General features: G+C 69.7%; 47 protein-coding genes (2 of these 47 running past the window's edge). 16 read left to right on the top strand and 31 right to left on the bottom strand.

Going from position 1 to position 57,671, the window contains the following annotated elements:
- Positions 1-486, bottom strand: the 5' portion of a protein-coding gene (locus AK36_RS14665) for an Lrp/AsnC family transcriptional regulator (protein ID WP_014723769.1). It extends 6 nt beyond the left edge of the window; only the first 486 of its 492 coding nucleotides appear in the window; it begins with the start codon at positions 484-486; its stop codon lies off the left edge, out of view.
- A 112-nt stretch (positions 487-598) separates the two neighbouring features.
- Between AK36_RS14665 and AK36_RS14670 the strand changes: the two genes are divergently transcribed.
- A complete protein-coding gene (locus AK36_RS14670; protein WP_045578718.1) occupies positions 599-1,501 on the top strand; it encodes a DMT family transporter in 903 nt (300 codons plus the stop codon).
- Between the two features lie 291 nt (positions 1,502-1,792).
- On the opposite strand, the gene AK36_RS14675 is transcribed toward AK36_RS14670, so the two are convergent.
- The 5 genes from AK36_RS14675 to AK36_RS14695 are packed head-to-tail and all read right to left on the bottom strand — an operon-like array spanning position 1,793 to position 4,871.
- A complete protein-coding gene (locus tag AK36_RS14675; RefSeq protein WP_011886203.1) occupies positions 1,793-1,999 on the bottom strand; it encodes a DUF1289 domain-containing protein in 207 nt (68 codons plus the stop codon).
- Complete coding sequence (locus AK36_RS14680; RefSeq protein WP_011886202.1) at positions 1,996-2,502, bottom strand: YbaK/EbsC family protein; 507 nt, start codon at positions 2,500-2,502, stop codon at positions 1,996-1,998. The genes AK36_RS14675 and AK36_RS14680 overlap by 4 nt, the downstream gene beginning before the upstream one ends.
- Positions 2,503-2,525: 23 nt before the next feature.
- Positions 2,526-3,458 (bottom strand): hydroxymethylglutaryl-CoA lyase, encoded by a 933-nt coding sequence (locus tag AK36_RS14685; RefSeq protein WP_011886201.1) that lies wholly within the window; start codon positions 3,456-3,458, stop codon positions 2,526-2,528.
- Positions 3,459-3,487: 29 nt separating this feature from the next.
- The gene (locus tag AK36_RS14690) at positions 3,488-4,429 is read right to left on the bottom strand and encodes a 2-hydroxyacid dehydrogenase (RefSeq protein ID WP_045578719.1); all 942 of its coding nucleotides are present in this window, start codon (positions 4,427-4,429) and stop codon (positions 3,488-3,490) included.
- Positions 4,430-4,433: 4 nt separating this feature from the next.
- Entirely contained in the window at positions 4,434-4,871 is a 438-nt protein-coding gene (locus tag AK36_RS14695; RefSeq protein WP_045578720.1) for a VOC family protein, read from the bottom strand.
- A 243-nt stretch (positions 4,872-5,114) separates the two neighbouring features.
- On the opposite strand from AK36_RS14695, the gene AK36_RS14700 reads away from it, so the two are divergent.
- Entirely contained in the window at positions 5,115-5,738 is a 624-nt protein-coding gene (locus tag AK36_RS14700; RefSeq protein WP_011886198.1) for an RBBP9/YdeN family alpha/beta hydrolase, read from the top strand.
- A 42-nt stretch (positions 5,739-5,780) separates the two neighbouring features.
- Here the strand turns inward: AK36_RS14700 and AK36_RS14705 are convergent, their stop codons facing one another.
- Both AK36_RS14705 and AK36_RS14710 read right to left on the bottom strand, forming a co-directional pair.
- Positions 5,781-7,901, bottom strand: coding sequence for a phosphocholine-specific phospholipase C (locus tag AK36_RS14705; protein WP_045578721.1), 2,121 nt, complete (start codon positions 7,899-7,901; stop codon positions 5,781-5,783).
- Between the two features lie 49 nt (positions 7,902-7,950).
- Positions 7,951-8,229 carry a hypothetical protein gene (locus AK36_RS14710; protein WP_045578722.1) on the bottom strand — a complete coding sequence of 93 codons (279 nt, stop codon included), beginning with the start codon at positions 8,227-8,229 and terminating at the stop codon, positions 7,951-7,953.
- A gap of 545 nt (positions 8,230-8,774) precedes the next feature.
- Between AK36_RS14710 and AK36_RS14715 the strand changes: the two genes are divergently transcribed.
- Genes AK36_RS14715 through AK36_RS14725 form a run of 3 tightly spaced genes read left to right on the top strand, consistent with a single transcriptional unit; the run spans position 8,775 to position 12,760 of the window.
- On the top strand, positions 8,775-9,521 hold the full coding sequence (locus AK36_RS14715) for a (2Fe-2S)-binding protein (RefSeq protein WP_045578723.1): 747 nt from the start codon (positions 8,775-8,777) through the stop codon (positions 9,519-9,521).
- Between the two features lie 18 nt (positions 9,522-9,539).
- Entirely contained in the window at positions 9,540-10,538 is a 999-nt protein-coding gene (locus AK36_RS14720; RefSeq protein WP_011886194.1) for an FAD binding domain-containing protein, read from the top strand.
- Positions 10,535-12,760, top strand: a complete 2,226-nt coding sequence (locus tag AK36_RS14725; RefSeq protein WP_045578724.1) for a xanthine dehydrogenase family protein molybdopterin-binding subunit — start codon at positions 10,535-10,537, stop codon at positions 12,758-12,760. Before AK36_RS14720 ends, AK36_RS14725 begins: the two co-directional genes overlap by 4 nt.
- 177 nt (positions 12,761-12,937) lie before the next feature.
- On the opposite strand, the gene AK36_RS14730 is transcribed toward AK36_RS14725, so the two are convergent.
- Positions 12,938-14,359 carry an MFS transporter gene (locus AK36_RS14730; protein ID WP_045578725.1) on the bottom strand — a complete coding sequence of 474 codons (1,422 nt, stop codon included), beginning with the start codon at positions 14,357-14,359 and terminating at the stop codon, positions 12,938-12,940.
- A gap of 106 nt (positions 14,360-14,465) precedes the next feature.
- Between AK36_RS14730 and AK36_RS14735 the strand changes: the two genes are divergently transcribed.
- Entirely contained in the window at positions 14,466-15,548 is a 1,083-nt protein-coding gene (locus tag AK36_RS14735; RefSeq protein ID WP_106919346.1) for a LysR substrate-binding domain-containing protein, read from the top strand.
- A 345-nt stretch (positions 15,549-15,893) separates the two neighbouring features.
- On the opposite strand, the gene dapA is transcribed toward AK36_RS14735, so the two are convergent.
- The gene (dapA, locus tag AK36_RS14740; RefSeq protein WP_045578727.1) at positions 15,894-16,787 is read right to left on the bottom strand and encodes a 4-hydroxy-tetrahydrodipicolinate synthase; all 894 of its coding nucleotides are present in this window, start codon (positions 16,785-16,787) and stop codon (positions 15,894-15,896) included.
- Positions 16,788-17,238: 451 nt separating this feature from the next.
- On the opposite strand from dapA, the gene AK36_RS14745 reads away from it, so the two are divergent.
- The 4 genes from AK36_RS14745 to AK36_RS14760 all read left to right on the top strand — a co-directional run bounded on the left by AK36_RS14745 (position 17,239) and on the right by AK36_RS14760 (position 25,483).
- Positions 17,239-18,258, top strand: a complete 1,020-nt coding sequence (locus AK36_RS14745; RefSeq protein ID WP_045578728.1) for a sulfate ABC transporter substrate-binding protein — start codon at positions 17,239-17,241, stop codon at positions 18,256-18,258.
- 196 nt (positions 18,259-18,454) lie between these two features.
- On the top strand, positions 18,455-19,423 hold the full coding sequence (locus AK36_RS14750; RefSeq protein WP_041493904.1) for an ion channel: 969 nt from the start codon (positions 18,455-18,457) through the stop codon (positions 19,421-19,423).
- Between the two features lie 63 nt (positions 19,424-19,486).
- Positions 19,487-20,044, top strand: coding sequence for a sugar O-acetyltransferase (locus AK36_RS14755; protein ID WP_045578729.1), 558 nt, complete (start codon positions 19,487-19,489; stop codon positions 20,042-20,044).
- A gap of 1,833 nt (positions 20,045-21,877) precedes the next feature.
- Complete coding sequence (locus tag AK36_RS14760; RefSeq protein ID WP_045578730.1) at positions 21,878-25,483, top strand: indolepyruvate ferredoxin oxidoreductase family protein; 3,606 nt, start codon at positions 21,878-21,880, stop codon at positions 25,481-25,483.
- A gap of 90 nt (positions 25,484-25,573) precedes the next feature.
- Here the strand turns inward: AK36_RS14760 and AK36_RS14765 are convergent, their stop codons facing one another.
- Positions 25,574-27,241 (bottom strand): Na+/H+ antiporter, encoded by a 1,668-nt coding sequence (locus tag AK36_RS14765; RefSeq protein ID WP_011886185.1) that lies wholly within the window; start codon positions 27,239-27,241, stop codon positions 25,574-25,576.
- 289 nt (positions 27,242-27,530) lie between these two features.
- Between AK36_RS14765 and AK36_RS14770 the strand changes: the two genes are divergently transcribed.
- A complete protein-coding gene (locus AK36_RS14770) occupies positions 27,531-28,817 on the top strand; it encodes a sensor domain-containing phosphodiesterase (protein ID WP_045578731.1) in 1,287 nt (428 codons plus the stop codon).
- Between the two features lie 160 nt (positions 28,818-28,977).
- Entirely contained in the window at positions 28,978-29,703 is a 726-nt protein-coding gene (locus tag AK36_RS14775; protein WP_011886183.1) for a copper homeostasis protein CutC, read from the top strand.
- 250 nt (positions 29,704-29,953) lie between these two features.
- Here the strand turns inward: AK36_RS14775 and bioB are convergent, their stop codons facing one another.
- The 9 genes from bioB to aceK form a co-directional block, all read right to left on the bottom strand.
- The gene (gene bioB, locus AK36_RS14780; RefSeq protein ID WP_011886182.1) at positions 29,954-30,973 is read right to left on the bottom strand and encodes a biotin synthase BioB; all 1,020 of its coding nucleotides are present in this window, start codon (positions 30,971-30,973) and stop codon (positions 29,954-29,956) included.
- Positions 30,974-31,017: 44 nt separating this feature from the next.
- Positions 31,018-31,737 (bottom strand): dethiobiotin synthase, encoded by a 720-nt coding sequence (bioD, locus tag AK36_RS14785; protein ID WP_045578732.1) that lies wholly within the window; start codon positions 31,735-31,737, stop codon positions 31,018-31,020.
- Positions 31,734-32,945: an 8-amino-7-oxononanoate synthase gene (gene bioF, locus AK36_RS14790; protein WP_011886180.1), complete on the bottom strand. Its 1,212-nt coding sequence runs from the start codon at positions 32,943-32,945 to the stop codon at positions 31,734-31,736. Before bioF ends, bioD begins: the two co-directional genes overlap by 4 nt.
- A complete protein-coding gene (gene bioA / locus AK36_RS14795; RefSeq protein WP_011886179.1) occupies positions 32,942-34,288 on the bottom strand; it encodes an adenosylmethionine--8-amino-7-oxononanoate transaminase in 1,347 nt (448 codons plus the stop codon). The genes bioF and bioA overlap by 4 nt, the downstream gene beginning before the upstream one ends.
- 431 nt (positions 34,289-34,719) lie before the next feature.
- Complete coding sequence (locus AK36_RS14800; RefSeq protein ID WP_014723749.1) at positions 34,720-35,997, bottom strand: dienelactone hydrolase family protein; 1,278 nt, start codon at positions 35,995-35,997, stop codon at positions 34,720-34,722.
- A gap of 107 nt (positions 35,998-36,104) precedes the next feature.
- Complete coding sequence (locus tag AK36_RS14805) at positions 36,105-36,542, bottom strand: YchJ family protein (RefSeq protein ID WP_011886177.1); 438 nt, start codon at positions 36,540-36,542, stop codon at positions 36,105-36,107.
- Positions 36,543-36,581: 39 nt separating this feature from the next.
- Positions 36,582-37,259: an SDR family oxidoreductase gene (locus tag AK36_RS14810; protein ID WP_045578733.1), complete on the bottom strand. Its 678-nt coding sequence runs from the start codon at positions 37,257-37,259 to the stop codon at positions 36,582-36,584.
- An 82-nt stretch (positions 37,260-37,341) separates the two neighbouring features.
- On the bottom strand, positions 37,342-38,109 hold the full coding sequence (can, locus tag AK36_RS14815; protein ID WP_011886175.1) for a carbonate dehydratase: 768 nt from the start codon (positions 38,107-38,109) through the stop codon (positions 37,342-37,344).
- Positions 38,110-38,175: 66 nt separating this feature from the next.
- Positions 38,176-39,996 carry a bifunctional isocitrate dehydrogenase kinase/phosphatase gene (gene aceK / locus AK36_RS14820; RefSeq protein WP_045578734.1) on the bottom strand — a complete coding sequence of 607 codons (1,821 nt, stop codon included), beginning with the start codon at positions 39,994-39,996 and terminating at the stop codon, positions 38,176-38,178.
- A gap of 409 nt (positions 39,997-40,405) precedes the next feature.
- Here aceK and AK36_RS14825 point away from each other — a divergent pair, with 409 nt between their 5' ends.
- Entirely contained in the window at positions 40,406-41,485 is a 1,080-nt protein-coding gene (locus tag AK36_RS14825) for an MBL fold metallo-hydrolase (RefSeq protein WP_045578735.1), read from the top strand.
- A gap of 16 nt (positions 41,486-41,501) precedes the next feature.
- On the opposite strand, the gene AK36_RS30295 is transcribed toward AK36_RS14825, so the two are convergent.
- The 6 genes from AK36_RS30295 to argS form a co-directional block, all read right to left on the bottom strand.
- Complete coding sequence (locus tag AK36_RS30295; protein WP_052691558.1) at positions 41,502-41,687, bottom strand: hypothetical protein; 186 nt, start codon at positions 41,685-41,687, stop codon at positions 41,502-41,504.
- A gap of 122 nt (positions 41,688-41,809) precedes the next feature.
- Entirely contained in the window at positions 41,810-43,405 is a 1,596-nt protein-coding gene (locus AK36_RS14835; RefSeq protein ID WP_011886171.1) for an ABC transporter substrate-binding protein, read from the bottom strand.
- Positions 43,406-43,954: 549 nt separating this feature from the next.
- Positions 43,955-44,728, bottom strand: a complete 774-nt coding sequence (locus AK36_RS14840; protein ID WP_011886170.1) for an SDR family oxidoreductase — start codon at positions 44,726-44,728, stop codon at positions 43,955-43,957.
- A gap of 19 nt (positions 44,729-44,747) precedes the next feature.
- Complete coding sequence (locus AK36_RS14845) at positions 44,748-45,386, bottom strand: thiol:disulfide interchange protein DsbA/DsbL (RefSeq protein ID WP_011886169.1); 639 nt, start codon at positions 45,384-45,386, stop codon at positions 44,748-44,750.
- A 66-nt stretch (positions 45,387-45,452) separates the two neighbouring features.
- Positions 45,453-46,358, bottom strand: a complete 906-nt coding sequence (locus tag AK36_RS14850) for an SPOR domain-containing protein (protein ID WP_045578737.1) — start codon at positions 46,356-46,358, stop codon at positions 45,453-45,455.
- 99 nt (positions 46,359-46,457) lie between these two features.
- The gene (gene argS, locus AK36_RS14855) at positions 46,458-48,239 is read right to left on the bottom strand and encodes an arginine--tRNA ligase (protein ID WP_011886167.1); all 1,782 of its coding nucleotides are present in this window, start codon (positions 48,237-48,239) and stop codon (positions 46,458-46,460) included.
- Between the two features lie 201 nt (positions 48,240-48,440).
- Here argS and AK36_RS14860 point away from each other — a divergent pair, with 201 nt between their 5' ends.
- Entirely contained in the window at positions 48,441-48,764 is a 324-nt protein-coding gene (locus AK36_RS14860; RefSeq protein WP_011886166.1) for a DUF1840 domain-containing protein, read from the top strand.
- 146 nt (positions 48,765-48,910) lie between these two features.
- Here AK36_RS14860 and metH read toward each other — a convergent pair whose 3' ends face one another.
- The 5 genes from metH to AK36_RS14885 all read right to left on the bottom strand — a co-directional run bounded on the left by metH (position 48,911) and on the right by AK36_RS14885 (position 55,780).
- Positions 48,911-51,628, bottom strand: coding sequence for a methionine synthase (gene metH / locus AK36_RS14865; RefSeq protein WP_045578738.1), 2,718 nt, complete (start codon positions 51,626-51,628; stop codon positions 48,911-48,913).
- 46 nt (positions 51,629-51,674) lie between these two features.
- Entirely contained in the window at positions 51,675-52,742 is a 1,068-nt protein-coding gene (locus tag AK36_RS14870; protein WP_014723742.1) for a homocysteine S-methyltransferase family protein, read from the bottom strand.
- 225 nt (positions 52,743-52,967) lie between these two features.
- On the bottom strand, positions 52,968-53,225 hold the full coding sequence (locus AK36_RS14875) for a BTH_I0359 family protein (protein ID WP_006477667.1): 258 nt from the start codon (positions 53,223-53,225) through the stop codon (positions 52,968-52,970).
- Between the two features lie 245 nt (positions 53,226-53,470).
- Positions 53,471-54,787, bottom strand: a complete 1,317-nt coding sequence (locus AK36_RS14880; protein ID WP_045578739.1) for a DUF3108 domain-containing protein — start codon at positions 54,785-54,787, stop codon at positions 53,471-53,473.
- 117 nt (positions 54,788-54,904) lie between these two features.
- Complete coding sequence (locus AK36_RS14885) at positions 54,905-55,780, bottom strand: IclR family transcriptional regulator (protein WP_045578740.1); 876 nt, start codon at positions 55,778-55,780, stop codon at positions 54,905-54,907.
- A gap of 125 nt (positions 55,781-55,905) precedes the next feature.
- Between AK36_RS14885 and AK36_RS14890 the strand changes: the two genes are divergently transcribed.
- Positions 55,906-56,898 (top strand): fumarylacetoacetate hydrolase family protein, encoded by a 993-nt coding sequence (locus AK36_RS14890; protein ID WP_014723739.1) that lies wholly within the window; start codon positions 55,906-55,908, stop codon positions 56,896-56,898.
- A gap of 137 nt (positions 56,899-57,035) precedes the next feature.
- Positions 57,036-57,671, top strand: partial view of an enoyl-CoA hydratase/isomerase family protein gene (locus AK36_RS14895; protein WP_045578741.1) — the 5' portion only. It continues 192 nt past the right edge of the window; 636 of the gene's 828 nt are visible here — the first part of the coding sequence; it begins with the start codon at positions 57,036-57,038; its stop codon lies off the right edge, out of view.

Consider the following 57,671-nt stretch of genomic DNA (forward strand, 5'->3'; position numbering starts at 1 on the left):
TCGCCCCGCGTCGTCGTCGACGAGCGGCGGCAGGCGGCGCGGCACGGGCGTCGATTTGACGATCGCCGTGCTCGTTTCGGCGCGCTCCGTCACTTTCGACAGGATGTCGTCGAGATGCTCGATCGTGCGCAGGTACAGCCGGCAGATGAAGCAGTCCTCGCCGGTGACCTTGTCGCATTCGACGAATTCAGGAATGCGCCGCAGCACGTCTTCGACGAGATGCAGTTGTCCCGGCAACGGCTTCACGCGCACGATCGCCTGCAGCGTGTAGCCGAGCGCGCGCGGATCGAGCTCGACGGTGAAGCCGGCGATCACGCCCTGCGCTTCGAGCCGCCGCACGCGATCGGCGGTCGCGGGCGCCGACAGCCCGATCTGCCGCGCCAGTTCGCTGGTCGCGATGCGCGCATCGTCGGCGAGCGCGGCGACGATCGCGCGGTCGGTCGCGTCCAGCGATACCGCGGCCGGCGGTGAAAGGCGTTTCGACATGATCGCTTTGGTTTCGAAGGTGAATCGGCGGTTTCGCTTCAGTCTAGCCGTGGATGCACGGAAAGCAAGCTCCTAGAATCGAAGTCATCTTCCCTCGCCACCGGAGCCCACGATGGTCTCGAACGAAATCCGCCGCGGCGCCGCCGAGATGCTGGTCGCGATGCTGATGTCCGGCACGATCGGCTGGCTCGTGATGTCGTCGCAGCAGCCGCTGTCCAACGTCGTGTTCTTTCGCTGCGTGTTCGGCGCGGCGACGCTCGCGATCGTCTGCGCGGCGCTCGGGATGCTGCGCCGCGCGCTGTTCTCGCCGCGCATGCTCGCGCTCGCGGCGTTCGGCAGCCTCGCGATCGTCGCGAACTGGCTGCTGCTGTTCGCCGCGTATTCGCGCGCGTCGATCTCGATGGCGACCGCCGTCTACAACACGCAGCCGTTCATGCTCGTCGCGCTCGGCGCAATCGTGTTCCGCGAGCGGATCGGCGCGTCGACGCTCGCGTGGCTCGCGGTCGCGTTCATCGGCCTCGTCTGCGTGGTGCGCGTCGAGCCGGCGGTGCTCGCGGTGCCCGGCGAATATCTCGAAGGCGTCGCGCTGTCGCTCGGCGCGGCGTTCCTGTACGCGCTGTCGTCGATCGTCACGAAGCATCTGAAGGGCACGCCACCGCATCTGCTCGCGCTGCTGCAGGTCGGCCTCGGCGTCGTGCTGCTCGCGCCGTTCGCGCAGTTCGGCACGTTGCCGGCGACGGCCGCGCAGTGGCTCGATCTCGTCGTGCTCGGCGTGATGAACACGGGTGTGATGTATGTGCTGTTGTACGGCGCGATCCAGAAGCTGCCGGTCGCGATGACGGGCGCGCTGTCGTTCGTCTATCCGGTCGTCGCGATCATCGTCGATCGCATCGCGTACGGGCAGACGCTCGCGTGGACGCAGGCGCTCGGCGCGCTGCTGATCCTCGTCGCGGCGGCCGGCGTGAACCTCGGCTGGCGCATCGTGCCGGCGCGCCGCGCGGCGCCCGGCAACTGAGACGGTCGCGCGCTCCGGCTTGCCGTCAGGGCTCGCGGCCGGGATTTGCTGCAATGGCTTGCCGGCGACGGCAGATGCCCAACGCCCGATGCCCGCCGTTCGACACCCCAAGCCCCAACCCCAAGCCCGATCCGCGCCCCCCGCTCACTCCCCCACGCCACTGTAAGAAGTTGTAGGGAAACACCCGATGCGATGCAGCACGGTCGCTCGTATGATGCGGGCTGTGACGTTGATCACGTTCACAGGATTCCGATCTCATGCCGTTCGCCACGCAGGCCGAACGGCATTTTTTTATGCGCCGCTGCGTGCGATCAGCCGTCGGCGCGCATCGAGGCGCGCGAGCAGCGCGCGTCGCGCGTCGTCGTCCGACGCGCGCCATCCCTTGATTTCGTCGCGGGTGCGCAGGCAGCCCGCGCACCAGTCGGTGCGCGGATCGATCCTGCAGACGTCGGTGCACGGCGAGGTCACCGTGCCGACCGGTACCGGCGTGTCGCTCATGCGTCGTTGCGCAGCGCGACGTCGGCGACCGGCGCGCCCGTCAGCGCGACGAGTTCCTGCGGCGACAGGTTGAACACCGCGTGCGGATGGCCGGCGGCCGCCCACAGGCTGTCGAGCGCGAGGAGATCCGCATCGATCAGCGTGACCGGTTCGACGAGATGGCCGATCGGACAGACGCCGCCGATCGCATAGCCGGTGTTGTCGCGCACGAACTTCGCGTCCGCGCGACCGACCGCGCCGACCTGCGCCGCGACCTTCTTCTCGTCGACGCGGTTCGCGCCGCTCGCGACGACCAGCACCGGCAGCCCGTCCGATTCGCGGCGAAACAGGATCGACTTCGCGATCTGCGCGACCGCGCAGCCGAGCCCGGCCGCGGCTTCGGCGGAGGTCTTGCCGGTTTCGGCGAGCATCACGATGTCTTTCGCATGCCCGCGTTCGCGCAGCAGCAGCGCGACGCGGCGCGCGGAATCGGGGAGGGTGTCGAACGGAGTGGGTGTCGTCATGGGTGAGTCCGGAAGTGTGAGGCTCAGGTGCAGCTCGGCGCGTCGGCGGCGCTCTGCGCGCGGGCGAGCAGTGCGCGACCGGCGCGCGATGCGTTCGCGCGGCCGATCGCGGTGGAGATGAAGTCGCCGGCGGCGACCACCTGCGCGAGGTCGATGCCGGTGTCGATGCCGAGGCCCTGCATCAGGTACAGCACGTCTTCGGTCGCGACGTTGCCGGTCGCGCCCTTCGCGTACGGGCAGCCGCCGAGGCCGGCCACCGACGCGTGGAAGATCTCGATGCCTTCGAACAGCGCCGCATAGATGTTCGCGAGCGCCTGGCCGTAGGTGTCGTGGAAGTGACCCGACAGCCGCTCGCGCGGGAACACGCGCGTGACGGCCGCGAGCACCTCGCGCGTGCGCTTCGGCGTGCCGACGCCGATCGTGTCGGCGATGTCGATCTCGTCGCAGCCGAGCGCGGCGAAGCGCTCCACCACGTCGACCACCGAGGCGACCGGCACGTCGCCCTGGTACGGGCAGCCGAGCGCGCAGGACACGCTGCCGCGCAGCCGCAGGCCGGCGTCCTTCGCCGCCTGCGCGACCGGCTCGAAGCGCGCGATGCTTTCCGCGATGCTGCAGTTGATATTGCGCTGCGAGAACGCCTCGCTCGCCGCGCCGAAGATCACCACTTCGTCGGCGCGCGCGGCGAGCGCGTTCTCGAAGCCCTTCAGGTTCGGCGTGAGCACGGAATACACGGTGCCCGCGCGACGCTCGATACCGGCCATCACGTCGGCGCCGTCGGCCATCTGCGGCACCCACTTCGGCGACACGAACGATGCGGACTCGACGTTGCGGAAGCCGGCGCGCGACAGCCGGTCGACGAGCGCGATCTTCACGTCGGTCGGCACGAAGGCCTTCTCGTTCTGCAGCCCGTCGCGCGGGCCGACTTCGACGATCTTGACGGCGGTGGGGAACGTCATGGTTGTCTCCAGTGTCATGTTGTGCGAATTCAGTAGCCGCGCGCGCGGTCGACGATGCCGCCGATCGGCTCGCCGCGCTCGAGCGCGCGGATCTTGCCCGCGATCTGCTCGACGGCTTCGTCGCGCAGCGTCAGCGCGGCGCTGTGCGGCGTGATCGTGATGCGCGGCGCCTGCCAGAACGGATGGTCGGCGGGCAGCGGCTCGTGCTCGAACACGTCGAGCGTCGCGGCCGCGATGCGGCCGCTCGCGAGCGCGTCGAGCAGGTCGGCTTCGACCAGATGCGCGCCGCGCGCGACGTTCACCAGGTACGCGCCCGGCGCGAGCCGCGCGAAGGTGCGCGCGGACAGGATCGCGTCGGTGTCCGGCGTGCTCGGCAGCAGGTTGACGAGCACCTTCGCGCCGTCGATGCACGCGTCGAAGGCATGCTCGCCGGCGAAGGTCGCGATGCCGTCGAGCTGCTTCGGGCTGCGGCTGTAGCCGCGCACCGGCAGGCCGAGCGCGGCGAGCGCCTGCGCGACCTGCGCGCCGAGCACGCCGAGGCCCAGCACCGCGACCGTGAAGCGCGCGCGCGGATGCGGCTCGAGCACCTCCCAGCGTCGCTCGTGCTGCAGCGCGTCGTATTCGTCGAAGCGACGCAGGTAGCGCAGCACCGCGTGCGTCACGTATTCGATCATCTGCTGCGCCATGCCGGAATCTTCGAGCCGCACGAGCGGTACGTCGGGCGGCAGCGTGCCGGGATGCGCGCGCTCGAGCGCGAGCAGCGCATCGACGCCGGCGCCGAGATTGAAGATCGCGCGCAGCCGCTCGCGCGGCGCGAACAGCGCGCGCGGCGCGCGCCACACGAGCGCGTAGTCGGCCGCGGCCGTGTCGCCCGGCTGCCACTCGCGCAGCTCGGCGTCGGGCAGCGCGTGCGCGAGCGCGTCGCGCCATGCGCCGGCTTCCTGGTGCGGCGTATAGAACAGGAGCTTCATCCGCTTACTTCGCGAACAGCTGGCCGATGTCGGCGAATGCCTTGAACTCGAGCGCGTTGCCGCACGGATCGAGGAAGAACATCGTCGCCTGCTCGCCGACCTCGCCCTTGAAGCGGATGTGCGGCTCGATCACGAAACGCGTGTGCGCGGCGCGGAGTGTATCGGCGAGCGCATGCCATTCGTCCATCGACAGCACGACGCCGAAATGGCGCACCGGCACGTCGTCGCCGTCGACCGGATTCACCGCGCTCCTGCCGGTCTCGTCAGGGGCGAGATGCGCGACGAGCTGGTGACCGAAGAAGTCGAAGTCGACCCAGTGTTCCGAGCTGCGGCCTTCGGCGCAGCCGAGCAGGCCGCCGTAGAACGCGCGCGCGGCGGCGAGGCTCGTCACGGGGAAGGCGAGATGGAACGGGCGCAGCGCGCTGGCGGGCGAAGCGGACATCGGGCGTCTCCTGTCGATCGGAACGGCGCGGCGGCGCGCGGCTCCGATCCGGTGCATGGCAAGCGGGAAGCCCACATTCTACGGTCTCGCGGCGCGTTGCGCCGTCGCCGGGCTGCCGGCGACGCCGAGCGGCCGCGGCGCGTGCCGCCGGCGCACAAGCAAAGCACAAAAAATTGGTTCGGCCGCGATGCGCGGCGCGCGAGAATCGACGCTCGTCTTCAAGCAACGCAAGCGAGGGCAATCATGCGCGCATGCAGCAAATCGGCGTGGCCGCCGCGGCTCGTGACCGTTCCGGGCCTGCACGGCAGCGAAGGCGCCCACTGGCAGAGCTGGCTCGAACGGCAGTTCGCGCGTTCGTTGCGCGTCGAGCAGGCCGACTGGGATGCGCCCGACCTCGTGCGCTGGGCGCAGTCGGTGCGCGCGCTGCTCGAGCGCGAGCGCGGCCCGTTCGTGCTGGCCGCGCACAGCTTCGGCTGCCTCGCCGCCGCGCATGCGCTCGCGCAATGGCCGCAGGCCGCCGACGTCGCGGGCGTGCTGCTCGTCGCGCCGGCCAGTCCGAAGAAGTTCACGTTCGCCGGGCCGTTCGACGCGCGCCGGCTCGCGGTGCCGTCGATCGTGATCGGCAGCGAGACCGATCCGTGGATGCCGCTCGCCGACGCGCGCACGCTCGCGCGGCAGCTCGGCAGCGCGTTCGTGAACCTCGGCGACGCGGGGCACGTCAACACCGCGGCGGGCTTCGGGCCGTGGCCGCGCGCGAAGTATTTCATCGACACGCTCGTGCATTGCGCGGCGCCGCTGCGCTTTCGCGACGCGGCCGACGGCTTCGACCGCGCGCTCGTCGAGCGCGCGCTCGCGCATGCGGTGTGACGCGCGCGGCGCGCGCCCGCGTCACACCCCGCGTCACCCCGCTTACGACACCGTGACGGGCTTCACCGCCGCCGGGTCCGAATAGCTCGGCCGGCCGTTCTCGACGTGGCCCGCGAAGCGCCGCGAGAACGTGGGGTTCGCGCCGTCGCTCACCGTCACGTCATACCAGTGATGGCTCGCCGCGAGCGCCCATTGCTCGACGCGCTCGTCGCCGCCGTGCAGCGTGACCTGTCGCGACGGCGCGCCGTACGCGTTGTCGGTCAGCGTCAACGTCACGTGGCCGCTGCCTTGATTGCGCAGCTTCAGATACAGATTGCCGTTCGCGACGTCGTAGCCGGCCTTCACCTCGGGCTGCGCATGGTTGCGGCGGCGCGCCGTCGCGGCCGACACGTCGCCCGCGAAGACCCGCACGAACCCGTTCGGGCCGTACACCGAGAACGCGTACGCACCGTTCGTCTCGGTCAGATCGAAGTCCGCGTGCAGCACGCGGCGCGCGCCGACCGTGTAGCGCCACGGGCCGTCGGTGCGGTTCGTCGCGTACACGTGGAAGTGCGCGCCCTGGTTGCCGCGGTTCGCGAATTCGATGCGCAGCGTGTTGCCGCCGTAAATGCTCGCGTTCACGTGCAGCTCGTACGGCAGCGCGCGGGCCGGCCGCACGCCCGGCTCCTGCGGATCGATCGGCGACGGCGTCGCGGGCACCGTGGGCGCGGGCTGCGACGTGCATTGCTGATCGGCGATCGAGCGGTACTGGCTCGTGTCGGGCAGCGCCGGGAAGGTCGCGTCCGACGAGCGGAAGTCGAACGCGGCGGTGAGGTCGCCGCACACGGTGCGGCGCCACGGCGTGATGTTCGGCTCGTCGACGCCGAAGCGTTCGCCGATGAAGCGGATCACCGACGTGTGGTCGAACACCTGCGAGCACACGAAGCCGCCCTTCGACCACGGCGACACGACCGTCATCGGCACGCGCGGCCCGAGGCCGTACGGCAGCCCGTCGGCCGTATAGCTGCCGCCGCGGCCGGGGTTCACGACCGTGTGCAGCTCGCCGTCGGTGGTCACCGTCGAGGCGCCCTGCGCGGCCGAGGTCGGCGGCTGCGGCGGCACGACGTGATCGAAGAAGCCGTCGTTCTCGTCGTACATGATGAACAGCACCGTCTTCGCCCACACGTCGGGGTTCGACGTCAGCGCGTCGAGGATCTGCGACGTGTAGTTCGCGCCGTACGCGGGCGTGTATTTCGGATGCTCGGAGAACGCGGCCGGCGGCAGCAGCCACGACACCTGCGGCAGCCGGTCGTTGATCACGTCGTCCTTCAGGTTGTCGAGCGTGCGCACCGTCTGCGCGCGCCGATACAGCGACGAGCCCGGCTTCGCGTCGATGAAGTTCGCGAAGTTCTGCAGGATGTTGGTGCCGTAGTTGCCGTTGTACGGATCGGCCCACGTGAGCCCCTGCTGGTAGATCTGCCAAGACACGCCGCGCGCCTCGAGCCGTTCCGGGAAGGTCGTCCACGACAGCAGCTGGTAGGCGGGCGGCAGGTCGCCGTCGACGTAGTCGGCGTTGTCGAGCAGCGGGCCGCCGAACTTGCCGGTCGGATCGATCGTGCCGGTCATCAGGTACGAGCGGTTCGGGTGCGTCGGCCCCGGCAGCGAGCAGAAATAGTTGTCGCAGACGGTGAACGCATCGGCGAGCGCGTAGTGGAACGGGATGTCGTCGCGGACGTGATAGCCCATCGTCATGTCGGTCTTGTTCGCGGGCCACTGGTCGTAGCGGCCGCCGTCGATCGCCGCGTGCGTCTTCGCCCACGAGTGGTCGAGCGCGCCGAGACATTGCGCGCTGGTCGTCTTCGTGTCGAGCCGGAACGGCAGCACCGGCTTGCCCGGATCCTCCTTCGACGGCTGGTACCACACCGGCTTGCCGTTCGGCAGCGGGATCGGGAAGCGGTCGTTGTAGCCGCGCACGCCGCGCAGGTGTCCGAAGTAATGGTCGAACGAGCGGTTCTCCTGCATGAACACGACGATGTGCTGGACATCGCGGATCGTGCCGGTGCCGCGCGCGGCGGGAATCGCGAGCGCACGGCGGATCGATTCGGGGAAGGCGTTGAGCGCGACGGCGGCGCCCGCCGATTGCGCGACGGTATGCAGGAAACGGCGGCGGCTGGATGACGTCATGTCGTTTTACCTCGGTTCTGCGAACGGGACGGGAGCGGGGACGGCGCGATCAATGCGGCGACGATGCCGCGGCGGCCGACGCATCGGCCGCCGGTTTTGCATCGTCGTCGTCGTCGGGCGGGAAGTGGACGACGGGCGGCGCGAGCGGCGCGGCATCCGCCGCGGCAGCGTGCGCGCCGGCATCGCTGTTGAACGCGCTCGCGGTGCCCGACGACGCGCCGGCCTGCTGCGACGCGTCGGCCGCTTGCGCGTCGTGCGGCGCGTCGTCGCTGCAGGCGGCGACGAGCGCGGTGGCACACAGAACGGCGGCAACGACGACACGACGCATCACTTCTCTCCTGGCAGGCTGATTGGCAAACGTTTTCCAGTATGCCGGCGCGATGCGACGTTTCGGTGAATCGTTTGCGACCGGAACATGATCGCGAAACGCTTTCGCGAAGCTGTCCCGTGGCTTTCGGCGAAGGCTGCATGAGGCAGACGTGCATGGCGGAATTTGCCAGCGGGACGCGCACGACGTGCCGCATTTACATGCGTGTGCAACGCGAAGGCGCGAACCGGTGTCGCGCGCGATGTGCGCGCAGTGCGACGCGGCCAGCGCGCGAGCGGCGGTCGATATGTCGCCTCCGATGCCGCGAGCCGGTATTTGTTGCCGCTTCGTCGGCGCGTTGCCAGCAGCGCGTCAGCGTGCCGCCATCCAGCGCTCGGATACGGCCGCGCATCGCGATCCCGGCCGAGTGCGCGGCACACGCGCGCCGGCGTCGCTGCTGCGCGGCACCGGAATTGCTCCGAGCGCCGCTGCGCGCGCGCTCGCGCACGACCGGTCCGGCACGGGCCGCCTTTCCGCGTCCATCCCTCATCGAGCGAGCAGAACTCATGTCCACCGATCGATCCGATTCCTCATCCGCCGAACCCGGGCGCGCCGCTTCGCGCGCGCCGCTCGGCGAAAGCCGGCCCGCCCCGTCGCAGCCGGCCGATACGCCGTCGAGCGCGGCGCGTCGCCGCTTCCTGCAATCGGCGGCGGCGGCCGCGACGGTCGGCGCCGCGCCGCACGTGCATGCGCAGGGCGAGGCCGCCGCAGCGCCGCCTGCGCACCGCGACGCGGTGCCCGCGCGGCCGGTGCATCTCGACATCAACGGACGCGCGTACACGCTGCAACTCGAGCCGCGCGTCACGCTGCTCGACGCGCTGCGCGAGTACGCGGGGCTCACCGGCACGAAGAAGGGATGCGACCGCGGGCAGTGCGGCGCCTGCACGGTGCTCGTCGACGGGCGGCGCATCAATGCGTGTCTGACGCTCGCGGTGATGCACGAAGGCCAGCGCATCACGACGGTCGAAGGGCTCGCGCGCGACGGCGTGCCGAGCGCGGTGCAGCGCGCGTTCGTCGCACACGATGCGTTCCAGTGCGGTTACTGCACGCCCGGCCAGGTGTGCGCCGCGACCGCGCTGCTCGACGAGTTCGCGGCCGGCGCGGCGAGCGCGGTCACCGCCGACGTGCGGCATCGCCCGGTGCAGCTGACGGACGCCGAGATCCGCGAACGCATGAGCGGCAACCTGTGCCGCTGCGGCGCGTATTCCAACATCGTCGCCGCCGTGCGCGCCGCGCACGCGGCGAGCGCATAGCCGGCGGAGGGCATCGCAATGGAAGCGATCACCTACGAACGTGCGGCCGACGTCGCCGGCGCGGTGCGCGCGGCGCAGCGTCCGGGCGCGGCGTTCATCGGCGGCGGCACGAACCTGCTCGATCTGATGAAGGGCGGCGTGGCGCGACCGGTCGCGCTCATCGACATCACGCGCATCGCGGGCCTCGATACGGTCGACGCGCTGCCCGACGGCGGGCTGCGGATCGGTGCGCTCGTGCGCAACAGCGATGCGGCCGATCATGCGCGCATCCGCGCGGACTATCCGCTGCTGTCGCAGGCGCTGCTCGCGGGCGCGTCGGCGCAGCTGCGCAACATGGCGACCATCGGCGGCAACCTGATGCAGCGCACGCGCTGTCCGTACTTCTACGACACGGCCTTCGCGCAATGCAACAAGCGCGAGCCGGGCAGCGGCTGCGCGGCCATCGGCGGCCACAACCGGATGCACGCGATTCTCGGCGCGAGCCCGCAGTGCGTGGCGGTGAACCCGTCGGACATGAGCGTTGCGCTCGCCGCGCTGGACGCCGTCGTGCAGGTGAGCGGCCCGCGCGGCGCGCGGCAGATTCCGTTCGAGTCGTTTCACCGCCTGCCCGGCGACCGGCCCGATCTCGACACGACGCTCGCGCCCGGCGAGCTGATCACCGCGGTGGACCTGCCGCCGCCGCGCTTCGCCGGCCATGCGCATTACCTGAAGGTGCGCGATCGCACGAGCTACGCGTTTGCGCTCGTGTCGGTGGCGGCCGCGTTGCGGATGGACGGCGCGCGCATCGAGGAGGCGCGCATCGCGCTCGGCGGTGTGGCGCACAAGCCGCTGCGCGCGACGCTCGCCGAGCAGCATCTCGCGGGACGCGCGCCGACCGATGCGTTGCTGCACGACGCCGCCGCGCTCGCGCTGCGCGATGCGCGGCCGCTCGACGGCAATGCGTTCAAGGTCGCGCTCGCGCAGCGCGCGATCGTGCGCGCGGTGAAACGCGCCGCAGCCAATGGAGGTGCAGCATGAACACGCTGACCGGACAGCCGCTCGATCGCGTCGACGGCATGCTGAAGGTGACGGGCGGCGCGCATTACGCGGCGGAATTCGCCGATCCGCGGCTCGCGCACGCGGTGCTCGTGACGAGCACGATCGCGGCCGGGCGGATCGAATCGATCGACACGGCGCGTGCGCGGGCGATGCCCGGCGTGCTGCTCGTGATCACGCACGAGAACGCGATGCGGCTGCCCAACGGCGGCCGGCCGCCGCTGTCGCCGCCCGCGGGCCGGCACCTCACGCTGCTGCAGGACGACACGGTGCGCTACAGCAACGAGCCCGTCGCGGTCGTCGTCGCGCAGACGCTCGAGCAGGCGAGCGCCGCCGCCGATGCGGTGCGCGTGCGCTATCGCCCGGGCGCCGCCGCGCTCGATTTCGCGCGCGAGAAGGCGGCCGCGCGCGTGCCGCCGAAGCAGCAGGGGCGGCCGATGGACACGCAGCGCGGCGACGTCGACGCGGGGCTGCGCGAAGGCGCGGTGCGCATCGACGCGACCTACACGACGCCGATGCAGCATCACAACCCGATCGAGCCGCATGCGACGATGGCCCGCTGGGACGGCCCGACGCTCACGCTGCACGACGCGACGCAGGGCGTGTCGGGCGCGAGCACCGCGGTGGCCGCGGTGTTCGGCATCGCGCCGGAGCAGGTGCGCGTGCTGTCGCCGTTCCTCGGCGGCGGCTTCGGCTGCAAGGGCTCGTCGTGGTCGCACGTGTCGCTGTGCGCGATGGCCGCGAAGCAGGCCGGTCGGCCGGTGCGGCTCGTGCTGACGCGGCCGCAGATGTTCGGTCCGGTCGGCTCGCGGCCGTACACCGAGCAGCGCGTCGTGCTGGCCGCACGCGCCGACGGCACGCTGACCGCGATGCGCCACGATTCGATCGTGACCACCTCGACGTTCGAGGACTGGACCGAGATGTGCGGGATGCCGTCGCGGATCATGTACGCGGTGCCGAGCCAGGCGACGACGCACCGGATCGTGTCGCTGAACGTCGGCACGCCGACCTTCATGCGCGCGCCGGGCGAGGCGTCGGGGTCGTTCGCGCTCGAGTCGGCGATGGACGAACTCGCGTGGCAGCTGCGGATGGACCCGGTCGAATTGCGGCTCGCGAACTACGCGCAGGTCGATCCGCAGGACGGCAAGCCGTGGTCGAGCAACGAACTGCGCGCGTGCTACCGGCTCGGCGCGCAGCGCTTCGGCTGGTCGCGCCGCACCGGCGCGCCGCGCACGATGCGCGACGGCGACACGCTGATCGGTCTCGGGATGGCGGCCGCCACGTACCCGGCGAACCGCAGCGAGGCGTCGGCGCGCGCGCGCATTCTGCCGGACGGTACGGCCGAAGTGGCATCGGGCACGCAGGACATCGGCACGGGCACCTACACGGTGATGACGCAGGTGGCCGCCGACGCGCTCGGCTTCGCGGTGCGCGACGTGCGTTTCGTGTTGGGCGACTCCGGGCTGCCGCGCGCGCCGGTGTCGGGCGGCTCGCAGACGGCGGCGAGCGTCGCGCCTGCCGTGCGCGAGGCCGCGCTGCAGGCGCGCGCGCAGCTGATCGCGCTGGCCGTGGGCGCACCCGGTTCGCCGCTGCACGGCGTCGCGGCCGACGACGTGACGGTCGACGACGGCTGGGTCGTGCATCGCCGCGATCCGTCGCGGCGCGATCCCGCCGCGGCGGTGATCGCGCGCGCGGGCGGCCGGCCGATCGACGTGCAGGCGACGACGAAGCCGGGCGACGAGAAGTCGCGCTATGCGTCGCATTCGTTCGGGGCGGTGTTCGCGGAGGTGCACGTCGACGCCGAGCTGGGCACGATCCGCGTGCCGCGCATCGTCGGCGCATACAGCGTCGGCAGCGTGCTGAACGCGAAGACGGCGCGCAGCCAGCTGATCGGCGGCATGGTGTGGGGGCTCGGCACCGCGCTCGAGGAGGGGTCGTATCTCGACGTGCGGCACGGCCGCTTCACGAACGCGAACCTCGCCGAATATCACGTGCCGGTGAACGCGGACATCGGCGAACTCGACGTGATCTTCGTCGACGAGCGCGACACGCATTTCAATCCGCTCGGCATCCGCGGGATCGGCGAGATCGGCATCACCGGCGTGCCGGCCGCGATCGCCAATGCCGTCTATCACGCGACCGGCGTGCGCGTGCGCGATCTGCCGATCACGCTCGACAAGGTGGCGACGTCGGCGATGGGCTGAGCGTCAGCGGCGCGGGGTTCTGCGCCGCAAGTTGCTGCGCATGGGGCGTTGTCGCGCGCGGTGCGAGCGCGTGCGGCTGCGGCTGCATGTGCCGCGTGTATCGCGTGGCGTGTGCCGCGCGCCGACTCGCCCGCGCGTGAGTCGGCGGGTGGCTTGGTCCGTCGATTAGCTCGTGAGTTAGCGTGCGAACAGCGGATAAGTCGCCGCTGCGATCAACGCGGTCGCGAGCCATACGACGCTCCACGAACTGACGGCGAGCAGCGGCGGGATCGCGAGCGGCGTGGCGAAGAGGCCGAGATAGACGACCGTGTTTGCCATCCCGAGCGCGGTGCCCGCGTGGTTTGCGCCGGCGAGCGTCGCCAGTTCGGTGTACGCGACGCCGTGCCACGCGGACACGCAGATGCCGGCGAACACGAGAATCGCGACGATCGCGCCGAGCGGTACGTAGGGGCTGGCGGCCGTCGCTGCGGCGAGCAGCGCGAACGCGCCGGCCGCGACGCAGACCGACCCGCGCAGGTACGCACGCCGGTTGCCGTGCCGGTCGGTATGGCGGCCGCTCCACACGCGCATCACCATGGCGCCGGCCTGCAGCGCGACCATCGCCGTGCTGATGCCGGCGAGCCCGAGCCGGCCGAAATCGTGCAGGAACACGGTCGCGAACGTGAGCACCGCGAACTGCGGCGCGCACAACGCGCCGATGCCGAGCACGATGCGCCACACGCGGGCGCTCGCCAGCGGGCCGCGCGCGGGAGCGGCGGACGCTTGCTGTGCGGCGGGCGGCGTGGTCGAGGTGCTCGAGGTGGCCGGCGCGACGGATGCGACCGATGAGTCGGATGTGCGGGATGTTGCCGATGGGACCGATGCGGCGGATGCGAACGACGAGTCCGATGAGTCTGATGCGCCGGATGTAGCCGTCGCGACCGATGCGGCGGAAGTGGCGGACGGCGCGAACGCAACCACCCCAACCGGCGGCTCGTGCAACCAGCGCCACGTGAGCGCCGCCGACACCGCGCACAGCAGCATCAACGCGCCGTACACCGCGGCGAAGCCCGCATGCGACGCGAGCGCCGGCAGCAGCGCCGCGCCGACGCCGCCGCCCAGCGGCACGGCCGTCTGCCGGATGCTCATCGCGAGCCCGCGTTCGCGTTCGCCGAACCAGCGCATCACCGCGCGTCCGCTCGAACCGTTCACGCTGCCGCCGAGCAGGCCGACGCAGCACATCGCCGCCACGACGCGCAGCAGCGGCGGCACGGCATGCGCGCTCGGCACGATCGCGGCGACCATCACCGCGAGCATCGCGGCGGTCGCGACGAGGCCGGTGAGCAGCACGCGCCGATCGCCGAAGCGATCGGCCGCGATGCCCCACGGCAACTCCGACAGCGCGACGCCGAAGCCCAGCGCGCCGAGCACGAGGCCGAGCGCGGCGTTGTCGAGGTGATAGGCCGAGCGCATCCACACGGCGGTGGTCGGAATGCCGGCCGCGGCGGCCGAAAAGCTCATGTTCGCCGCGACGCCGGCAGCGAGCACGCGCCAGCGATGCGCCGGGCCGCGCGCAGCGCCGGCGCGCGCGGACGGGGAAGCGAGGCAGGAGGTATCCATGACGACGGGTCCGTGCGCAAATTGACATCGTCAGTGTGGCGACCTACATTCATCCTGAAAATTGGAAAGTTTTTGATGAATCGTTCGACAAAACGGGATGATCGAGATGCCGATGCGAGACCCTAGCGACGCCGCGCTTGCGCGTCCCAATTTCGATGTCGCGGCGCTGCGCAGCCTGGTGGCGGGCGTCGACCTCGGCAGCTTCACGAAGGCGGCCGATCGCGTCGCGCGCTCGTCGTCGGCGGTGAGCGCGCAGATCCGCAAGCTCGAGGAGCAGGCCGGCACGCCGCTGTTCGTGAAGGCCGGCCGCGGGCTGGCGCTGACCGACGCGGGCGACGCGATGCTGCGCTACGCGCGCCGCATGATCGAACTGAACGACGAAGCGGCCGCGGCCGTGCGCGGCGTGAATCTCGACGGCTGGGTGCGGGTCGGGCTGCAGGAGGATTTCGGCGAAGCGATCCTGCCCGACGTGCTCGGGCGTTTTGCGCGCGCGCATCCGAAGGTGCGGATCGAGGCGCGCGTCGCGCGCAATGCCGAGCTGCTCGAGCGGCTCGACGCGAATCAGCTCGATCTCGCACTCGTGTGGGGCGATCCGGCATCGGCGAGCCTGATGTTGCGCGCGGGCATCGACAGCGACGCGATCGCCCAGGTGCCGATGCAGTGGATCGCGGCGGTGGGCGCGGGCGACGTCGGCGTGGCCGACACCGGCGCAACGTCGGATGCCGCACGCGACGGCGCTGCGAGTACCGCCGCGGAGCGCACGCCGGGTGCGCAGGCAGAGCAGGCAGAGCAGGCAGAGCAGGCAGAGCAGGCAGAGCAGGCAGAGCGTGGAGAGCCGCTGCCGCTCGTCGTGTTCGACCGGCCGTGCCGCTTCTTCGCCGCGGCGACCGACGCGCTCGACCGCGCGGGCTTGCCGTGGCGCGTCGCATTCACCACGCCGAGCCTGGCCGGACTATGGGCGGCCGCGGCGGCCGGGCTGGGCGTCACGGTGCGCTCGCATTACGGGTTGCCCGCGTCGGTGCGCGCACTCGACACGGCCGCGTGCGGCCTGCCCGCGCTGCCGAGCCTGCCGCTGCTGTTGCTGCGCCGCACGTCGTCGGCGACGCCGACCGTGGAACGGCTCGCGCAGATCGTGACGCAGGCCGTGCGCGACGCGACCCGGCGCGACGCGGTGGCGCTGGCGGCCTGAGGTTCGTCGGGGCGGTGTCGCGTGAGGCGGCGCGCGCGGCTCGAGTGAGCGGGCGCGCTCGCCGCTGGCGCTCAGGCTTCGATGGGCGGCGTGAGCGTCCGGCACGCCGCCGCATCGACGGTAGCCCGTTCGATCGTCCGCCGCGTTCGCCCGCTCGCCTGCGCGCCCGCTCGCTCGTTCGCTCGCCCGCTCGCTCGCCCGCGCGCCGACGGCCGTGTCGCGCAGCGGCGCCGTCCGGTCGGCGAAACGCACCGCTTGCGGTTCACCCGGCGCCCCGGCACACCGACCGCCTCGCCGTACTCCGACCCCCACCCCAGCCGGCCCCACGCGCCCATACCCCTCGCCCTACACCGCCGCAACCGCCGGCGCGTGCGCCTGCAGCGCCGCCCACAGCTCGCCGAGCCTGTCGCGCAACGCGGCGCTCGCGGGCACGAACGGCAACCGCAGCCCGTCTTCGCACCATCCTTGCGCGGCCAGCAGCGCCTTCACCGGCGCGGGATTCGGCTCGGCGAACAGCGCCGCGACGAGCGGTTGCAACGCGACCGCCAGCCGTCGCGCGTCGGCGAGGCGGCCGTCGCGCAGCAGCGCGTGGATGCGCACGTGCCATTCGGGCAGCACGTGCGCGCTGCTCGCGATCGCGCCGTGCGCGCCTGCACAGAGCGCCGCGAAGTTCTGGTTGTCGTCGCCGGACAGGATCGCGAGCGGCGTGTCGTGCACGAGCCGGCTCAGCCGGTCGAGCGTGCCGCCGCACTCCTTGACGCCGGCCACGCGCGCATCGCGCGCGAGCGCCTGCAACGTCTCCAGTTCGACGTTCACGCCGGTGCGGTACGGGATGTTGTAGACGAGCACCGGCCCATCGGCCGCGGCGACGATCGCCTCGACGTGACGGCGGATGCCGTCCTGCGTCGGCCTCACGTAGACGGGCGGCGTGACGAGCAGCCCGTCGGGCCGCAGCGCGGCGAGCTCGCGTGCGCGGGCGGCCGCGAAGTGGGTCGCGCTCGCGGTGAGCCCGACGACGATCGGCATGCCGGGCGCCGCGTCGCGCAGCGTCGCGAACACCGCATCCTGTTCGCGCGCGTCGAGCAGCACGCCCTCGCCGGTCGTCGCGCCCGCGACGAAGCCGGCGATGCCGGCCGCCGCGTAATGGCGCGCGAGCCGCGCGAGCGCGCCGTGGTCGACCTCGCCGTCGTGGAACGGCGTGATGATCGGCAGCCAGATACCTTCGAAACGTGTGTGCATGCAAAGCCTCATGGTGAGAACGGAGTGGAGAGGAACCGTTCCGCCGGCGGGCGCCGGAGCGAGGCATGCGGGCAAGGAGAAAGCAACGACCCGCGGGCATCCCGTCCGGCATTCGCCTGACGGGACGCGACGTCCCCGTCAGTCGAGGAGTCGTTTTTTCAGTTTCAGCCCGGCCGCGCGCACACCTGCCGCGGTGGCGGCGAGGATCGACAGCGAGCGCGGAGCAGCGGACATGGATGGACCGGGAAAAGGGCTGAGCGGCGATCTTAACACCGCGGCCGGCGCGCGCGCGCGCCGGCGTGCCGCGTTAGCAGAATTCCAGATTTGCTTTCCACGACAGATTGGAAGGCGCGCGGCGCCCGGCCGCTAGAATGCCCGCTTACGTTTCGATGACGGTGCGCACGCGCGCCGTCACGCACATTCACCACCACTGGAAACGGGGTATATCGCGATGGCAGGCATCAAGGTGATCGGCCGCTGGCTGCACGCCGGCACGGCGGCGGCGCTGGTCGTGGCGGCAACGGCCGCGCACGCGGACACGTCGATCCTCAACGTGTCGTACGACGTGACGCGCGAGCTGTACAAGGACATCAACGCGAGCTTCGCCGCGGCGTACAAGCAGCAGACCGGCGAAACGGTGACGATCAAGCAGTCGCACGGCGCGTCGAGCGCGCAGGCGCTGTCGGTGCTGCAAGGGCTGCAGGCCGACGTCGTGACGATGAACCAGCCGAACGACATCGACCTGCTCGCCGAGCGCGGCCAGCTGCTGTCGAAGGACTGGCGCGCGCGCTTGCCCGACAACAGCTCGCCGTACTCGACGACGATGGTGTTCCTCGTGCGCAAGGGCAACCCGAAGGCCATCAAGGACTGGAGCGATCTCGCGAAGCCGGGCGTGCAGGTGGTCATCGCGAATCCGAAGACGTCGGGCAACGGCCGCTACGCGTATCTTGCCGCGTGGGGCTATCAGAAGCAGAAGGGCGCGACCGACCAGCAGGCGCTCGATTTCGAGAAGGCGATCTTCCGCAACGTGCCGGTGCTCGATTCGGGCGGCCGCGGCGCGACGACGACCTTCACGCAGCGCGGCATCGGCGACGTGCTCGTCACGTTCGAGAACGAGGTCGCGCTGATGGACACCGGCGCATCGGGCGCGCAATTCGACGCGGTGTATCCGTCGGCGAGCATTCTCGCGGAGCCGCCCGTCGCCGTGGTCGACAAGGTCGTCGACAAAAAGGGCACGCGCAAGGTCGCGCAGGCCTATCTCGCTTATCTGTACACGCCGCAGGCGCAGGAGATCGTCGCGCAGCACCATCTGCGCCCGCGCGATCCGAACGTGCTGAAAAAGCACGCGGCCGAGTTCAAGCCGCTGAAGACGTTCAGCGTCGAGCAGGTTTTCGGCAGCTGGGCGAACGCGCAGAAGACGCACTTCGCCGACGGCGGCACGTTCGATCGCGTGATCGTCGACCGGAAGTAAGGGCGGCGCGCGCGGAGGGCGCGATCTTTCGCGCGCCGCGCGTCCGTCGGCGCAGCGCCGATCTCGCGCGCACCGCGGCCTCGGTGCAGCGCGTGAGCGCTGCACGAAACCCCTCCCCGCGCGACCTCCGCACCGTACGCGCGCCCCGCGCCCGCGCATGCTACGCTCATCGCCTTCCTGTCCCAGGCGTCGCGCGATGAACGTCGATCCGTCTTCCCCTTTCTCCCGCGGCCGGGGCCGCCGGATCTGGTCCGGCACCCGCCCGGTGATCGCGTACGGCATGCCGCCGCTCGGCTGGCGCGACCTGTATCACCGCGCGCTGACGGTCACCTGGCCCGTGTTCTTCCTGTCGCTCGCGGTGCTGTTCCTGCTGATCAACGGCGGCTTCGCGCTGCTCTACCTGCTCGGCCACGAGCCGATCGCGAACCAGTCGCCGGCCGGCTTCACCGGCGCGTTCTTCTTCAGCGTCGAGACGCTCGCGACGGTCGGCTACGGCGACATGCATCCGCAGACCGTCTACGCGCACGTCGTCGCCACGTTCGAGATCTTCATCGGGATGTCGGGCATCGCATTGGCCACCGGCCTCGTGTTCGCGCGCTTTTCGCGACCGCAGGCGAAGATCCTGTTCGCGCGCTACGCGATCGTGCGGCCGCTGGACGGGCGGATGACGCTGATGGTCCGCGCCGCCAACGCGCGTCAGAACGTGATCGCCGAAGCGCAGGCGAAACTGCGGCTGATGCGGGTCGAAGGCACGCACGAAGGCTATACGCTGCGCAAGATCCACGATCTGCCGCTCGTGCGCAACGAGCATCCGATCTTCCTGCTCGGCTGGAACCTGATGCACGTGATCGACGAAACCAGCCCGCTGTTCGGCGAAACGGCCGAATCGCTCGCTGCGCGCGACGCGTCGCTGCTGATCACGATCGAGGGCTCCGACGAGACGACGTCGCAGGTCATGCAGGCGCGCCACACGTGGACCCACGCCGAGATCCGCTGGCGTCACCGCTATGTCGACCTGATGCGCGACGAGGGCGGCATCACGCACATCGACTACACGCATTTTCACGAGGTCGTGCCGGTCGACGCGGACAGCGACGCAGGCGGTCTGCCGGGCGAGGTGGTCGATGCGGGCGGGTCGGCGCGCGCGCCCGGGCCGGCCGCATGAGCGGCGCGCCGCACCCAGCGTGATGCGCCGCGCGCCGGATCGAACCCACGGAGAAGGCACCGCATGGCCCACGACGACCGCACGACGGTCATTTCCCGGCGCACGCCCGAATCGGCGGCGATGCGCGCCGAGCTCGCGCGCGCGATGGCGATCACCGCGCGGCTCAACCGGCTGACGTTCGCCGATGCGGACGAAGTCCGCAGCCTGTTCGGCGAACTGACGGGCAAGCCGATCGACGACGGCTTCCTGCTGATTCCGCCGTTCTACGCAACCGGCGGCGCAGCCACGCGGATCGGCCGGAACGTGTTCGTCAACCAGAACTGCACGTTCTACGACCTCGGCGGCCTCGACATCGGCGACGACGCGATGATCGGGCCGAACGTGAGCCTCATCACGTCCGGCCATCCGCTCGAGCCGTCGCGCCGACGCGACGCGGTCGTGGCCCGGCCGATCTCGATCGGCAACAACGTGTGGATCGGCGCGGGCGCGACGATCCTCGGCGGCGTGACGGTCGGCGAGAACGCGGTGGTCGGCGCCGGCTCGGTCGTGACGCGCGACGTCCCGCCGGATACGCTGGTCGCCGGCAACCCGGCGCGGATCGTCCGTTCGATCGCGGAGTGACGGCGTGGGGCGGCGGCGACGCCACTGCGCGGCGGATGTGGACAACCGGCATTTCGCTCAATCGAAATGCTGTGCAAGCGACCGGTGAGCATGCGGCGCAAGCCTGAAGCGGCGCGGCTTTGCGGCGGTTGGCGCGGGCGCGCCGGCGTGTGCATTAGCCGACGTTGCGCATGCGCGGGCGGCCAACCTCCGCGCGATGTCGGTTGTGGATATCTCGCTTCGCACGCAGTCGCAATGCTGTGCATTTGGTCGGTGAGCATGCACCCGTGGGCAAGAATGCCTGCCGCAGCATGTGGACAACCTGGCGCGCAACGACGAAAAACGCTGTGCTCGCGGACGGTGAGCGCCGGCGTCCGCTCGCGTGTGACGCTTGCGCCGCGCGGGCTTCCGCGCGCCGCACGACATTCGGCACGTTGCGCGTTCAGGCGCTCGGCTCGCTTCGACGATCGATCGCGCGCGCGTTTCGCGTTGTGGATAACTTGCCGCCGAACGCAGTCGCAGCGCTGTGTATTCCGATGGTGAGCGTCGCGGCCCGGTCGCGCCCGAGGTCTGCCTGCGTGGCCTAGCGCGTTCCCGTGGACGGCTTCGGCGGTCGCGCATTCTAACCGCACTCGCGATCGCGCGTTTCATTCGACTGCTTGCCGCGATGTGGATATGCGCTCGCCCGAACCAGTCGATGTGCTGTGTATCCCGACGGTGAGCGCCGATGCGTGCGGCGCGGCCGCGTGCGCGCGAGCCCCGGCGCGCGGGGCTGCGCGGCATCGCTCGCGTCGGTTCGCGCCCGAATCGGCGGTCGTCATGCGATACCCCGCCGACGCTCACCGTTCGATTTCACAGTGTTGCGAGTGGTTGCGTGGGTGAGTTGTCCACATCGATCTCCCGATCGCCGCTCACCCTTGAAGTGCACGGCGTTTCGAGTGATCGCGGAAAGGGCCGTTCATTCCCGAATCGGCGCGACCGTCCGATCGATTTGCCGTCGCTCACCGTCGGAATGCACAGCGTTCCGAGTCGTGATGGGTGGGTTCTATCCACAGCCAAATCGGCCTCCTCATTCGCTTGCGTGCCGCTGCTCACCATCGGAACTCACAGGGTTTTTAGTGTGTGGCTGCCCCCGAGGTGCCCCGCACCTACACGCTTCCGCGCCTGCCGCGCCGGCAGTAAATAGAGCATCGCGAGCCGCACACCGCTGCGGACAATCGCCCCCGCTCAATCGACTCGCAATCCTGTGCATTGGACCGGTGAGCGTCGCCGCCGCATCGGCGGGAAGCGGGCAGGCGGGTGTGGATATCCGGCCTCCGCATCGACTCGCAGCCCTGTGGATTTGAATGGTGAGCGCCTCGATCCGCTGGATGGGCGGGCCGATTGCGTTGTGGATAATCCACCCCCCGACGACACTCGAAACGCTGTGCAATCGACCGGTGAGCGTCCGCCTGCAGCCGGGCGTTGTGGATATCCGGCGCCCGCGACCAATTCGAACGCTGTGCATTTCACGGGTGAGGACGCTAGAGATCCGCCGCGCAAACCGTTGCCGCGCGGCCTTGCGCGCACGTGCCGCTGCTCCCGCGGCCGCCGCCTCGCCGCGTGAGCGCTGCAGCGCGCCCGCCCGTCTCGACATGCGCCGCGAGCCGCCCAGCGGCCTGCGGCAGAACTCTCTCAATTCCGCTGCAAAACCTGCGCAGTCTTTCTCGCTTCGACGCCGCGTCAGCAAGATGAGAAAAAACTTTCTCGCCTTCCCGCGAAAAAATAGAGCCATCCCGCTGCTCGCGGCCGGCGTCGTCCGGCGCCGCGGCGCGCGGCCCGGCACAGCACAAAGCACAATCAGGAGACATCCCCATGACCGCCCGCCTGCCCGTCGACGGCACGCCCGCTCTATCCGACTACCGGCTGACCGACAACCTGACCGCCACGCGCGGCCGCATCTTCCTGACCGGCACGCAGGCGCTGGTCCGCCTGCTGCTGATGCAGCGCGCAGCCGACACCGCGCAGGGCCTGAACACGGCCGGCTTCGTCAGCGGCTACCGCGGCTCGCCGCTCGGGATGGTCGACCAGCAGCTGTGGAAGGCGAAGAAGCTGCTCGACGCCGGCGGCGTGCGCTTCCTGCCCGCGATCAACGAGGAGCTCGGCGGCACCGCGGTGCTCGGCACCCAGCGCGTCGAGGCCGACCCGGAGCGCACCGTCGATGGCGTGTATGCGATGTGGTACGGCAAGGGCCCGGGCGTCGACCGCGCCGGCGACGCGCTGAAGCACGGCAACGCGTACGGCTCGTCGCTGCACGGCGGCGTGCTGGTGGTGGCGGGCGACGACCACGGCTGCGTGTCGTCGTCGATGCCGCATCAGAGCGACTTCGCGATGATGGCGTGGCACATGCCGATCGTGAACCCGTCGAACATCGCCGACATGCTCGAATTCGGCCTGTACGGCTGGGCGCTGTCGCGTTACTCGGGCGCATGGGTCGGCTTCAAGGCGATCTCGGAGACGGTGGAGTCGGGCTCGACCGTCGATCTCGACGCGCTGCAGACGCAGTGGCCGGCGCCGGCCGGCTTCGCGCCGCCGGCCGGCGGCCTGCACAACCGCTGGCCCGACCTGCCGAGCCTGACGATCGAAGCGCGCCTCGCCGCCAAGCTCGACGCGGTGCGCCATTTCGCGCGGGCCAACAGCATCGACAAGTGGATCGCGCCGGGCGCGCACGCGAACGTCGGCATCGTCACGTGCGGCAAGGCGCATCTGGACCTGATGGAGGCGCTGCGCCGCCTCGACCTGACGGTCGACGATCTCGACGCGGCCGGCGTGCGGATCTACAAGGTCGGCCTGTCGTATCCGCTCGAAATGACGCGCATCGACACCTTCGTCGACGGGCTCGCCGAGGTGCTGGTTATCGAGGAGAAGGGCCCCGTCATCGAGCAGCAGATCAAGGACTACCTGTACAACCGCGCGGACGGCGCGCGCCCGCGCGTGCTCGGCAAGCACGACGCGGCCGGCGCGTGCCTGCTGTCGGAACTCGGCGAGCTGCGTCCGTCGCGCATCCTGCCGGTGTTCGCCGACTGGCTCGCGCGCCACAAGCCGGCGCTCGATCGCCGCGAACGCGTGGTCGATCTCGTCGCCCCGCAGATCCTGTCGAACGAAGCCGACGCGGTGAAGCGCACGCCGTATTTCTGCTCGGGCTGCCCGCACAACACGTCGACCAAGGTGCCGGAAGGCTCGATCGCGCAGGCCGGCATCGGCTGTCACTTCATGGCGTCGTGGATGGAGCGCGACACGACCGGCCTGATCCAGATGGGCGGCGAAGGCGTCGACTGGGCCGCGCACGCGATGTTCACCAACACGAAGCACGTGTTCCAGAACCTCGGCGACGGCACCTACTTCCATTCGGGGATCCTCGCGATCCGTCAGGCGGTCGCCGCGAAAGCGAACATCACGTACAAGATCCTCTACAACGACGCGGTGGCGATGACGGGCGGCCAGCCGGTCGACGGCAGCATCTCGGTGCCGCAGATCGCGCGGCAGGTCGAAGCCGAAGGCGTGTCGCGCTTCGTCGTGGTGTCGGACGAGCCGCAGAAGTACGACGGCCATCACGGGCAGTTCCCGGCCGGCACGACGTTCCATCACCGCAGCGAGCTCGATGCGGTGCAGCGCGAGCTGCGCGAGACGCCGGGCGTCACCGTGCTGATCTACGACCAGACCTGCGCGGCGGAGAAGCGCCGCCGCCGCAAGAAGGGCGAGTTCCCCGATCCGGATAAGCGGCTGTTCATCAACGACGCGGTGTGCGAAGGCTGCGGCGACTGCGGCGTGCAGTCGAACTGCCTGTCGGTCGAGCCGCTCGAGACGCCGCTCGGCCGCAAGCGCCGCATCGACCAGTCGTCGTGCAACAAGGACTACTCGTGCGTGAACGGCTTCTGCCCGAGCTTCGTGACGGTCGAAGGCGCGGCGCTGAAGAAGGCGGCCGGCGCGGCGTTCGACGAGGCCGCGCTCGCCGCGCGCGTCGACGCGCTGCCGGTGCCCGCGACGCATCTCGACGCGGCGCCGTACGACATGCTGGTGACCGGGGTCGGCGGCACGGGCGTCGTGACGGTCGGCGCGCTGATCAGCATGGCCGCGCACCTCGAGGGCAAGAGCGCGTCGGTGCTCGACTTCATGGGCTTTGCGCAGAAGGGCGGCTCGGTGCTGTCGTTCGTGCGGATCGCGTCGAGCGACCGCTGGCTGAACCAGGTGCGCATCGACACGCAGCAGGCCGACGTGCTGCTCGCATGCGACATGGTGGTCGGCGCGAGCGCCGAGGCGCTGCAGACGGTGCGCCACGAGCGCACGCGCATCGTCGTCAACACGCACCGGATTCCGAACGCGTCGTTCGTGCAGAACCCGGACGCGAACCTGCACGCTGACGCGCTGCTCGAGAAAATGCGTCACGCGGCCGGCGCCGGCCATCTGTCGAGCTGCGACGCGCAGGCGCTCGCCGCGAAATTCCTCGGCGACTCGATCGGCGCGAACATCCTGATGCTCGGCTACGCGTGGCAGCTCGGTCTCGTGCCGGTGTCGCTCGCCGCGATGATGCGCGCGATCGAGCTGAACAACGTCGCGGTGCCGATGAACAAGCTCGCGTTCTCGATCGGCCGGATGGCGGCCGGCGACGCCACGGGGCTCGACGCGTTGTGGCGGGCGCGCCATGCGGGGCTCGCGCCGATGGTTTCCACAGCCGCCGCCTCCGACACGCTGGACACGCCTGCCCCGCTCGACGCGTTGATCGCCGATCGCGAGACGCGCCTGTCGGCATACGGCGGCGCACGTTACGTCGAGCGCTACCGCGCGCTGGTGAACGCGGCGCGCGCGAAGGGCGACGAGGCGCTGACGCGCGCGGTCGCGACGACCTTCTACCGCCTGCTCGCGGTGAAGGACGAATACGAGGTCGCACGGCTCTATGCGGACGGCGCGTTCCGCGCGGCGCTCGAAGCGCAGTTCGAAGGCGTGCCGGGGCAGGACTATCGCGTGAAGTTCAATCTCGCGCCGCCGGCGCTCGCGAAGGCCGGCCGCGACGGCAGCGCACCGAACAAGCGCGTGTTCGGCCAGTGGCTGTGGCCGGTGCTCGGCGTGCTCGCGCGCGTGCGCAGCCTGCGCGGCACGCCGCTCGATCCGTTCGGCCGCACGGCCGAGCGCCGGATGGAGCGCGCGCTCGCCGACGACTACGAGACGACGCTCACGCGCGCGCTCGCCGCGATGACGGCCGCCAACGCGGCGCAGGTCGCGCAACTGGCCGAACTGCATGCGCGCGTGCGCGGCTTCGGCCACGTGAAGGTGCGCAACCTCGCGGGCGTGAAGCGGGCGGAGCGTGAGCTCGCGCTGCAGCTCGGCATCGACGCGGCGACGAGCGCGGCCGTGCAGCATGCGCTCGACGAGATGAAGGGCGCCGGCATGCTGAAGGGGATTCCGGTGGTCGTCGCGAAATAACGCAACCGCCCGCCCGATGCGAAAACGGCGACGCGCGAGCGTCGCCGTTTCTTCATGCGGTGGCCGTGCGCGGCGGCGTGCATCGACGCATCAGACGAGGCCCTTCTTGCGCGTCGACAGCGCCGTCTCCGACAGATCGATCTCGCGGATCAGCTTCGTCAGCGTTTCGTCCGAGATGCGGCTTTCGCTGCGCAGCCGATACAGCACCGTGCGCTCCGCGCGCACCGCGGCGATCCGCATCTGCAGCTCCATCGTTTCGCTCTGATGCGCCTGCGCGCGCGGCGTCGGGCCGTCGTCGGCGAGCGAGGCGAGGCGGCGGCGGTACAGGTCCATCACGCGCGCCGAGATGTCCGCGCAGCGCGCGGCGCCCGATTCGTCGAGCGCGGCCGCGATCGCGTCGTGCGACGCGTCGATCGCGCGGATCGCGGCCTGCGCGGCGGCCGCGCGCGCGGCGCGCTCCTCGGCGGCGAGCGGGTTGCGCGCCGTGCGCATGCCGCGCAGCAGCAGCGGCAAGCCGATCATTGCGACGATCAGCGAGCCGAGGATCACCGCCGACGCGATGAAGATCGCGGCGTCGCGCCCCGGCAGCGGCGCGCCGTTCGACAGCGCGACCGGAATCGACAGCACGCCGGCGAGCGTGACCGCGCCGCGCACGCCGCCGACCGTCATCACCGCGATCGTGCGCACGCCGGCCATCGTGCCGGGCAGCCCCTGACGCGCGGCGCGGCGGCTCGCGATCCAGCGCAGCAGCCACACCCACAGGAAGCGGATCGCATACAGCGCGACCATCATCGCGCAGACGTTGAAGATCATCCGGCCGACGAGCGCGTCGCTCGTGTGGTGCGCGTCGACCAGCGCGCTGCCGATGATGTGCGGCAGCTGCAGCCCGAGCATGATGAACACCATGCCGTTGAACACGAACTCGATCATCGCCCACGTGCTCTCCGCGCGCACGCGCGACGCGACGGTGCTTTTGCGCGAGAAGCTCGTGTAATTCATCATCATCCCGGCCGACACGGCCGCGAGCACGCCCGACAGCTCGAGATGCTCGGCGAACAGGTAGGCGGCGAACGGCACCAGCAGCGTCATCACGATGCCGGGGGCCGGATCGCCTTCCTGCTCGGCGTTGAGAAAGCGCGTCGACAGCGCGCTGAACAGCCACGCGACGCCCGCGCCGGTGGCGAGCCCGCCGGCCGCGACGATCACGAACGTGATCGACGCGTCGCGCAGCGAGAACATGCCGGTGAGCGCGGCGGCGATCGCGAACTTCAGCGCGACGAGGCCCGACGCGTCGTTCATCAGCGCCTCGCCTTCGAGGATGTGCATCAGCTGCGGCGGGATGCGGCCCTTGCCGGCGATGCCGGACAGCGCCACCGCATCGGTCGGCGACAGCACGGCCGCGAGCGCGAACGCGATCGGCAGCGGCAACTCGGGTATCAGCCAGTGCGCGAAATACCCGACGGCGAGTACCGTCATGAACACGAGCCCGAACGCGAGCATCAGGATCGCGCGGCGCTGCATGTACAGTTCGCGCTTCGGGATCCGCCAGCCGTCGGCGAACAGCAGCGGCGGAATGAACAGCAGCATGAAGATCTCGGGATCGAACGTGACGTGCAGGTTCAGCCTGGGCCACGCGAGCATCGCGCCGAACGCGATCTGCATCAGCGGCAGCGGCAGCCGCAACGGCAGCACACGCGTGAGCGCGCCCGACAGCGCGACCGTGAGCAGCAGAATGAGGACGGTGAAGACGATTTCCATCGATACGGCACGAGGAGAATGGAACGACCGTACGCAGTGTAGCGTGACGACGTGCGCGCTGCGCTCGAGTGCGCCGGTGCGCGCGCACGCAAACGGTGCAGCGCGGCTGCGCCAGGCTGGTGCGGCGGGCGCGCAGGCGCGTGCGGCATATGTGTTCAGCGCTTGCACGGAGCTTGCTTGATGCTTGCGTACCGTCCGGCAACGACCGGAGCACCGAGGAATTCACCATGACATTGCGCGCGCCGCCCCGTTCACCCGCCACGTTCGGCCGCATCGGCAGGAGGCAGCCATGACCATCGTGCAGCAGGAGCGTCCGGCTGCCGCGTCGCCGTATCGTTTCGAGCGGGAGATGAGCTCCGGCTTCGAACGGCTGGCGACCCAGCACCACGAGCTGACGCTCACGACCGTGTTTCAGCCGATCTTCAGCCTGTCGCACCAGCGCGCGGTGGGCTACGAGGCGCTGCTGCGCGCGCACGATCCGCTCGACCGCGCGGTGTCGCCGCTCGACGTGTTCGGCGAGGCCGCGCGCCAAGGCGAATTGCTGCAGCTCGACCGGCTCGCGCAGGCGCTGCATCTCGAGAATTTCGCGCTGCTCGGCGCGGAGCGCGAATGGCTGTTTCTCAACGTGCATCCGGGCGTGCTGACCGACCCGTTCCAGGCCGCCGCGCTGCTCGCGAACCTGAAGCGGCTCGGCATGCCGCCGCGCCGCGTCGTGCTCGAAGTGCTCGAACAGCGCGCGGAAGACGTCGAGCGGCTCGCCGACGCCGTGCGCGAGTTTCGCGCGCAGGGCTTCCTGATCGCGCTCGACGATTTCGGCGCCGGCCACTCGAACATCGAGCGGATCTGGCAACTGAACCCGGACATCGTGAAGCTCGACCGCATCATGCTGTCGCACGCCGCGCATCGCACGGGGCTCACCGCGATCCTGCACGGGCTCGTCACGCTGTTGCACGAGGCCGGCAAGCTGGTGCTCGTCGAGGGGATCGAGACCGAGCACGACGCGCAGATCGCGCTGTCGTGCGAGGCCGATTTCGTGCAGGGCTATTACTTCGGCCGCCCGGCGCCCGGCTTGCCCGACAGCGCGGCGGCGACCGGCTGCATCGGCGAGCTGACCGAGCGCTTCCGGCAGCAATCGGAAGCGCGCGAGCGGCGCGATGCGCAGCGGCTCGCGCCGTACCTGCGCGCGTTCGAACGCGCGGCCGAACGGCTCGCGGCCGGCGAAGCGCTCGACGAGGTGTGCTGGAACTTTCTCGCGCTCGACGACGCCGCGCGCTGCTTCCTGCTCGACGCGCGCGGCCGTCAGTCCGGCCGCAACGTCGTGCTGCGCGCGGACCGCGCGCTCGCCGAGGCGCGGTTCTCGCCGCTGGCCGATGCGCAGGGCGCGAACTGGTTGCGCCGGCCGTATTTCCGCACCGCGATCGCCGAGCCGGGGCGCGTGCAGCTGACGCGCCCGTATCTGTCGATCAGCGAGGCGCAGCCGTGCGTGACCTTGTCGGTGGCCGTGCGCATCGGCGATGCGCTGCACGTGCTGTGCGGCGATATCGACTGGCGCGACGACACGGCCGACGGCGCGTAGGGCCGGCCCCGCGAACGAATCTTTCCAAACAGGGGAGCAAGCCCGTTTTTCGCATGAACGGGCCGTAGCGCACCGACGGGCGGCGCGCGCCGGATGCTGGCGCGCGTCGCGCCGCTCGGCTAGGATGCGCGAATTGTCCAGACGATTCGCGAGCCTGCCGATGAACCGAACTGCCGCTTCCTCCGTCCTTCTCGAAGTCATCGCGACGACCGTCGGCGACGCGCGGGCCGCCGCGCGCGCGGGCGCCGACCGCCTCGAGCTCGTGACCGCGATCAGCGAAGGCGGGCTCACGCCGAGCGTCGGCCTGATCGAGGCCGTCGTCGCCGCGGTGCCGATTCCGGTCAACGTGATCGTGCGCCCGCACAGCCGCTCGTTCGTCTACGACGCCGACGACCTGCGCGTGATCGAGCGCGACGTGCGCGCGGCCGTCGCGGCCGGCGCGCACGGCGTCGTGTTCGGCGCGCTCGATGCGCACGGCGACGTCGATGTCGACGCGCTCGCGCGGATCGCGGCCGCCGCCGACGGGCGCGCGCTCACGTTCCACCGCGCCTTCGACGTCGCCCGCGATCTGAACGCCGCGTTCGACGCGCTGCTGCGCGTGCCGGCCGTCACGTCGGTGCTGACCTCGGGCGGCCATCCGTCGGTGCTCGACGCGGTCGCGACGATCACGCGGCTGGTGCGGCAGGCGGCCGGCACGACGTGCACGGTGCTGGCCGGCTCGGGGCTGACGGTCGATGCGGTCGGCGATTTCGTGCGCGCCACCGGCGTGCGGGCGGTGCATTTCGGCTCGGGCGTGCGGCCGCGCGGCGAAGTGCTCGCGCCCGTCGACGCGGAGCAGGTCGCGCGCGTGCGCGCCGCGCTCGACGGCGCGGCGGCGCACGTGTGAGGCGGGCGCCGGCGTCGCGCGCCGGCGTTGCGGAGAGAAAAAGCCGGCGGATGTCCCGGCTCGGAACGCTGACGAACCCCATGTTTTTCGGAGCATGGGGTTTTGTCGTTTACGCGGCGGCGTCGTTGGCGCGCTTCGTTCAGGCAAGCCCGCGAGATCGCCGAACAGCCGCTGCCCCGGCGCGTGGGAGCGCCGGAAGCCGCGCAGATCCGCCCGCCGCTTCGTGCGCGGCGGGCGAGCGCGCTGACGCTTACGCGTCGGCGGACATCGCGTCCGCGTCGCTCGCGCGCATGCCGAGCCGCTCGAACAGCGCGCGATCCTTCTGCGATTGCGGGTTGCTCGTCGTCAGCAGCTGGTCGCCGTAGAACATCGAGTTCGCGCCCGCGAGGAAGCACAGTGCCTGCAGCCCGTCGTCGAGCTGCTCGCGGCCGGCCGACAGGCGCACGACGGCCTTCGGCATCGTGATGCGCGCGACCGCGATCGTGCGCACGAACTCGAACGGATCGAGCGGCGCGGTGCCTTCGAGCGGCGTGCCTTCGATCGCGACGAGGTTGTTGATCGGCACCGAATCCGGATACGGATTCAGGTTCGCGAGCTGCGAAATCAGCCCCGCGCGCTCGCGGCGCGACTCGCCCATCCCGATGATGCCGCCGCAGCACACGTTGATGCCCGCGTCGCGCACGCGGTCGAGCGTGTCGAGACGGTCCTGGTACGTGCGCGTCGAGATCACCTGGCCGTAGAACTCCGGCGACGTGTCGAGGTTGTGGTTGTAGTAGTCGAGGCCCGCGTGCGCGAGCTGCTGCGCCTGCTCGTCCTCGAGCATGCCGAGCGTCATGCAGGTTTCGAGGCCGAGCTCCTTCACGCCGCGCACCATCTCGGTCAGCGCCGGCATGTGGCGTTCTTTCGGATTGCGCCATGCGGCGCCCATGCAGAAGCGGCTCGCGCCGCTCGCCTTCGCCGCGCGCGCGGCCTCGAGCACCGCATCGACGTCCATCAGCTTCTCGGCCTTCAGCCCCGTGTCGTGGTGCGACGACTGCGAGCAATAGCCGCAATCCTCCTCGCAGCCGCCCGTCTTGATCGACAGCAGCGTCGACAGCTGCACCGCGTTCGCATCGAAATGCTCGCGATGCACCTGCTGCGCGCGGAACATCAGGTCGTTGAACGGCAGCTCGAACAGCGCGACGACGTCGGCGACGCGCCAGCGCTGCGGCGTCGGTGCCGCGACGGGGATCGCGTCGGGTTGCACGGCGGCGGTCTGGGCTTGGGTCATGGTGGTTTTCCTGTGCTGGATGCGGGAACGTGGGGATGGGGGCGTCAATGCTGCGCGCGGCGCAGCGTGTCGACGAGCGCGGCGATGTCGAGCATCGCCGCGGCGGATTCGGGGGCGGCGGGCCGCAGGTGCGCCACGCGGCCGAGCAGCGGCGCGCGATGCTCGCGCGCGAGCCAGTCGCGAATCGTCGCGACGTTTTCGTCGGCGTACGACATCGCCGGATCGACGTGGTTCGCGACCCAGCCGGCGAGCGTGAGGCCGCGCTGGCGGATCGCGTCGGCCGTCAGCAGCGCATGGCTGATGCAGCCGAGCCGGATGCCGACGACGAGCACGACCGGCAAGCCGAGCGCGACCGCGAGATCGGCCGTGTCCTGCGTGTCGTTGAGCGGCACGCGAAAGCCGCCGACGCCTTCGACGACGACGACGTCCGCGCGCGTCAGCGCTTCGCGATGGCTCGCGACGATCGTGTCGATGTCGAGCGTCACGCCTTCGTGCGCGGCGACGATGTGCGGCGCGGCCGGCGCCTTCAGCAGGAACGGCGTGCGCAGCTCGGGCGGCAGCGCGACGTTCGCGGCGGCGTCGAGCTGGTCGGCGTCCTCATTGCGCCAGATGCCGTCGCGCTCGTACGCGCCGGCGGCGACCGGCTTCAGCGCGGCCGCGCGCAGTCCGTGCCGCGCGAAGCCGTGCAGCATCGCGGCCGATACGAAGGTCTTGCCGATCTCGGTGTCGGTGCCGGTGACGAAAACGGACAGTGCGGTGCTCATGCGCTCGCCTCGCTGGCTGCGATCAGCGCGGCTTCGAGCCGCGCGAGATCGTCGAACGAATGGGCGGCCGACAGCGAGATGCGCAGCCGCGACGTGCCGGCCGGCACCGTCGGCGGGCGGATCGCCGGCACCCACAGCCCGCGGGCGTCGAGCGCGCGCATCGCCGCGAGCGTCGCGTCGTTGCTGCCGATCACGAGCGGCTGCACGGCCGTGTGCGAATCGACCGGCTGCCAGCGCGTCGCGCGCAGCAGCGCGCGCGTGCGTTCGATCAGCGCGGCGAGATGCGCGCGGCGCGCGTCGCCTTCGTCGCCGCCGATCACCTTCAGGCTCGCCGACACCGCGTGCGCGACCGCCGGCGGCGCGGCCGTCGTGAAGATGTAGCTGCGCGCGCGCTGGATCATCCATTCGATCGCGGTCTCGTGCGCGACGACGAACGCGCCGGCGACGCCGGCGGCCTTGCCGAGCGTGCCGACGTAGACGAGGTTCGGCGAGCGCAGCGCGGCGGCCGCGAGCGCGCCGCGGCCTTGCGGGCCGAGCACGCCGAAGCCGTGCGCGTCGTCGACGACGAGCCATGCGCCGTGGCGTTCGGCCAGCGCGACGAGTTCGGCGAGCGGCGCGAGGTCGCCGTCCATGCTGAACACGGTGTCGCTGACGATCAGCTTCGTCGGCGCATCGGACGCATCGAGCAGCGCGCCGAGCGCGTGCATGTCGGCGTGCGGATAGATCTGCACGTTCGCGCGCGACAGCCGGATGCCGTCGATCAGCGACGCGTGGTTCAGCGCGTCGGAGAAGATCGTCGCCTGCTTGCCGGTGAGCGCGGTCATCGCGGCGAGGTTGGCCATGTAGCCGGTGCTGAAGTACAGCGCGCGCGGCGCGTCGGAGAAGCCGCCCGCGAAGCCGGCGAGTTCGTCCTCGAGGCGCGCGTGCGCGCGCGAATGGCCGCCGAGCAGATGCGAGCCGCCGCTGCCCGACCCGTAACGCTGCGCGCCTTCGGCGAACGCGGCGACGAGCGCCGGATGGGCGGCGAGGCCGAGGTAATCGTTGCTCGCGAAGCCGACGATGTCGCGGCCGTCGACGCGCATGTGCGCGTCGCAGGCGGTGTCGGCGGTGCGGCGCACGCGGCGCAGGCCCTGTGCGTCGAGCTCGGCGAGGCCGCGCTGCAGCGTGTCGAGCAGCGGCGTGGCGATGGGTGGCGCGCCCGGCTTCATCGTGCGGCCTCCGCGAGCGTGGCGTCGAGCGTGTCGCGCGTGCGTTGCGCGAGCCACGCGATGTCGTCGTCGGTCATCACGTACGGCGGCATCAGGTACACGGTCGTGCCGATCGGGCGCAGCAGCAGTTCGCGCTCGAGCGCGCGCTCGAAGAAGCGGCGCGAGAAGCCGCGCGCCGCGTCGCCGTCGAGCGCGACGTCGAACGCGAACAGCGTGCCACGCTCGCGCAGGTGGCGCACCTGCGGATGCGCGTCGAGCGGCGCGAGCGCGGCGCGCAGCGCGGCCGACTTGCGCGCGTTGGCGGCGAGCACGTCGTCGCGCGCGAACAGCTCGAGCGTGGCGACCGCCGCGCGGCACGCGAGCGGGTTGCCGGTGTACGAATGCGAATGCAGGAAGCCGCGCGTCGTGTCGTCGTCGTAGAACGCCGCGTACACGTCGTCGCGCGTGAGCACCAGCGACAACGGCAGATAGCCGCCGCTGATCCCTTTCGACAGGCACAGGAAATCGGGCCATACGCCGGCCTGCTCGCACGCGAAGAAGGTGCCGGTGCGGCCGCAGCCGACCGCGATCTCGTCGGCGATCAGATGCACGCCGAACTCGTCGCACAGCGCGCGCAGCCCGCGCACGTACGACGGATCGTGCATCGCCATGCCGGCCGCGCACTGCACGAGCGGCTCGACGAGCAGCGCGGCGATCTGCCCGGCGCGTTCGGCGAACAGGCGGCGTACGTCGCCGAGCGCGCGCTGCGCGACGTCGGCGGCCGTCTCGCCCGGCTGCGCGCCGCGCGCATCGGGCGAGGCGACCACGTGCGCGTTGCGGATCAGCGGGTCGTACGCATCCTTGAACAGCGCGACGTCGGTCACGCCGAGCGCGCCGATCGTCTCGCCGTGATAGCTGTTGGCGACGCACACGAATTCGCGCTTGTCCCCCTGGCCGCGATTGCGCCACGCGTGGAAGCTCATCTTCAGCGCGATCTCGACGGCCGATGCGCCGTCCGACGCGAAGAACGCGTGGCCGAGCGTGCGCGCGGTGAGCGCATGCAGCCGCTCGGCGAGTTCGATCGCCGGCTCGTGCGTGCAGCCGGCGAGCATCGCGTGCTCGAGCGTGTCGAGCTGGTCCTTCAGCGCGGCGTTGATGTGCGGATTCGCATGGCCGAACAGGTTCACCCACCACGAGCTGATCGCGTCGAAGTAGCGGCGGCCGTCGCGGTCGTACAGCCATACGCCGGCGCCGCGCGCGACGGGGACGAGCGGCAGGCGCTCGTGGTGTTTCATCTGGGTGCAGGGGTGCCAGACCGCGCGCAGGCTGCGCGCGACCCAGTCGTCGGTGGCTGGCGTACTCAAGGCAACTCCGGGAGACAAACGGCGGCGGGCATCGAACCGGATGCCGCGCGGCGACTGACGGAAAACGCGCTGAGATTAGCGTGTTCCGCGGCCCGTTGCACTACCGGTTACAAACGCCGCAAAGCCTTATGGGACGGGAGTTCGGCGCAGATCGGGGGCGCTCGGAACGGTACGCGCCAGATGCTCCGAAATGACCGCAGATGACGACGTTCGAGTGAGCCCACCCAACAGAAAAAAATCGTGGGAAAGCGGCGCGAGCGAGCCGGAAGAATCGGGGTTGGAAGGAGAAACGGGCGTGGTGTGGCGCCGCGCGGCTGAGCGGCAGCTGCTCGACAGAGCGGGCGGGGAAGCGGGGCAGGAAAGCCAGGCGGCGAAGCGAGGCGGGAAAGGATGCGGGACGGGCGCGCGCCGCGGCGTCGCGCCCGGGAGCGTCAGCGCGAAGCCAGTGCGCGCGTGTCGGTGGTGGTTTCAGCGTCGCCGCTATCGGCGGTTTGCGTCGTGTTGCCGTTCCACACGACGCGATCGTTCACCGCGTACAGCCGGCATGCGCCGGCGCTTTGCTTCGAGCAGTTGTCGAGCGCGAGCGCCATCGGATCGTCGCCGCCTTCGGCCCACGACCACGCGCCTTCCGACGACACCGCGAACGCGCGGCTCGGATGCTGGTTCAGGAAGTGCCGATAGCCTTCGCGGCCCGCTTCGTCGAGGAACGGCACCGCATCGACCGAATCGATCGACGCGTAGCCGGTCGCCTTCGGCTCGTGCGGGTTCGCGACCGCGTAGCGCACCGAGGTCGGCAGGTTCAGCTCCGCGAGGAACGCATGCACGGCCGGCCACCACACGGGCACGCCGTCGCGATCGACGATCAGCCGGTGGGCATCGTCCTTGTAGCGACCGTAATCGACGAATTGCGCCTGCGTGCCGTGCGACACGTACGCGTCGTGCATCTGCGCGACGAGCCCGGGCGTCCACACCGAATCGTTATCGCCGTACAGCCACAGCGAGCGCACGGTCGTATGCGCGCCGTACTGGCCGAACGCGTCGACGAGGTTGCGCTGCCAGCCGTCGCAGAGATCCTGGCGCAGCCCGCCGGAGAAATTGATGATGCCGCGCACGCCCGGCGCCGCTTCGGTGCCGTACGCGACCGACACGAGCCCGCCGTGCGACGTGCCCGCGACGACGATGCGCGACGCATCGACGTACGGCTGATGCGACATGTAGCGCACGGTGGCGTCGACGTCGGCCGCTTGCGCGAGGCCGTTCTTGCCGACGTTGCAGCCTTCCTGCCGGTAGGTGCCGCCCGAGCCGGCGAAGCCCTGGCGGTTCGGTGCGATCACCGCATAGCCGCGGCGCACGAATTCACGGGCGAACGCGAGCGGCCGGCTGCGCGGCTGCTGATGCAGATCGCCGGTGTTCTTGCCGTGATTGAAGACGACGAGCGGGAACGGGCCGGGGCCGTTCGGCTTGAACAGCGTGGCTTCGAGCATCACCGAGCCCGACGCATCGGCCGGAATGCTGATGATCTGTTCGTTGAGGTTGGCGGCGACCTGCGGGAGACCCGACGTGCCGTAATCGAAGCGCTCGGCGCGTGCGAGCGAGCCGCCGGTCGCACCGGCGTTCGTACCGACGTTGACGGTCGACAGCGTACCGGCCTGAGCGGCCGACAGCACGCTGGCCGCCATCCATCCCACCAATGCTTTGCTGAACGCCATTCGTAAGCCCTGCCATGCAACATGACCGATCTGACAGCCATCCTAGCCCGACAAATTCGGGTTGTGCAATGCGGGAATTACCCGGCGTCTGACACAGCAACTATTTGTCAGCGTTCGCTTACTTCGCCGTCGACATAGCGCCAGAAACCGCGCTCGTCGCGCTCGAACCGGCTGGTTTCGTGCAGCCGGTACGCACGGCCGCCGACCTTGTAGCGCGCGACGAACTCGACCTGCGCGTGGCTCGCGTCGACGGGCGTGTGGCGCTTGATCGCAAGGCCGAGCCAGCGCGGCGCGTCGGGCGCGGCCGGATCGGCGTCGAGATCGGCCGGGCAGGTGCGCGCGTCCCAGGTCGCGCGCAGGTAGTCGGTCGCGCCGAGCACATAGGCGCTATAGCGCGAGCGCATCAACTCCAGCGCGCTCGGCGCGGCTTCGCCGCCGTCGATGAAGCGGCCGCAGCATGCCGCATAGCGCGGCGCCGCGGTTTTGCCGGCCGGGGCCGGCGATGCGCCGCCGCACGGGCACGCATCGGGTCGGTTCGAAATCATGAGAATCGTGAATTGACGACGTCGGGTTGCGACCTCGGCTTACCAGCTGAGCTCGACGCCGTCGTACTGGAGGAAACGGCCGTTGGCGCGCGATACGTCCGCGCCGGCCTCGGCGATCACGCGGCGCATGCCGGTCACGCTCGTTTCCGGATCGATCGCGGCTTCTGCGCCGCCCATGTCGGTGCGCACCCAGCCGGGATGCAGCGAGATACACGCAGCGTGGCGCGTCTGCAGCGACGTGATGCGCAGCACGTCGTTCAGCGCCGCCTTGCTCGCGCGGTACAGCCAGCCGGTCGTGCCGGTCGCCTCGGCGATGCTCCCCATCCGGCTCGACACCACGGCCAGCACGCCGCGCGCGTCCTCGACGAGCGGCAGCACGATCGGCAGCAGCTGCATCGGCCCGCGCACGTTGGTGTGCATCACCGCGTCGAAGTCCTCGTTGCCGATCGTCTCGACGCCTTCGGTGCGCGGCCCGTAGACGCCCGACACCAGAACGGCCGCGTCGAGCCGCTCGCCGTCGAGCTTCCAGCCGAGCGCCGCGATCTGCTCGGGCTGCGCGATGTCGAGCGCATGCGCCTGGGCGCCTGAGGCCCGCAGCGCCACGAGCGACGCGTCGTCGCGCGCGGTCGCGATCACGTTCCAGCCGTCGCGCCGGTATTGCCGGACGAATTCGCGCCCGAGGCCGCGCGATGCGCCGACGATCAGTACGGTTTTCATGTTCGCCGCTCCTTTGGTTTGCGCCGCCGTCGCGGCAGCGCCGTGTGTCGGGTCGATGCGGTGCGCGTCGCGCCCGTTACGATTACTGCGCGTCGTCGCACGGCTTGAGCGTGTCGGCGACCGCCTGCGCGACGTGTTCGAGATGCGCGGCGTCCGCGGCGACCATGTCGTTGTCCGGCGCATGCTGGCCGCGGGCGGTGAGCGCCGCGACGCAGCGCCGGTAGGTCGCCTCGAGCGCGTCGAACCGCGATACGGACATCCCGAGGTTGCGCATCCGGCCGTCGTGCACGCCGTACACGAGCGCGTGCACGGTGAGCGACTGGCCGCGCGCCCACGCGTCGTTGACGATCGTCGCGCGGCACACGTTGACGACCTGCTCGATCGCGTTCAGCTCGATCAGCCGGCGATAGCGCGCTTCGCCCACCGGCCATTCGTCGAGCAGCGCCGCGTGGCGCTCGCGCACGTCCTGCACGTGATGCAGCCAGTTGTCGGCGAGGCCGACGCGGCGGTTGTGCAGCGCGGCGTTCACGCCGGAGCAGCCGTAATGGCCGACCACCATGATGTGCTTCACGCGCAGGATGTCGACCGCGAACTGGATCACCGACAGGCAGTTCAGGTCGCTGTGTACGACGACGTTCGCGATGTTCCGATGCACGAACACTTCGCCGGGCGGCAGGCCGATGATCTGGTTGGCCGGCACGCGCGAATCGGAGCAGCCGATCCACAGATATTCGGGCGCCTGCTGGTCGGCCAGCCGCGTGAAGAATTCGGGATCCTCGGCGAGCTGGCGCTTGACCCACGCGTCGTTGTTGGCGAAGAGATGCGAAAGCGGATTGTCCTGGGTGTTCATCGATGTGGATTCCGTTGGCGGAAGTCGGGGCGACGGCGCGCGCGGGCGAGCTGCGTCGCCCGTGCGTCAGGCGGCGCGCTGCGCGGCGCCGGCGCCGTCGTCGTGGTCCGGCGTCGCGTCGAAGCGGGCGGCATAGCGCACGCAAAAGCGCAGCGACGTGTCGTACGGGTAAAAATCGGGCAATTCGCCCTGCAACAGCTTGTCCTTGCTCGCTTGCCACAGCGCCGGGTCGAAAAAGTCCGCGTGGTGCTTCATGAACACCGTGCGCACGCGCGGGTCGCCGAGCAGGAACGGACCGTAGGTTTCCGGAAAGATGTCGTGCGGGCCGACGGTATACCACGGTTCGCCCGACAGTTCGTCTTCCTCGTTGCGCGGCGCCGGCACGCGCCGCACGTTGCAGTCGGTCAGGTATTCGATCTCGTCGTAGTCGTAGAACACCACGCGGCCGTGGCGCGTGACGCCGAAGTTCTTGTACAGCATGTCGCCGGGGAAGATGTTGGCCTTCATCAGCTCCTTCACCGCGTTGCCGTACTCCTTCACGCCGTGCTCGATGTCCGCGTCGCTGCCGTTCTGCAGGTACAGGTTCAGCGGCGTCATCCGCCGCTCGATGTACAGATGCTCGATCACGAGGTTGTCGTCCTCGTATTCGAGCAGCGACGGCACTTCCTTCTCGAGCTCGCGCACGAGCGCATGGTCGAGCCGCGACAGCGGCAGCGCGACGCTCGAATATTCGAGCGTGTCGGCCATCCGGCCGAGCCGGTCGTGGCGCTTCACGAGCTGGTACTTCTCCATGATCTGCGCGCGCGTGGTTTCCTTCGGCGGCGGGAAGTGATCCTTGATGATCTTGAACACGTACGGGAACGACGGCAGCGTGAACACCAGCATCACGAGGCCCTTGATGCCGGGCGCGATGATGAAGCGGTCGCTCGAATGCGACAGATGGTGCAGCAGATCGCGGTAGAACAGGTTCTTGCCCTGCTTCTGCAGGCCCACCGACGTGTAGATCTCGGCCTTCGGCTTGCCGGGCATGATGGTGCAGAGGAAGTCCACGTACGCGGACGGCACGCCCATGTCGACCAGGAAGTACGAGTGCGAGAAGCTGAAGATCACCTGCAGCAGCTCGCGGCGCAGCAGCACCGTATCGACCGCGAGCACGCCGGCGCGCACGTGGCGGATCGGCATCGCGAACGGCAGCACGCGATCGGCGTTGATGATGCGGCCGATGATGTACGCGCTCTTGTTGCGGAAGAACAGCGACGACAGCACGTGAATCTGGAAATTGGGCGCCGCATCGAACTGGCCGAACTCGTCGTCGATCGCCTGCATCACGCAGCCGATGTCGCGCGTGAGGTCCTCGAACGGCGGCTCGAGCTGGAAGTTCGTGACGATGCGCTCGAGCGTGGCCGCGAGCCCGTCGGTGCCCGGATAGTACGCGCGATAGGTCGGCTTCGCGGCCGGCTCGTCGTTCTCCAGGTATTCGGTCGAGATCGCCGGCCGCACGAAGATGAAGTCGTTGTTGAAATACGAACGGTGCAGGATCTTGCAGCAGACCGAATTGAAGAAGGTTTCGGCGCACTCGGGCTGGCGATGCGACGTGAGCAGCCCGATGTAGTGCAGCTTGATCTGCTGCCACACTTCGTCGTCGATGTTCTCGGCGTCGTATTCGTCCTCGAGCAGCTCGACGCATTCCTTCACGCGCTCGTCGTACGACGTGATCCGCTCGCGCGCGAGGCGCTGCAGCCCGTGCCAGTCGCCGCGCTCGTACAGCGTCTTCGCTTCGACGGCGGCTTCCCGAAAGATCCGGTAGTGGCGGTCGAAGTATTCGAGCATCGTCTGCGCGATGTCGAAACCGATCTGCGACGACAGCAGTTTGGGGAAGTGATTCATGCGTGCAGGCTCGTTCGAGAGGGACCGTAGAGGGACCGTAAGCACTCGCCATTCTAGCGCCCAAGTCGGCGTTTCAATGATTTCCGCGACGCCGCGCCGACGGCCGTCACAACGCGCGTTGTGCGCCGTTGCCGGCGGTTCGGTGCATCTTCGCGCAAAGATGCGGGTACGGAACCGATTCTGGCACGAACTTTTTTCGCGCGGCGAACGCACGCCGCACGGCCCGCATCGTGCGGCGGCGCTAGAATCGACGCGATACGCGCAGCGGCGCGCGCGCCGTCCGCAGGGTGCGGGCTCGGGCCGCCCGCGCCCGGATCGCCGCGCATTGGCACGCCATTGCCCACCATTACACGCCTTTCGCACCGCAGGTGCGCCGCGTGTGTACCGATAACGACGAGACACCCCACCGATGAACGCACTGGAACACCAACTCGACTATCCGTTCGCCGACACGCTGCCCGCCGCGGGCGACACGTTCGAGGTCGCGCCGGGCGTGCGCTGGCTGCGCATGCCGCTGCCGTTTTCGCTCGACCACATCAACCTGTGGCTGCTGCGCGACGAGATCGACGGGCAGGCCGGCTGGACGATCGTCGACTGCGGGATCGCGTCGGACGCGATCCGCACGCACTGGGAACACATCTTCGACACGCAGCTCGACGGGCTGCCGGTGCTGCGCGTGCTGGTCACGCATTGCCACCCCGATCACTTCGGTCTCGCCAACTGGCTCTGCGAAGGCGGCGAGCGCGGCCGCTGGAACGTGCGGCTGTGGATGACGCTCGGCGAATACATGTTCGGCTGCCTGATGGCGGCCGGCAACGGCTCGAACGCGGGCGGCGCGGCGGCGGCCGAGCATTTCGCGCGTCATGGCCTCACCGATCCGGTCGCGCTCGACAAGCTGCGCAGCCGCCGCAGCTACTACTCGGACCTCGTGCCGGCCGTGCCGCCGCGCTACCGGCGCCTGCGCGACGGCGACGCGGTGACGATCGGCGCGCGCACCTGGCGCGTCGTCATCGGCTACGGGCATTCGCCTGAACATTGCGCGCTCCACAGCGAAGCGGACGGCGTGCTGATTTCCGGCGACATGGTGCTGCCGCGCATCTCGACCAACGTGTCGGTGTTCGATCTCGAGCCGGAAGCGAACCCGCTTGCGCTGTATCTGGAATCGCTCGGCCGCTACGAGACGATGGCGCCCGACACGCTCGTGCTGCCGTCGCACGGCAAGCCGTTCCGCGGCGTGCGCACGCGCATCGCGCAACTGCGCGCGCACCACGACGCGCGTCTCGACGAAGTGCGTGCCGAGTGTGCCGAACGCCCGGCGAGCGCGGCCGACATCGTGCCGATCATGTTCCGCCGCCGCGAGCTCGACATCCATCAGATGACGTTCGCGCTCGGCGAGGCGCTCGCGCACCTGAACCTGCTGTGGCTTGCCGGCGAGCTCGTGCGCGAGCAGGGCGACGACGGCATGCTGCGGTTCCGCGGCGTGCGCTGAGGGCGTGGTGGCGTCGTTACGCGGCGGCGCGGCGCAGGCCGGCGCGCTGTCGTTGCGTGGTGTGGTTGGGGCGGGCGAGACGGCGAACGCACGCGTCGTGCGTCGCGGCCTCGATTGGGTCGGGAATGCCGGCCAGCGCGGCTTCGATCGCGCGCGCCGATTCGAGATCGAGGCGTGTGGTCAGCTTGTCGAGCAGCAGCAACTAACTGCGCGTGCGTGCGGTGCCGCAACGCGCATCCGACTCTTGGCGGCCAGCGGCGGGTGCCGCTGGCGGTGAGATGAGACGCGCCGTGCATGCGAGGCATGCACGTGCGCCGCACACGCCTACTGCACGGACACCGTCGTGAAGTTCTGACGGCCGAACGGGCTCACGCGATAGCCGCTCACGTTCGCGCGCGTGAGCGCGGCCGCAGTCGGGTAGCCGAGCGGAATCCACAGCGCCTGGTCGTGGATGATCTTCTGCGCCGCTTCGTACAGCTTCGCGCGCTTGGCCTGATCGGCGGTCGCCTTGCCGTCGGCGATCAGCTTGTCGAGCTGCGCGTCGCAGAAACGCGCGAAGTTGATGCCCGACTTCACCGCGTTGCAGCTGAACAGCGGCGTCAGGTAATTGTCCGGATCGCCGTTGTCGCCGGCCCAGCCCATGAACAGCATGTCGTGCTGGCCGAGCTTCGCCTGCTTGATCAGCTCGCCCCATTCGATCACCTTCACGTCGGCCTTCACGCCGATCTTCGCGAGGTCGGCCTGCAGCAGCTCGGCGCCGGCCTTCGGGTTCGGGTTCAGCACGCTGCCGGTCGGGCGCGTCCAGATCGTCGTCGTGAAGCCGTTCGGGAAGCCGGCCTGCGCGAGCAGTTGCTTCGCCTTCGCCGGATCGTACGGATACGGCGCGAGGTCCTTCGCGTAGCTCCACGTGTTCGGCGGATACGGGTTGTTCGCGGCCGTCGCCGTGTTGTCGAACACGACCTTCAGATAGGTCGCGCGATCGAAGGCGAGGTTCAGCGCCTCGCGCACCTTGTCGTTGTCGAGCGGCCTTTTCTGCGTGTTCAGCGCGACGAACGCGGTCATGAACGCGGGCGTCTGCACGACCTTCAGCGCGCTTTCGCCCTTCGCGGCGAGCACGTCCTGCGGCTTCGGCGACAGCGCGATCTGGCATTCGCCGGCCTTCACCTTCTGCATGCGCACCGATGCGTCGGGCGTGATCGCGTAGATCAGCCGGTCGACCTTCGGCTTCGCGCCCCAGTAGCTCGGGTTCACGTCGTAGCGGATCAGCGCGTCCTTCGTATAGCTCTTCAGCACGAACGGGCCGGTGCCGATCGGCTTCGCGTTCAGGTCGGCCTGCTTGCCGGCCTTCAGCAGCTGGTCCGCGTATTCGGCCGAGTAGATCGACGCGAAGCCCATCGTCAGGATCGGCACGAACGTCGCGTTCGGCTCGTTCAGCACGAACTTCACGGTGCTGTCGTCGACTTTCGAGACCGACTTCACGAGCTTCGCGAGGCCCATCGACTGCGCGTGCGGGAAGCCGCTCGCGCCGGCCACCTTGTGCCACGGGTTCGAATCGTCGAGCATCCGCGCGAACGTGAAGACGACGTCGTCGGCGTTCAGCGGGCGGCCAGGCTTGAAGTAGTCCGTGGTCTGGAACGCGACGTTCGGGCGCAGATGGAACGTGTAGGTGAGGCCGTCGGCGCTCGCTTCCCATTTGTCGGCGAGCGCGGGGACGACCTTTTTGGTCGCTTCGTCGTACGACACGAGCGTATTGAAGATCACGTCGGCCGACGCGTTGGTGGTGACGAGCGAGTTGTACTGCACGACGTCGAAGCCGTCGGGGCTCGACTCGGTGCAAACGGTGAGCGGCTTGGCGGCGGCGACGCCCGGAGCGGCGACGGCGGCGGCCAGTGCCGCCGCGGCGAACAGCTTGACGTGCATAGGTTCTCCCACGTGACTTGTGATTTTTGCGCGGTGTCGGAATGCGGCGCGGCCCGGCGAGGCCGGGCCGGCGCGGCTGGCGAATAGGATACCGTCAAAGCGCGCGCGGCGTGGGTAAAGGCGCCGGAACGCGGCGAATTGCGCGACAAACGGGTGCGTTCGCGACGGAATGCGTGCTGGGGCGGCGGCGCGGTGGGGTGTGCGGTGGCGCGGGGAGGGAAGTGGCGGAAGCAACGAGAAGCCCGGCGCGGCTGGCTGGCGGCAGCGATGCTTCGTGCGTGTGTTTGGCGCACGGCGCGGCGCGGGGTGCGCGATGCGTGAAGCGTGGAGCGTGGAGCGTGGAGCGTGGAGTGCAGCGCAGTGCGCAGTGCGCAGTGCGAAGGTAGAGCGTAGAGCGAGATGCGAGATGCGAGATGCGAGATGCGAGATGCGAGATGCGCGATGCGCGATGCGCGATGCGCGGCGCCGGAGGTATCCGGCCCGAACCAACGGCACGCTCGCCGCGCCGACGCAGAACCGTCCCGCGGCACCCGCCCCGCGAGCGCCGCGTCAGTGCGCGCCGGCCTTCGGCTTGCGCGGCGCCTTTTCGAACAGACGGTCGTAGAGCCAGCGCGGCAGCACGTGCAGCACCTTCGCGACGACGCCCATCTGCCACGGGATCACGCGGAACGCGTGTTGCCGCGCGATCGCGCGGGCCGCGCGGGCCGCGAAGCGGTCGGCGTCCATCAGGAACGGCATCCGGTACGGGTTGTGCGCCGTCATCGGCGTGCGGATATAGCCGGGCGCGATCGTCACGACGCCGACGCCGGCCGGCCGCAGTTCGACGCGCAGCGCCTCGAGGTACTTGATCGCCGCCGACTTCGACGCGCTGTAGGCGCCCGAACCCGGCAGCCCGCGCACGCCGGCGACGCTCGCAACGCCGACCAGCGTGCCGTGGCGCGCGGCCGTCATCGGGCCGACGAACGGCTCGAAGGTCGCGACCATCCCGTAATAGTTGATGTCCATCACGTCGCGGAACGCGGCGAGATCGCCCTGGCCCGTGACGGCGCCCTGGCTGATGCCGGCGTTCGCGATCACGACGTCCGGGCAGCCGTGCGCGGCGATGAACGATGCGGCGGCCGTGGCCAGCGCGTCGGCGTCGCGTACGTCGGCGCGATACACGGACACCGACAGCTTCGGAAAGCGCCGCGCGAATGCGTCGAGCGCTTCGGTGCGGCGCGCGACGAGCGCGAGCGTCGCGCCCTGGCGTGCATATTCGTCGGCCAACGCGAGGCCGAGGCCGCTCGACGCGCCGGTGATGAAAACCTTCAGCGGAGTAGTCATGCCGGCGCGCGCTCGCGGATCAGAGCTTCTTGTCCTGCACCTGCTTCACGAGGTAGTCGAGCACCTGCGCGGTACCCGGAATGCTGTTCGTGTAAGCCGGGCCCGTCTTGTACTTGCCCTGAACGACGACGGTCGGCACGCCGTCGATCGCGTAGTTCTTCATCAGCTCGGCCGACTGCTTGACCTGGCCTTGCACGCTGAACGAGTTGTACGCGTCCATGAACTGCTTCTTGTCGACGCCTTGCGTCGCCAGGAAGTCGGCCTGCGCCTGCGGCGTCAGCAGGTAATTCTTCTGCTTGTGGATCGCGTTGAAGATCGCCGGCGTGACCTTCTCCGAGATGCCCAGCGCGGACACCGCGTAGTACAGCTTCGAATGCGGGACGAAGTCGTCGCGGAACGCGACCGGCACGCGCTTGAAGTCGATGTTGGCGCCTTGCTTCTTCACCCACGCCTCGAGCGTCGGCTCGAATTCGTAGCAGTGCGGGCAGCCGTACCAGAAGAATTCGATGACCTCGACCTTGCCGGCCGGCGCCGACACCGGCTGCGGCGACTTCATCACTTCGAAGTCCTTGCCCGACACCGGTGCGGCGGGCGTTGCGTGCGCGAAGCCGGCGACCAGGCCCACGGAGAGGAGAAGCGTGCTAAGCAGTTTTTTCATGTTGGGAACGTCGTCAGTTGCTCGGGTTACGGAACGTAACGGAATCTGCGTGGGCGCGGCCGGCGCTCACTGCTTCGTGAAGCGGATCACCGCCGTGTCGACACCTGCATCGGACAGGCGCTGACGGGCCGAGTTCATATCCTCGAACTTCGAGAACGGGCCGACCCGCACGCGGAAGTAGGTCACGCCGCTGACGTCGCGCTTCGATACCTTCGACTCGAAGCCCTGGAAGCCGAGCCGTGCGCGCTGCTGCTCGGCGTCGCTTTCCGTCTTGTACGCGCCGACCTGCAGGAAGTAGCCGGTGTTCGCGTCGCTGGCGCTCGGCGCTTTGGCCGCTGCGGACGACGTCGCGGACGGCGCCGGCTTCGCGGCGTTCGCGGCGGCTTGCTGTTGCTGCTGCTTTTGAGCGGCAGCCTGCTGCGCCTGCTTCTGCGCGGCGAAACGCGCGAGGTCGTCCTCGCCGGACTGCTGCGGTTGTTGCGCCTGTTGCGTCTTCTTCGGCGGCGGGTTGTCGGCCGGCTTCGGCGCGACGGCGACGCCGTTGCCCGACGCTGCGTTGTTCGATCCGTTGTTCGACGCGGTGCCGTTGTTCGCGCTGCCGGAGCCGTTCGAACCGTTCGCGTTGCCCGACGGCGGCACCTCGACGATCTGCGGTTCGGGCAGCAGGCCGCCCTGGGTCTGGTTCGCGGCCTGGCCGGGCGCGGTATTGGGCGGCGCGGACTGCGCGGCCTGCGGCACCGGCTGGCCGGGCGTCTTGCCCTGCAGCGCGCGGTTCGGATCGAACTGCTGCGGCTGGCTCGCGCCGTTGTCGACCGGCGGCGCCACCTTCGACACGAACGGCGACGGCGAACGCGTGATGTAGAGCGCCACCACCACCGCAATCGCGAGGCCGACGATCAGGCCCAGCACGATTCCAAGAAATGTTCCTCCGGCTTGTTTCGATTGCTTCGAAGTTCGGCGTGGTTGTGCCATTGCTTGAGTCACCTGCAAAAAGAATCGTGAAAAGGCTGCGGCAGGCGGGATCCTGCGGGCGGGCGCCGCCGCGGCCATTCGCTGCCCAGTTCGGGCCGCTTACATCTTGGCGGGCGCGGATACCCCGAGCATCGCCAGGCCGTTCTCCAGCACCTGCCGGGTCGCGGCGAGCAGCGCGGCGCGTGCGTTGCGCGGCGCTTCGTCGTCGACCAGCACGCGCTCCGCATTGTAGAACGAGTGGAATTCACCAGCGAGATCGCGCAGATAGAACGCGACCGCGTGCGGCGCCAGCTCGTTCGCGGCGTGCGTGAGCAGGTCCGGATACTCGGCGAGCTTCTGCATCAGCGACACGGCCTGCGGGCTCGTGAGCTGCGACAGGTCGGCGCCCGGCAGTTGTGCGACGTCGACGTTGTAGCGCGCCTTCAGTTCGTTGAGCACCGAGCAGATCCGCGCGTGCGCGTACTGGACGTAGTAGACGGGGTTCTCGTCGTTCTGTTTCAGCGCGAGGTCGATGTCGAACACGAACTCGGTGTCGGCCTTGCGCGAGATCAGGAAGAAGCGGACCGCGTCGCGGCCGCGCGTGATGGTCGCTTCGTCGATCATGTCGGGCGCGGCCTCCTGGCCCGGCGCCGCGCCGCCCGACCATTCGATCAGGTCGCGCACCGTCACGTAGCTGCCCGCGCGCTTCGACAGCTTTACTTCCTGGCCGTCGCGCATCACGGTGACCATCTTGTGCAGCACGTAGTCGGGATAGCCCTTCGGGATGCCGATGTGCAGCCCCTGGAGCCCGGCGCGCACGCGCGCGATCGTGCCGTGGTGATCGGAGCCCTGGATGTTGATCACCTTCGTGAAGCCGCGCTCCCATTTCGTCACGTGGTACGCGACGTCCGGCACGAAGTACGTGTACGTGCCGTCCGACTTGCGCATCACGCGGTCCTTGTCGTCGCCTTCGTCGGTCGTGCGCAGCCACAGCGCGCCGTCCTGCTCGTAGGTCATGCCGGCCTTGACCAGCGCGTCGACCGTCTTCTCGACGCGGCCTTCGCTGTACAGCGACGACTCGAGGTAGTACTGGTCGAATTTCACGCCGAACGCCTGCAGGTCCATGTCCTGTTCGTGGCGCAGGTAGGCGACCGCGAACTTGCGGATCGCGTCGAGATTCTCGATGTCGCGCGCGCCGGTGACCGGCTCGCCGTCCTTCGCCGCGACCGTCGCGCCGTTCAGGTAGTCGCGCGCGATGTCGGCGATGTATTCGCCGTTGTACGCGGCTTCGGGCCAGCCGGCGTCGCCCGGCTTCAGGCCGCGCGCGCGCGCCTGCGTCGAGATCGCGAGGTTGGCGATCTGCACGCCCGCGTCGTTGTAGTAGAACTCGCGGTGCACCGCGTAGCCCTGGCTCGCGATCACGTTCGCGAGCACGTCGCCGAGCGCCGCCTGGCGGCCGTGGCCGACGTGCAGCGGGCCGGTCGGGTTGGCCGAGACGAATTCGACCAGCACCCGCTTGCCTTTTTCGCGCTGCGACGTGCCGAACGCGCGGCCCTGCTCGAACACGGCGGCGATCACGGCCTGCTTCGCGGCGGCGCTCACGCGCAGGTTGATGAAGCCCGGGCCGGCGATTTCCGCCGCGTCGACGAGCCCTTGCGCGGCCGGCTGCGCGACCAGCGCCGCGACGATCCGCTCGGCGAGCTGGCGCGGGTTCGTGCCGAGCGGCTTGGCGAGCTGCATCGCGACGTTGCACGCGACGTCGCCGTGGGCGGCGACCTTCGGGCGCTCCAGCGTGATGGCCGGGATGACGAATTCGGCGTCGGCGCCCTTGAGCGCGTGTGCGACCTGCGCGACGCTATCCGCGAGCAGGGCTTCGAGGGTCTGTTTGTGTGCTGGCAGCATGCTGGTAGAAGGCTTCGTTGGTGGCGGCCGGAAGCGCCGGCCCGCCGGCGCGCTTTTTAAGCGCGCGTTTCAGGGATCGCAGAATTTTAACAGGTGCTAATATGCCGCTCAGGCGCCCCGCGTCCGCGAGGCCGGACGCCGCCCTGCCGGCGTCCTCCCCACCGCGCCGCGCGGGCACAACAAGATGAAAAGGGAATTGTCATGATTACGTTCAAGAGCAAGGCGGCACAGGATCTAGACGTGCTGAAGGATTTCGCTGTATACGTGCTGGGCCTCGTCGGCAAGCAACTGGGCGAACGCGGCGTCATTACGCACGACGAATTGGACCACGCGATCGCGAAGCTGGAAGGCGCGGTCGCGCAGGCGAAGCAGGAACGCGCCGAGCACGCCGGCCATTTCCACGAGGACGACGACGATCACGCGCACCACGAAGTGCCGGCGAGCCTCGCGCAGCGCGTCGCACCGTTCCTCGCGATGCTGCGTGAAGCGAAGGCCGCGCAGGCCGACGTGCACTGGGGCTTCTGAACGCCCGTCGCCGGTCGCCACGCGCCACGCGCCGGCCGGCCGACGCAGCCCGGCAGGCCAAAATGCCATGAAAAAGCCCGCATCGCGCGGGCTTTTTTCATTTCGTATGACCAAAGCGGCGCGCCGATGCGCGCGCCGCGCCCGGATCACAGCTGCGGCGCGAGCGCGCGGCGCGCGTCGTCGAGCGACAGCGACATGCGCCGCGCATAATCGTCGAGCTGATCCTGCCCGATTTTGCCCACCGAGAAATACCGGCTGTCCGGATGCGCGAGGTAGAAGCCCGACACGCTCGCCGCCGGGAGCATCGCGAGCGAATCGGTGACGCTCATCCCGATCTCGTCCGCGTGCAGCGCCGCGAACATGTCGCGCTTCACGAGGTGGTCGGGGCAGGCCGGATAGCCGGGCGCCGGACGGATGCCCGCGTACTTTTCGGCGATCAGCGCGTCGTTGTCGAGCGTCTCGTCGCTCGCATAGCCCCACAGCTCGCGGCGCACGCGCGCGTGCATCGCTTCGGCGAACGCTTCCGCGAAGCGGTCGGCGAGCGCCTTCAGCATGATCGCGCTGTAGTCGTCGTGGTCGGCTTCGAACTGCTTTTCCTTCACGTCGACGCCGAGGCCGGCCGTCACCGCGAACATTCCGATGTAGTCGGCGACGCCCGAGTCCTTCGGCGCGATGAAGTCGGCGAGCGAGCGGTTCGGGCGCATCACGCCGTCGACCACCGGCCGCACGCTCTGCTGGCGCAGGTTGCGCCACGTGAGCAGCACTTCCGAGCGCGTGTCGTCGGTGTAGATTTCGATGTCGTCGTCGTTCACCGTGTTGGCCGGCAGCAGCGAGATCACGCCGTTCGCGGTCAGCCAGCGGCCCTGGATCAGGCGCGCGAGCATCGACTTCGCGTCGGAGAACACGCGGCGCGCGGATTCGCCGACGATCTCGTCGTTCAGGATCGCCGGGTACGGGCCCGCGAGGTCCCAGGTCTGGAAGAACGGGCCCCAGTCGATGTAGTTCGCGAGCTCGTTCAGGTCGTAGTTCTTGAACACGCGCCGGCCGATGAACTTCGGCTTCACCGGGCGGTAGCTCGACCAGTCGATCCTGGTCTTGTTCGCGCGCGCTTCGGCGAGCGTGACCATCGGCTGCGCCTTGCGGTTCGCGTGCTGATCGCGGATGCGCTCGTAGTCGGCCTTCAGGTCGTCGAGGTACTTGGCCGCGCCTTCGTCGGACAGCAGGTTCGACGCGACCGACACCGAGCGCGACGCGTCCGGCACGTAGACCACCGGCCCTTCGTAATGCGGCGCGATCTTCACGGCGGTGTGCACGCGCGACGTCGTCGCGCCGCCGATCAGCAGCGGGATCTTCTTCACGCGGAAGTAGTCGTCGCGCTGCATTTCCGACGCGACGTAGGCCATTTCCTCGAGGCTCGGCGTGATGAGCCCCGACAGCCCGATGATGTCCGCGCCCTCGACCTTCGCCTTCGCGAGGATCTCGTTGCACGGGACCATCACGCCCATGTTGACCACTTCGAAGTTGTTGCACTGGAGCACGACCGACACGATGTTCTTGCCGATGTCGTGCACGTCGCCCTTCACGGTCGCGATGACGATCTTGCCCTTCGCGCGCACGTCGCCGCCCGCTTCCGCGAGCAGGCGCTTCTCTTCCTCGATGAACGGGATCAGGTGCGCGACGGCCTGCTTCATCACGCGCGCCGACTTCACGACCTGCGGCAGGAACATCTTGCCCTGGCCGAACAGGTCGCCGACGATGTTCATGCCGTCCATCAGCGGGCCTTCGATCACGTTGATCGGGCGCCCGCCCGCCGCGGCGATCGCCGCGCGCGCTTCCTCGGTGTCTTCGACGATGAAGTTCGTGATGCCGTGCACGAGCGCATGCGCGAGACGCTTCTCGACCGGCTGGTTGCGCCACTCGAGGTTCTCTTCCTTCTTCGCCGCGCCGGTCTTGAACTTGTCGGCGATCTCGAGCAGCCGGTCGGTGGAATCGGCGCGGCGGTTCAGGATCACGTCCTCCACGCGCTCGCGCAGCTCCGGATCGAGGTCGGCGTACACGCCGAGCTGGCCGGCGTTCACGATGCCCATGTCCATTCCGGCCTGGATCGCGTGGTACAGGAACACGGTGTGGATCGCCTCGCGCACCGGGTCGTTGCCCCGGAACGAGAACGACACGTTCGACACGCCGCCGCTCACCTTCGCATACGGCAGGTTCTGCTTGATCCAGCGCGTCGCTTCGATGAAGTCGACCGCGTAGTTGCTGTGCTCCTCGATGCCGGTCGCGACCGCGAAGATGTTCGGGTCGAAGATGATGTCTTCCGGCGGGAAGCCGACTTCGTTCACGAGGAAGTCGTACGAGCGCTTGCAGATCTCGGTCTTGCGCTGGTAGGTGTCGGCCTGGCCGGTTTCGTCGAACGCCATCACGACCGCGGCCGCGCCGTAGCGGCGGATCAGCTTCGCGTGGTGGCGGAACGCGTCCTCGCCTTCCTTCAGCGAGATCGAGTTCACGATCGCCTTGCCCTGCACGCATTTGAGGCCGGCCTCGATCACGTCCCACTTCGACGAGTCGATCATGATCGGCACGCGCGCGATGTCCGGCTCGGACGCGATCAGGTTCAGGAAGCGCACCATCGCCGCCTTCGAATCGAGCATCGCCTCGTCCATGTTGACGTCGATCACCTGCGCGCCGTTCTCGACCTGCTGGCGCGCGACCGCGAGCGCCTCGTCGAACTGGCCGTTGAGGATCATCCGCGCGAACGCCTTCGAGCCGGTGACGTTGGTGCGTTCGCCGACGTTGATGAAGAGCGTCCCGGACGTGACGTTGAACGGCTCGAGGCCGGCAAGGCGCATCATGTGATCGGTCATGGCGGTGCGAATTCTGGTGAGGTAGGGCGGGCGTTGATGCGGGTGGTCAGGCGGCTTCGCTGTACTGGCTCGGCCAGCGGCGCGGCTTCACGTCGGCGAGCGCCTTGGCGATCTCGGCGATGTGCTCGGGCGTGGTGCCGCAGCAGCCGCCCGCGAGGTTCACGAGCCCGGCCTGCGCGAACTCCTTCAGCAGGCCCGACGTGACGTCCGGCGTCTCGTCGAAGCCGGTGTCGCTCATCGGGTTCGGCAGGCCCGCGTTCGGGTAGCAGGACACGTAGGTGTCGCACAGCTTCGCGAGCTCGGCGATGTACGGGCGCATCAGCGCCGCGCCCAGCGCGCAGTTCAGGCCGAACGTGAGCGGCTTCGCGTGGCGCAGCGAATTCCAGAACGCCTCGACCGTCTGGCCCGACAGGATGCGGCCCGACGCGTCGGTGACGGTGCCCGAGACCATGATCGGCAGGCGCTCGCCGGTGTCCTCGAACAGTTCGTCGAGCGCGAACAGCGCGGCCTTCGCGTTCAGCGTGTCGAAGATCGTCTCGACGAGGAACAGGTCGACGCCGCCGTCGAGCAGCGCCTTCGCCTGCTGGTAGTACGCGGCGTGCAGCTCGTCGAACGTGATGTTGCGCGCGCCCGGATCGTTGACGTCGGGCGAGATGCTGGCCGTCTTCGGCGTCGGCCCGATCGCGCCCGCGACGAAGCGCGGCTTGCCGGGCGTCGCATGGCGGGCGGCCGATTCGCGCGCGAGGCGCGCCGATTCGACGTTCATCTCGACGACGAGGTCTTCCATCCCGTAGTCGGCCTGCGCGACGGTCGTCGCGCCGAACGTGTTGGTCTCGACGATGTCGGCGCCGGCCGCGAAGTACTGGTCGTGGATCTCGCTGATGATCTGCGGCTGCGTGAGCGACAGCAGCTCGTTGTTGCCCTTCACGTCGCGCGGGAAATCCTTGAAGCGCTCGCCGCGATACGCGGCCTCGTCGAGCTTGTAGCGCTGGATCATCGTGCCCATCGCGCCGTCGAGGATCAGGATGCGCGATTTCAGCAGCGCGGGCAGTTCGGCGCCGCGCGTGTAGCGCGCGTCGGGCGGGGCGGAAGCGGCGAGAGGGGACGCAGACATGGCGGCAGAGCGGCGAAGACGGGAAAACCGCCATTGTAGCCGCTGCGCCGGCGCGTCGCCCGCGCTCGCGCTGGGCGGCGGCCGTGATGCGCGCCACCGAGCGGGCCGGCGGCCGCCTCAAACGAAAACCCCCGCCCGGCGAACCGGACGGGGGCTTGGATCGGAGTGCTCGCGGGGCCGCGCAAGCGCGGCAAACGGCCCGGCGTGGCGCCGGGCCGCGCGTCGTCAATGCAGGACGACGGGCATCATCATCAGGCTGTCGAACTGGCCGAGGAATTCGTCCACTTCGTCGAGCGACGGCTCATCCTCGATCAACTGCTTCACGTGGGCGCGGAATCGCTCCGCGAGTTCGCCGTCGATGAAGATCTCGCGCTGCGCGTTCTTGTCGACGATTTCGTATCCGCCGGCATTCATCAGATGGTGGCCGGCCTGCGGCGCAAATTCGACGACGCAGTAATTGGGGCTGTTGTAGATCATTTGCATGGCGGCACTCCTCTTCGCAGTGGCATCTGGCCTTGTTGTCCCGTAGGTGGGGTAGCCTTTGCCGGTTTCAAGGGGCTTGCGCTGCACACCCCGTTCTCCCGTTCGCGTGGGGTGTATCGGGTTAGAAGCCGATGTCTCTAAAACGTTTCCTATTGTGATCCGGTGCACTGAAATAGTTGTTAAAGAGTGTCATCGGCCATTTTTTTAATACCTTTAATCGGTCGAAATTGCCGATCGGTGCGGCTTCATTGTGCAGGCGGCGCGGAGGCGGGCGTCGCGTCCGCCGGCGCGGGCATAGGCGGTTGGGCCGACGGCTGCTCGGATGGCCGTTGCGTAGAGCCAGCCGGCTCGATTGCCGGCGCGGCAGATGCCGATGCCGGGGCAGGCGCGTTCGTTGCGTCCGGCGCCGTGCCGTCAGCCGGGGCAGCGGGAGCGGGCGCGGTCGATGCAGCCGGTGCAGCCGGCGGCGCGAGCGGGCCGTGCCACACGAGCTCGATCTGCGCGCCGTTCGGTTCGGTCTGCATCAGCCGCGCGGGCAGCCAGCCGAGCGACGGCGCGAGCCACATGTCGATGCGGCGCGTGTCGCCCGCGCGGCGCGGCAGCCGCATGAAGTGGCGGGCGCGCACGATGCCGGCCTGCGTGTGCACGTCCTCGTCGCCGATCACCATGATCGGCCAGGTCTCGCCGTTGTTGTTGTCGATCACGAAGAACTGCTGCGTGACGCCCGGCCGGTACGCCGACGGATTGCCGCGCACGAGGCCCGACAGTTGCATCAGCATGCTGAAGCGATCCTGCACGCCGTCGGGCAGCGGCGCGTTGTTCGGCGTGCGCGTGAACACGACCTGGTGAATCTCGCGGTTGAAGATCGCAATGTCCTCGGGGCGCTTGCCGCGCTGTTCCACATATCGGTCGGGCGCGACGCCGAAGGCGTCGATGCGGCCTTCGCTGCGGTACGTGAACGGGCCGATGAACGGCACCGGCATCGACACCGACAGATCGTACGTGCGTCCGTCGTTGCGCCAGTGGATCGTGCCGATCATGTTCTGCATTCCGTTGTAGAACGTGTCGTATTGCAGGTCGCCGGACGGCGGCGCGTCGAATTTCACGCCGCTCGTCGCGGGGCCTGGCGTCGCGGCGCTCGCGGCCGATGCTGCTTGCGCGCCGGACGCGCCAGCCGTGCCGCTCGCTGCCGACGCGGCCGATGCTCCCGATGCCGCAGCAGGCGACGGCTCGCCGTGCTCGGCGGTCTGCGTCGACGTCAGCACGCGCGGCTGCGCCGGCGCCGGCTTGCGCGCCGCGCGGGCCGGCTTCGCGGGCGCGGCGGCGGCCGCGGCCGGCGCGTCGACCGGTTTCGACGCGGGCCGGCGCTCGATCGGTTGCGGCTTCAACAGCTCGATCTGCACCGGAATCTCGGCGGGCGCGGGCGGCGTGAACGCGTCGCGATTGCGCGCGAGCCACCACGCGGCGAGCGCATGCAGCACCAGCACGACCACGAGCGCGACGCCCACGCGCAGCCAGCGGCGGGGCAGGACGTGACGAGGACGGGGGGCGGCAGGCGGCATCGACGAAATGGAGCGGAAGGAAGGCCATGGCGCAGCGGACGTGCCGCGCGTCACAGCTCGGACCGCCGCGCGCGCCGCGCGTTCGCGTGCATCGCGGGCAGGGGCGCGCGCCGCCCGTCAGGCGTCGCGCGCGTCCGGACTATAGCCGAGTTCGTACGACAGTTTTTGCGCGCAAGCGCGCAGCGCGGTGTCGATCTCGCCGCCCCACGCGATGTCGAAGCTGCCTTCCTGGCCGAGCGCGACGACCGCGAGCGCGAGTTCGCCGACCGCATCGAACACCGGCATGCAGAACGCGTGGATCGTCGGCAGCAGCATCCCTTCGACGCGCGCGGCCCGATGCGCGCGCACGTCGGCGAGCACGGCGTCGACTTCGGCGAGCGTGCGCGGGCCGCCGTGATGCGGCGAGCGCCGCGTATCGGCGAGCTCGCGTTCGATCATCGCGGCCGTCTTGCTGCGCGGGAGGTACGCGGCGAACAGCAGGCCCGTCGCGGAACCGAGCAGCGGCATCACGTCGCCGAGCTTCAGCGACGCCTTCGCCGGATGGCTCGATTCCATCCAGTGCACGATCGTCGGGCCCTGGTTGCCCCATACTGCGATGCCGACCGTCTGGTCGACGCGGTCGCGCAGCTCGGTGAGCGCGATGCGCGCGAGCTTCACGCCGTCGACACGCGCGAGCCGCGCGAGCCCCATCTGCAGCGCGAAGCCGCCGAGTTCGTAGCGGCCCGACACCGGATCCTGCGACACGACGCCGAGCCGCGAGAAGCTGACCAGATAGCGGTGCGCCTTCGCGGGGCTCATGCCCGCGCGCTGCGCGAGGTCGCGCAGCATCATCGCGCGCGGCTCGCGCGTCAGCACGTCGAGCAGGCGGAAGCCGACCTCGATCGACTGGATGCCGGAGCGCAGCTTCTCGCCGCCTTCGCCGTGCTCGCCGGAGCCGGCGTCGTCGGTGTCGGAATCGGCGAGATCGTCGTCGGGAAGCGGGCTGGCGGGCATGGGCAACGGCGCGCGGCAAGGCGGCAAGGATGGAGCGAAAACGGCGCGCATGCGAGCGTGCGCGCCGCACGGATTCACCATCGTAAAATAGATTCCCTCCATCGTCACTACAACGGCAGACCCCCATGAAACTTGCATCGCTGAAGGACGGCACGCGCGATGGCCAGCTGATCGTCGTGTCGCGCGACCTGCACACCGCGGCGATCGCCGACGCGATCGCCCCGACGCTGCAGCGCGTCCTCGACGACTGGGCGTTCTACGCGCCGCAACTGCGCGAGCTGTACGACGCGCTGAACCACGGCCGCGCGCGTCACACGTTCGCGTTCGACGCGGCGAACTGCATGGCGCCGCTGCCGCGCGCCTTCCAGTGGGCCGACGGCTCCGCCTACGTGAACCACGTCGAGCTCGTGCGGCGCGCGCGCGGCGCCGAGATGCCGCCGGAGTTCTGGACCGATCCGCTGATGTACCAGGGCGGCAGCGACGACTTCCTCGGCGCGCGCGACGACATCGTGTGCGCGTCCGAGGAATGGGGCATCGACTTCGAGGCCGAGGTCGCGGTGATCACCGGCGACGTGCCGATGGGCGTATCGCCGGACGACGCGCTGAAGGGCGTGCGGCTCGTTACGCTGGTGAACGACGTGTCGCTGCGCAACCTGATTCCGGCCGAGCTCGCGAAGGGCTTCGGCTTCTTCCAGAGCAAGCCGGCCACCGCGTTCGCGCCGGTCGCGGTGACGCTCGACGAGCTCGGCGACGAATGGCGCGACGGCCGCGTGCACCGGCCGATGATCGTCCACTGGAACAACCGCAAGGTCGGCCAGCCGGACGCGGGCGCCGACATGGTGTTCCATTTCGGCCAACTGATCGCGCACGCGGCGAAGACGCGCAACCTGCGCGCCGGCTCGATCGTCGGCTCGGGCACCGTGTCGAACAAGGACGCGAAGCGCGGCTACTGCTGCATCGCCGAGAAGCGCTGCCTCGAGACGATCGAGCACGGCGCGCCGCAGACCGACTTCATGCGCTACGGCGACACCGTGCGCATCGAGATGTTCGATGCGGCCGGCAAGTCGATTTTCGGCGCGATCGAGCAGGCCGTCGCGCCGCCCGACGGCGCGGCCTGACGTACGGCGCTGACGCGCGGTCTGACGCGCGCGCCGCGGCCGGCCCGCGCGCCGGGTTTCGCCCGATGTTTGCCCGCGCGGGCTTGGCTACACTCGATTCAGGCGTTTCAACCGACCCACGAACCCGGGAGCTGGGCATGGCCGATCTTGCCGCCTATGGCGGTTACGAAGCATTGAAGGTGACGCGTCGCGCGCATGGCGTGCTCGACATCGTGATGAGCGGCGAGGGCGCGAACCGCAGCGGCCTCGCCACCGCGAACGCGCGGATGCATCGCGAGCTGGCCGACATCTGGCGCGACGTCGACCGCGATCCCGACACGCGGGTCGCGGTGATCCGCGGCGAGGGCAAGGGCTTTTCGGCGGGCGGCGATCTCGCGCTCGTCGAGGCGATGGCCGACGACTTCGACGTGCGTGCGCGCGTGTGGCGCGAGGCGCGCGACCTCGTCTACAACGTGATCAACTGCAGCAAGCCGATCGTGTCGGCGATGCATGGGCCGGCGGTGGGCGCGGGGCTCGTCGCGGGCCTGCTCGCCGACATCTCGATCGCCGCGAACGACGCGCGCATCATCGACGGCCATACGCGGCTCGGCGTCGCGGCCGGCGATCATGCGGCGATCGTCTGGCCGCTGCTGTGCGGGATGGCGAAGGCGAAGTACTACCTGCTGCTGTGCGAGCCGGTGAGCGGCGCCGAGGCCGAGCGCATCGGCCTCGTGTCGCTCGCGGTCGAGCCGGACGAGTTGCTGCCGAAGGCGTACGAAGTGGCCGAGCGGCTC

Source organism: Burkholderia vietnamiensis LMG 10929, assembly GCF_000959445.1.
GTDB lineage: Bacteria > Pseudomonadota > Gammaproteobacteria > Burkholderiales > Burkholderiaceae > Burkholderia > Burkholderia vietnamiensis.

Coding starts and splice junctions, on each gene's coding strand:
- AK36_RS14725 (WP_045578724.1), top strand. CDS start 10,535: ATGAACACGCTGACCGGACAGCCGCTCGATCGCGTCGACGGCATGCTG.
- AK36_RS14835 (WP_011886171.1), bottom strand. CDS start 43,405: ATGCACGTCAAGCTGTTCGCCGCGGCGGCACTGGCCGCCGCCGTCGCC.
- metH (WP_045578738.1), bottom strand. CDS start 51,628: ATGACCGATCACATGATGCGCCTTGCCGGCCTCGAGCCGTTCAACGTC.
- AK36_RS14885 (WP_045578740.1), bottom strand. CDS start 55,780: ATGCCCGCCAGCCCGCTTCCCGACGACGATCTCGCCGATTCCGACACC.
- AK36_RS14710 (WP_045578722.1), bottom strand. CDS start 8,229: ATGCGTCGTGTCGTCGTTGCCGCCGTTCTGTGTGCCACCGCGCTCGTC.
- AK36_RS14745 (WP_045578728.1), top strand. CDS start 17,239: ATGGCAGGCATCAAGGTGATCGGCCGCTGGCTGCACGCCGGCACGGCG.
- bioD (WP_045578732.1), bottom strand. CDS start 31,737: ATGAGCACCGCACTGTCCGTTTTCGTCACCGGCACCGACACCGAGATC.
- argS (WP_011886167.1), bottom strand. CDS start 48,239: ATGCTGCCAGCACACAAACAGACCCTCGAAGCCCTGCTCGCGGATAGC.
- AK36_RS14770 (WP_045578731.1), top strand. CDS start 27,531: ATGACCATCGTGCAGCAGGAGCGTCCGGCTGCCGCGTCGCCGTATCGT.
- AK36_RS14695 (WP_045578720.1), bottom strand. CDS start 4,871: ATGTCCGCTTCGCCCGCCAGCGCGCTGCGCCCGTTCCATCTCGCCTTC.
- AK36_RS14685 (WP_011886201.1), bottom strand. CDS start 3,458: ATGACGTTCCCCACCGCCGTCAAGATCGTCGAAGTCGGCCCGCGCGAC.
- AK36_RS14690 (WP_045578719.1), bottom strand. CDS start 4,429: ATGAAGCTCCTGTTCTATACGCCGCACCAGGAAGCCGGCGCATGGCGC.
- AK36_RS14775 (WP_011886183.1), top strand. CDS start 28,978: ATGAACCGAACTGCCGCTTCCTCCGTCCTTCTCGAAGTCATCGCGACG.
- AK36_RS14825 (WP_045578735.1), top strand. CDS start 40,406: ATGAACGCACTGGAACACCAACTCGACTATCCGTTCGCCGACACGCTG.
- AK36_RS14760 (WP_045578730.1), top strand. CDS start 21,878: ATGACCGCCCGCCTGCCCGTCGACGGCACGCCCGCTCTATCCGACTAC.
- AK36_RS14875 (WP_006477667.1), bottom strand. CDS start 53,225: ATGCAAATGATCTACAACAGCCCCAATTACTGCGTCGTCGAATTTGCG.
- bioB (WP_011886182.1), bottom strand. CDS start 30,973: ATGACCCAAGCCCAGACCGCCGCCGTGCAACCCGACGCGATCCCCGTC.
- AK36_RS14765 (WP_011886185.1), bottom strand. CDS start 27,241: ATGGAAATCGTCTTCACCGTCCTCATTCTGCTGCTCACGGTCGCGCTG.
- AK36_RS14670 (WP_045578718.1), top strand. CDS start 599: ATGGTCTCGAACGAAATCCGCCGCGGCGCCGCCGAGATGCTGGTCGCG.
- AK36_RS14675 (WP_011886203.1), bottom strand. CDS start 1,999: ATGAGCGACACGCCGGTACCGGTCGGCACGGTGACCTCGCCGTGCACC.
- can (WP_011886175.1), bottom strand. CDS start 38,109: ATGAACACCCAGGACAATCCGCTTTCGCATCTCTTCGCCAACAACGAC.
- AK36_RS14735 (WP_106919346.1), top strand. CDS start 14,466: ATGCCGATGCGAGACCCTAGCGACGCCGCGCTTGCGCGTCCCAATTTC.
- AK36_RS14840 (WP_011886170.1), bottom strand. CDS start 44,728: ATGACTACTCCGCTGAAGGTTTTCATCACCGGCGCGTCGAGCGGCCTC.
- AK36_RS14860 (WP_011886166.1), top strand. CDS start 48,441: ATGATTACGTTCAAGAGCAAGGCGGCACAGGATCTAGACGTGCTGAAG.
- AK36_RS14845 (WP_011886169.1), bottom strand. CDS start 45,386: ATGAAAAAACTGCTTAGCACGCTTCTCCTCTCCGTGGGCCTGGTCGCC.
- AK36_RS14890 (WP_014723739.1), top strand. CDS start 55,906: ATGAAACTTGCATCGCTGAAGGACGGCACGCGCGATGGCCAGCTGATC.
- AK36_RS14805 (WP_011886177.1), bottom strand. CDS start 36,542: ATGATTTCGAACCGACCCGATGCGTGCCCGTGCGGCGGCGCATCGCCG.
- AK36_RS14870 (WP_014723742.1), bottom strand. CDS start 52,742: ATGTCTGCGTCCCCTCTCGCCGCTTCCGCCCCGCCCGACGCGCGCTAC.
- dapA (WP_045578727.1), bottom strand. CDS start 16,787: ATGCACACACGTTTCGAAGGTATCTGGCTGCCGATCATCACGCCGTTC.
- bioF (WP_011886180.1), bottom strand. CDS start 32,945: ATGAAGCCGGGCGCGCCACCCATCGCCACGCCGCTGCTCGACACGCTG.
- AK36_RS14680 (WP_011886202.1), bottom strand. CDS start 2,502: ATGACGACACCCACTCCGTTCGACACCCTCCCCGATTCCGCGCGCCGC.
- AK36_RS14750 (WP_041493904.1), top strand. CDS start 18,455: ATGAACGTCGATCCGTCTTCCCCTTTCTCCCGCGGCCGGGGCCGCCGG.
- AK36_RS14730 (WP_045578725.1), bottom strand. CDS start 14,359: ATGGATACCTCCTGCCTCGCTTCCCCGTCCGCGCGCGCCGGCGCTGCG.
- AK36_RS14705 (WP_045578721.1), bottom strand. CDS start 7,901: ATGACGTCATCCAGCCGCCGCCGTTTCCTGCATACCGTCGCGCAATCG.
- AK36_RS14850 (WP_045578737.1), bottom strand. CDS start 46,358: ATGGCACAACCACGCCGAACTTCGAAGCAATCGAAACAAGCCGGAGGA.
- aceK (WP_045578734.1), bottom strand. CDS start 39,996: ATGAATCACTTCCCCAAACTGCTGTCGTCGCAGATCGGTTTCGACATC.
- AK36_RS14810 (WP_045578733.1), bottom strand. CDS start 37,259: ATGAAAACCGTACTGATCGTCGGCGCATCGCGCGGCCTCGGGCGCGAA.
- AK36_RS14715 (WP_045578723.1), top strand. CDS start 8,775: ATGTCCACCGATCGATCCGATTCCTCATCCGCCGAACCCGGGCGCGCC.
- AK36_RS14800 (WP_014723749.1), bottom strand. CDS start 35,997: ATGGCGTTCAGCAAAGCATTGGTGGGATGGATGGCGGCCAGCGTGCTG.
- AK36_RS14720 (WP_011886194.1), top strand. CDS start 9,540: ATGGAAGCGATCACCTACGAACGTGCGGCCGACGTCGCCGGCGCGGTG.
- AK36_RS14880 (WP_045578739.1), bottom strand. CDS start 54,787: ATGCCGCCTGCCGCCCCCCGTCCTCGTCACGTCCTGCCCCGCCGCTGG.
- AK36_RS14755 (WP_045578729.1), top strand. CDS start 19,487: ATGGCCCACGACGACCGCACGACGGTCATTTCCCGGCGCACGCCCGAA.
- AK36_RS14700 (WP_011886198.1), top strand. CDS start 5,115: ATGCGCGCATGCAGCAAATCGGCGTGGCCGCCGCGGCTCGTGACCGTT.